Consider the following 51,365-nt stretch of genomic DNA (forward strand, 5'->3'; position numbering starts at 1 on the left):
CGCAGCGGTGGACGGCGTGCATCGTCACTTCGGCAGCCTGCACGAAGCGGTCCGCGACATCCTCGCCTTCGCCTCCGGGCCCCTCCCTCACAGGTTGGAGGGATCGGCCGCAGTGCAATGATCTTGCTGTGGCTGGTGTGATCACGGCGTCGGAGCAGTCCCGGATCGTCCCGTTCACCGGCTGAGCCCGCGCCGGTTCACGAAACTGGTCACGGCACTGCGTCGTACGGAAGTCGATGCCACCCGCCCGGGCCGGCCGTGAAGCCCGCCGCTCGCAGACAGAGCACTGCTGGTCACGGCTTACTGGCGCACGAACGTGGCAACGCGCCAACTCGCCCAGCTGTTCGGCATATCCGAACGCCGACCGCATCATCGATCACCTCGGTCCGGCTCCTGGCACCGCAGACGACGTTCGCCCTGTAGCGCCGCTGGAAGTTCTGTCGAAATGGCCTTCCGGCGCGGCCGAGGGTGGTCCTTTCCTGGCCTCAGAGGGGTGCTTGGGCGGACGCGGAGTCGGGGTCTGCAGTGGGTCCCTTCACTGCCCGCTCCGGAGGGCTGCAGGAGCCCGCTCCAGCCATCACGATATGCCGTCTGACCTGGCCTTTCATCCCCATCATTCTTATGATCGAGCTCGATCGAAGGAGGGTCGGATGGACCGGACCGTACGCACTGTCGAGGACGTTCTCGCGCTATTGGACGGGCTCTTCACATCTGAATCCGAGACCGGCCGCTTGGCGACGGGCGACGGAAAGGGCTTCTGGGACCGCTTCTATGCCGACCGGTCAAGGCCCGTCCCGTTCTTCGTGTCCAAGCCGGACGAGAACCTGGCCGCCTACCTCGACCGGGGCCTGATCGCTCCCGGTCGGGTCCTGGACCTGGGGTGCGGGCCGGGTCGCAATGCTCTGTACCTCGCATCGCGCGGTTTCGAGGTGGACGCCGTCGACCTCTCTCCGGTTGCCGTCGCCTGGGGCGAGGACCGGGCCCACGAGGCTGGAGTCGACATCCGATTCCTGTGCGGTGACGCTTTCGCCCTCCCCGTCACCGAGTTGAGCGGCCCGTACGACCTGGTCGTCGACTCAGGGTGCTTCCATCACCTGACGCCACACCGCCGCGTCAGCTACCTGGCCCTCCTCGACCGCGTCCTCGCACCTGGCGGCCATCTCGCACTCACCAGCTTCGCCGCCGGCGAGGCGGGAATGGGGTCGGAACTCACCGACGCGGACTTCTACCGTGAACGCGAGTTGCAGGGCGGTCTCGCCTACACACCCGAATCGCTGCGCCGGATCTTCTCCGACCTGGTAGAGGTCGAACTGCGCCGCATGCGTGAGGAACCACCTGAGTCAGCACTGTTCGGCGTGACGTTCCTGTGGACCGCGTTGTTCCGCCGGACGATGTAGCGGCGGATCAGGCCTCCCCTGGCCTCGGCCCGGTCCGCGACCCGGCGGCACGGGCTCGACGGCGTGGCCGTAGCTCCCGCCCAGGGCCGGCCGAGTGCGCAGGCCAGGAGCCCGAGGACGCCGGAGAGGGTGGGGAACGCGGCGGTGTCGCGCTCGTTGAAGTGACTGTGCGTGCCCCACGACTGGAGAGGTCCGGTCAGGCGCAGGAGCAGGCCCTCACCATGTGTGCACAGCGGTGGCGGGTCCTCGGGTGTGGTGGGTAGGACGTTCTCCGACAGGTGGAGGGAGACGCGCTCACCGATGCGGCGGGTACGCGGGGCGGCCTGGTCGATGTGGCGTTCGAAGTCGGTGCGTGCTGCCCGCTTCCAGGACTGGCTATTTCGGCCTTGGTGGATGCTGTGCGCGCAGGAACTCGCGGTCGGCGCCGAACAGACCGAAGGCGCTCACCAGCTCGTACCAGCCCTGGTCGGCGCGCTCGACGAGGCGCGGCGCGTCGTGGTCGAGGTAGGCGTCACGCCGGCCCGGCCCGGGGCCGCAGCTGACCGCCATGCCTATGGCGAACGCCGGCAACGCATGCTCCGGAACCCCGAACCGGGCCCGGAGCGGTCGTCCGTTAACCGGTGGCGTCGGCGGCCGTGCGCGGGGAGGGTGGGTGCATGGCTGCTTCCTCCTCCTCTTCCCCTTCTTCCTCCTCGCCTTCCTCCGACGCGGCGAACACCCGTGACCGGGCGGCCGTCGAGCAGTTGATGGGGCGGGCGTTGCCACAGGAGTGGCCGTCCGCCGCGCTGCCCGCGGGCAGTCGGGTCGTCGTGGTCCGTGATCCGGGCTGGGACGGGCCCTGGCGGAACGAGTTCCTGGGAACGATCGACGGCATGGGCGCGCCCGAGCCCGTCGAGCGCCCTCGTGCGCGGGCCGGCGAACTGGCCTACTGGGTCACCTTCGACGAGCCGCAGTACGACGGTGACGGGGACGGCCCGTACCGCAAGGCCTTCATCTGGGACCGGTACCTGCGGCCCGCCCCGTGAGGCGGGCTTCGTCCGTCCGGTGGGGCCCGGCGGCAGGAGCCTGCCCGCCGGGCCCGGCCCCGTCCCTCAGCCCGCCTGGGCGAGCGGCGGAGCCGCCGCGCCGGTCGACGCGAGGCGCTCGCGCAGGGCCGCGCGGTCCGGTTTGCCGGCCGCCGTCAGCGGCAGCTCGGCGATCAGGAGCAGCCGCTCGGGGTGCTTGTTCCGTTCCAGCCCGCGCCGGATGAGGTGTTCGCCGAGCGAGGCGAGGGTGAGGGGCTGCCCGCCGCGCGGCACCACGCAGGCCGCCAACCGCTCCCCCATCAACGGGTCCGGGACGCCGACGCAGGCCACGTCGCGGACCTGCGGGTGCGCGGTGAGTTCGCGTTCCACCTCCGCCGGGCTGATGTTGGCGCCGCCGCGGATGACGATGTCCTTGAGGCGGCCGACGATGTGCAGGACGCTGTCGGAGTCGAGGTACCCGAGGTCACCGGTGCGGACCCAGCCGTCGGGCGTACGGTAACGGGCGTCCAGGTCGGGCGCGCCCACGTAGCACAGCGGGGTCATCGGGCCGCGCGAGATGATCTCGCCGACGGCGCCGTCGGGCAGCGGTTCGTGCGTGTCCGGGTCGGCGATGCGGATCTCGGCGACGCGGGGGTCGGGATGGCCGGCGACGACCCCGGATCCGTCGGTGGGCGGCACCGTGTTGGCGAGCCCGGTGTGGCAGTTGACGCCGTCGGCGGAGCCGTACAGGTTCACCACGGGGCAGCCGAAGGCCTTGGCCGCGGCGGCCGCGGTGGTCTCGTCGAGCGGCGCGCCGCCGAGGACCAGTGCGGTGGGGGCGGGCAGCTCCTCGTCCGTCCCGTCGAGGCGTTCGAGCATCATGCGGACCATCGTGGGTACGCCGAGGATGTGCGTCGGCCGGTGTGCGCGCACCGCCTCGATCGCCGCTTGCGGGGTGAAGTGGTCCAGCAGGACGAGGGTGCCGCCGTGCCGGGCCAGGGTGACGGCGGTGCCGTTGGACCCGAAGGCGGAGGCCAGCGGTACGAGGAACAGGCAGCTCGGCGGGGTGCGGTCCGGGATGAGGGAGGCGAGGAAGTTCCCGCGTCCGCCGGCCAGCGCGTTGTGGGAGTACGCGATCATCTTCGGCTCGGCCTCGGAGCCCGAGGACACCAGGATGCGTGCGGCGCTGTCGGGGTCGGGCCGGGCGGGGACGAATCCGCTGGGGTCGGACCGCAGCAGCCCTGACAGGTGAATCGTTCCTTCGGGCGCGACCGGCCCCGCCGCGATGACGTGGCGCAGGTTCGGGAGCGACCCGGCGAGCGTGCTCAGGTCGGCCGCGTGCCGGAACTCCCGGTGCTCGGTGGCCGCGATGACGGCGACGGCCTCGGCGCGGCGCAGCAGGCACTCGGCTTCGAGGACGCCCCGGCCCACCGGGAACGGGAGCGCGATCGCGCCGAGCGCGGCGAGCGCCAGATCGGCGATGACGGCGAAGCGGTTGTTGGGGAGTTGCACTCCGACCACGTCGCCCGGGCCGATCCCGAGTTCCCGCAGGCCGGTGGCCAGACATCGGACCTTGCGGTCCAGCGCGGTGTAGCAGAGCTTGCCCTTGGCGTCGAGGACGGCCGTGCGGTGCAGGTCGGCGATCTGGCGGGCCCGGAAGAGGCTGTAGAGGTCGAGGTCGGGGCAGGTCCCGTCGACCACCCAGGACCGGCGGAGTTCGGCGGGCAGCAGGTCGTGCAGGACGAGCCTGTCGGCGGTCATACGAAGCTCCAGGGGTCGGGGACTGCGGGGGCGCCGTGCGCGTCGCGGCTGATCGAGCCGCTGAAGCGCGGATCGTGGTGCAGGTCGGACAGCTCGGTGGTGACCGCGGTCGCGCTCAACCCGTGCTCGTGCAGCCGGGCCAGGGCCTCGGTCGTGGACAGGCCGACCAGGTCGTGGAGGGCCGCGGGGTGGGCGTCGGCGTCGGCCGGCGCGAGCCAACCGTCCGCCGTCGGCAGCGGGAGTCGGAATCCGGCCGGCCGCCGGGGGTTCTCGCCGCGGGCCGCCCTGCGCAGGGCGGGGGCGGTCAGTGTGTCCGCCGCGCCGAGCAGGGAGGAGTCCACCCGCACGCCGTGGCCGGTGCGTTCGCGCAGCAGCAGCCCGGCAAGGACGGCCTCGGCGCCGAGCAGTCCGCCCAGTACGTCGAGCAGGGTCATCAGCGAGGGCGCCGGGGCCTCGCCCTCGGGGCGGACGGCCTCGCCGACGCCCGTACGGGCCTGGACCATGAAGTCGGTGCCCATGGGAGCGTCCTCGATCCGGTCGGCCCAGCCGCTGGTGTACGCGTAGACGAGCGCGGGATTGACCCGTGCGAGGTCCGCGCCGTCCAGGCCGAGCTCCGCTGCCTTGCCCGGCGCCCAGTTGTGCAGGAAGACGTCGGCCCCGGCGGCCAGCTCCCGCAGCCGCCGGCGGTCGGCCTCGCTCTTGATGTCGATCTCGACGGCCCGCTTGCCCCGGTTGAGGGCGAGCCAGCGCGCCGAGATCCCGGAGCAGGCCGGGGGCATGCCGCGCAGCGGGTCGCCGCCCGGCGGCTCGATCCGGATCACGTCGGCGCCGAGGAGCCCGAGCAGATGCGCGGCGAGCGGTGCCTGGATGCGGCGGCCCGCCTCCAGTACGGTCAGCCCGGCCAGCGGCCCGCCGGAGTGTGCCGCGCCGGGCAGCCGGTGCGACCGGGCGGTGAGACGTCCGGTGGCCGACGGGGCCAGGGACCAGGGGGCGGCGCCGTCGTGTTCCGCCGCCCGTTCGGCGAGCGGGCGCAGGGCGCACACCTCGGTGCCGTAGGCGGCCGCGGCCCGGCGGATCCGTTCCCAGGAGTGGGCCCGGGCCGTGAGGTGGAGGGCCACCGGGAAGGGGGCGCAGGCGGTGGCGTAGCGGAACTGGAAGGGCCGCCAGCCGGCCCGCAGGGCGTCCGCGGGCGCCTCGAGTGCCTTCCAGAAGGCCGCCCAGGCTCCCGGGTCGAGTGTCTCCAGTTCGAAGAGGACACCGTCGGCCGAGGTGAACGGAGGTCCTCCGGGCGCGAGTTCGGCGGCCTCGCCCTCGTCGGCCCCGGCGGCGGCGAGGTACTGGGAGACCGCGAGCAGGCCCGCCCGGTCCGCACCGGTGGTGACCGCGCGGGCGGCGCCGCCACGGGCCTGGCCCACGAGCGTCGCGAGCAGCCCTTGCACGGCCAGGACCCCGGTGGCGGTGGCCGCGTAGTCGACGCCGAGGCCGCGCGGGCCGCCGTCGCGCCGGCCGTGCACGGCCATGATGCCGGTGGCGGCCTGCACCGTGGCCTCGTCGGTGAGCCCGCTCGCGGGATCCGCCCAGGTGGCGGTCGCGTGCGCCGGGTCGAAACCGCCGCCCGTGAGCGTGGTGCCGCCGGTGGGCGAGCCATCGGTGCCGGCGGCGGTGCCGGTGGAGGCGCCCTCGTGTGCGGGGCGGTCCGTCCGTGCGCCGAGCAGCCTCAGGTGGTCGGCGATGACGCTCGTGATCTGCGGGGGCCCCGAGGTGTCGAAGCGCAGTGTGTCGAGCGGCCGGACCGTCTGCGTGGTTGCTGGTGACGCCATGCCTCTCCTCTCCTGGCGCGGCGGTGGCCTGCGCCCGGGTCTTGCCGAATGTGGGGAACCCGGGAGCGTCCGCACCCGACCAGTTCCACGGACAGGGAGTCGGTCGGCCGTTCCCTCGAGTTCCCGGGAATGAGGAGGAAAGAAGTGACGGATCCAGGCACGGACCACAACTCGGACGCACAACGGACCGCAGGAGCAGCTGAGATGAGGGGGCGCATCGACCGGTTCGTCCGATCCCGGGTGATCCCCCGGGAGGCGCTGCTGGACGGCGGTGGGCCCGCGGCGGCCGAGGCACTGGCCGAACTACGCGGCCAGGCACAGGAAGAGGGCCTGTGGGCGCTGCCGCTCCCCGAGGAACTGGGCGGCGGCGGGCTCGGGTTCCGCGCGTACGCCGAACTGGCCGAGGTGGAGGGGGCCAGTGACCACGGTCCGGCCGCGCTGGGATCCGCCCCGCTGCTCGACGTGACGATGCTGGCGCGACACGGGGGGACCGCGGTCCGCGAGGCGTACCTGAAGCGGCTGGTCGCCGGGGAGATACGGACCTGTTACGCCATGACCGAGCCGGACGTCCCCGGCACCGATCCCTTCCGGACCGGTACCCGGGCGGAGCGCGGGCCGGACGGCAGTTGGGTGGTCACCGGCCGCAAGTGGTTCACCTCGGGCGTCGCGGGCGCCGACCTGGTGACGGTCATGGCCCGCACCGGCGGGGCCCCCGGCGATCGCGAGGGGCTGTCGCTGCTGCTCGTGCCCACCGCGTCGGCCGGGTTCCGCGTCGTACGCGAACTGCCCGTCCTCGGTACGGGCGGCCAGTACGAGATCGAATTCGCCCGGGTACGGGTCCCGGCCGACCATCTCCTCGGCGAGCCCGGGGACGCGCTCACCATCGCCGGTGAGCGGCTGCGGCTCGGCCGTACGCTGCGCTGCCTGCGCTGGCTCGGCCAGGCCCAACGGGCCTTCGACCTCATGTGTGAGCGGGCCGCCACCCGCCACGGGTCCCGAGGGCCCCTCGCCGACCAGCAGCTGATCCAGAGTCACGTCTTCGACGCGCTGCTCGCCCTGCGCACCACCCGCCCCTTGGTGCACGAGGCGGTGGCGCTGATCGACGCCGGGCGGGACGCGCGGACGGAGGTGGGGCTCGCCAAGGTCGCCGCCGCGCGCATGCTCCAGCAGGTCGCGGACTCCGCCATCCAGGTCCACGGCGCCGCCGGTCTCGGCCCGGACACCCCGCTGCCCGGACTCTTCCGCACGGGCCGGGCCGCCCGCGTCCTCGACGGCCCGGACGAGCTGCACATCTCCTCGGTGGCCCGCCGGGTCCTGCGCGGGTACGGGCGGGACGGCAGCGGCAGCGGCCGAAGCAGCGGCAGCGGCAGCGGCAGCGGCCCGGAGTGAACCGCTACACGCGGGTGATGTCGACGACCCCGTGCACGGCGGCGAGGCCGAGCGCCAGGAAGAAGTCGCCCCAGACGAGCTCGTGCCGGACGGCCAGCCCCTTCCCCGCGTCGTAGCAGCCGTCCAGCAGCATCCCGGGCGGTCGCCCGGAGCCCGGTCCGGTGACGTGGCCCTCCGCGAGCCGGCGGAGGATCGCCTCGGCCCGGTACGCGTACCCGGCCGCCCGGGGGCCGGGCACCCGGGCGAGTTTCAGCAGGGCGACGGCCGTGATCGCGGCGGCCGAGGTGTCGAGCGGCCCGTCCGGGCGGCCGGCGTCGGCCGGCGGGACGAGTCCGGCGGCCGGGAACTCGCCGCCCGCCGGCAGGAGTTGACCCACCAGGAGGTCCGCCGCTCCGCCGAGCCGGGCGGCCGGGCCGGGTAGGGCCAGGTCCGGGCGCAGCAGGGCGTCGGCCACCGCCAGGAGCAACCAGGCGCGGCCCCGGCTCCAGCCCGGCGGCGGGTCCGGGCAGGGCTGCCAGCCCGCGACCGCGTCGAAGGTCAGGGCAGGAATCAGCGCTCCGGGGTTCGCGGCGAGGCAGAGTTCGAGGTGGCGGTGGAGGTGGGCCGCGGCCACGGCGGCGCCCTGCGGTCCGGCTCCGGCCAGCAGGGGTACGGTCCCCGGCACGCCGTCCACGCGGGCGAGCAGACGGGGCCCGCCGAGCGCGTCCCCCCAGGGTACGAGCCCGAGTTCGCGGTCGTAGGCCGACAGCACGGCCCGTGCGCCGAGGCCCTGGAGCTCGGTGGCCCCGGCCTCGTCCCCGGCCGGAGCGGTCCCGTACCAGAGGATCAGGCCGCGGGTGGCGGTGTCGGCGCGCACCCACGGTGCGAGCCGGGCCGTGCACGCGGCGGCTGCGCGCCGGTCGGCGGCGTCGCCGGTGTACCGGGCCCGCAGCCACAGCAGCCCGGCCCAGAACCCGCCGGTCCACGAACCGCGGCCGGTGGTCGTCCACCGGCCGTCGGCCGGCTCGGCGTACAGCGGGAAGCGCGGGCCGACCTCCTCGGCGGTCACCGCCACCCGTGCCATGACGGACTCGAGGGCCGGGCCGAGCCCGGCGCCGCCCGCGCTCATGCCACGCCCGCCCGCCGGTCCCGTACGGCCCACAGGACCGCGACGGCCGCCGCCGCCGCGAACTCCGCCGCGACCAGCAGCCAGCCCGGCCCGTACCGGCCGCTCTGCGCGAGCAGGCCGAAGAGGGGCGGGCCCACCGCGAATCCGCCGAAGAACCCGGCCGCGACCAGCGCCGAGTCCTGTCCGGCGCGGCCGGGGGCGGCCCGTTGCATGACCAGCACCATCGAGACGGCGTTGCCGGAGACGGCGAAGACGCCGACGGCGATCGCGCCGACCCACACCAGCGGGGCGGCCAGCAGGGCCGCCGCCAGCAGGACCGCCGCGCACAGCGCCCCGCAGGCCAGCCACCCCGGGAGCCACTCGGCCCGCCCGGGCCGGGCGGCCTTCGACCATCCGACCCGGCCCGCGATCCCCGCGACGCCGAGTACGGCGACCAGGGCGGCCGCCGCCGTCGGGCCCATACCCAGGCGCTGCGCGCCGAAGAGGGCGAGGTAGGTGTTGACCGAGGCGATGCCGGCGCCGAGGAACAGCGAGAACACCGCGAGCCAGGCCACCATCCCCCGCGGTACGAGCGCCGTACGGGGCCCCGCGGGCGGCGGGGCGGGGTCGGCGGGCAGGACGCGTAGCGCCCACAGCCCGGCGAGCAGGGCGGCGCCGGCGCCGGTCCAGACGGCGCCCCGCCAGCCGATGCCGCCCGCGAGCAGCGCGAGCGGCAGTCCGGCCGCGAAGGCGCCGAGCTGGACCCCGGACTGCTTGAGCCCGGTCACCGCACCCCGCCGGGCGGGCGGGACGGCGCGCAGCACGGCCTTGTTGGTGGCCGGGTTGGCCAGCGCCTGGGGTACGCCGCCCAGGGCGACGGCACCGAGCAGCAGACCGGCGCCGGGCGCGGCGCCGATCAGGGAGAGGGCCGCGGCGGAGAGGATCAGCAGGACCACCAGGGAGCGTCGCGGTCCGATCCGGTCGACGATCCGGCCGCCCGCCGGGGACAGGACGGCGGCGGTCCCGAAGCCGATCGTGGTCGTCAGCCCCAGTACGGCCGGGGACACGCCGAGTTCGGTGACCAGGCGCGGGCCCAGCGCCCCGAGGAGGAACAGCTGCAGCATCGAGAACGCCATGGCGCAGGTGAGCAACGCGGTCAACTGCCGCCCGGCGCCCGCGTCCTGCTGCGTCGGCGAGGCGGTCGCCGCGCTCGCCGCCGTCGCCCTCGCCGTCCCTCTCTCCGGCAGCCTCGCCGCCCCTTCCGCCGTCACGAAGTCTCCCTTCCCAGGACGTTGAACTCTTCGACCGAGCGGGTAGGCAGTCGGATGGAGCGGCGGGCAGGTTCCCTCCCTCCGTTGTGCCCTGCACCACACGAGGCGGGCGACCCGGCCCTGACAGGCCGGGACGCGGGAACTTGTCCGGAAGTGCGCACCCTGATGTGCGGCTCGGGAGGCCGGTGCAAGGATGAGCCCTCCATGAACCCGGTCCGCTGTTTGCGAGCGCTACGGGCTGCGATGTTCGCAGCCCTATGTGTGCTGCTCGCGGCGACCGGACACCTGCTCATGTCCGGTGCGCCGGTGCCCTGGTGGGCCTTGTCCGTCGCCTTCCCCGGCACTGCGGCGACGGCCTGGGCCCTGGCGGAACGTGAACGCGGGCTGCTCGCCGTGACGACGGCGGCCGTCGCCGTCCAGGCGGTGCTCCACGCCGGTTTCACTCTGTCCCAGTCACTCGTCGGGCCGGCAGCGCCGACCGGATCCGGGCAGATGTCCTCGATGGCGCCGATGGCGGGGATGGCGCGGCCGCCCGGCGTCGGGATGCCGGCGGCCACCGCCCACACGCACCACGCCATGCACGGGGCGACGGACACCGCGTCCGCCATGACCGGTGCGACCGGCGTGTCACTGTCGGCCGGTGTGCACGAGGCGGGCGCCATGTCTGCGGCCGGCATGCTGGCCGCGCACCTGCTGGCCGCCGTGCTGTGCGGGCTGTGGCTCGCCCACGGCGAGCGGGCCGTCTTCCGCGTGGTGCGCGCCGTCGCCGGGCGCCTGTGGACTCCGCTGCGGCTGCTGCTCCGTACGGCGGTGCCCGCGCACCGGCCGCCCGTCCGCATCCGCCGCCGGCGCCGAAGCCGCGCGCCGCGCCGGCTCTTCCTCGTCCACGCCATCACCTCGCGGGGTCCGCCGGCGGGAACCGCTGTCCTCTGACAGCTGGTTCCCCGAGCCGCGTCCGCGACCGCTTTCGCACCCGCACACCGCGCCTCGGGCCTCGGGCCTCGGCCATGCCTTCCGGCGTGCCGCACCCCTCACCGGCCCCGCCGCTCGTGGCGCCGGACTCCCTTTGCCCGTAAGGACCTTGTGGCGATGACTGCTGCCCTGACGACCCCCTCCATCACCTCTTCCTGTACCGCCGGCGACCGGCCGGCCCGGCGCACCCCCGACTCCGACGCGGCGGTGACCCGGCTGGCGCTGGACGCCCGCGACGGCGATCCCGTGAAGACCGACCGGTTCGTGCGCGCGCTCCACCGCGACGTCTGGCGCTACGTGGCCTACCTCAGCGCCGACACCCAGGCGGCCGACGACCTCACCCAGGACGTCTTCCTCCGTGCGCTGGCGAGCCTGCCCCGGTTCGAGGGCCGTTCCTCGGCGCGTACCTGGCTGCTGTCCATAGCCCGTCGCACGGTCGTGGACAGCCTGCGCCACGCGGCCGCCCGGCCCAGACTCTCGGACCGCTGCGACTGGCAGACGGCGGCCGAGCAGACCCAGCCGTACGACGTGCCGGGCTTCGAGGACGGCGTCGCCCTGGCGGAACTTCTCGCCGTGATCCCGTCCGAGCGTCGGGAGGCCCTGGTCCTGACCCAGTTGCTGGGCCTGTCGTACGCCGAGGCGGCCACGGCCGTCGGCTGCCCCATCGGAACGGTGCGCTCCCGGGTCGCCCGCGCCCGTACCTCGCTGATCGCGCTCCTGACGGACACCCGGACGACCGAGCCGGCGCCGGAGCCCCCGGCGCCGCGGCACGATCGGGCCGGAGAGCGGATGCTCACCGCGGCGGCGCTCGCCTGAGCCGGTAGGCGCGCGAGCGGACGTATTCATAGGAGAGGGAGGGCTGCGGGCGCCGTGTGCGCCCGCAGCCCTCCCACGTCACGCCTACGCGACGAACAGGCTTACCTGGTACGGAAGTTGTGGTGACGGTTCCACACGCCGACGGGTGAGCCGCTGAGGCCTTCGAGCGGTCCGTGCGAGGCATGGCGGGCACGCGGGAAGACCATGGCGGCATGCGGGCAGGGCCGGACGGCACGTGGGCATGACGGGGTAAGACGGCACCACGCGGCCGAACGTGCGGGCGCGCCGCAAGATATCAGCCTTCCGCGGAGTCGCCGGGATGTTTGTCCGATGGTGATGTCCTACGGCCTCGGCGCCGCGCCCGGCACTAGCGTCCCGTGACACCCCGGGAATGCGGGTGCGCACCGCACAGTTCGTGCGGACCCTCCTGCCCCGCCACCCCCTCCCGGCCCTTGGAGCGAGGAGGCACAGTGCCGTCATTGCGGCGGAGATCCATCAGCAGTTTGTCGGTGGCCACGCGATACACGATCGGAAGCGGCCTGGTCATCACCGCCCTTGCCCTCACCCTGATCGCGCTTCTGATACCCGTGGACAGCTTCGGCAGCCGACCCGCGGCCGCCGTTGCGGGTCCGGCGGGCGACGACGACGGCGGCGGAACGTTGAGCACGGCCTACGGACCGCTGACCGCCGCGGACCGGGACTTCATCCGTAAGGTCCGGCTCGCCGGGCTCTGGGAGCTGCCGGCAGGCCGCCAGGCCCAGCAGCGCGGTTCGAAACCCGCGATCAAGACGGCCGGTCAGCACCTCATCGACGGCCACACCGAGCTGGACCGACAGGTCATCCAGGTCGGCCAGGCCCTCGGTGTCGATCTGCCCAACCAGCCGTCCGCACAGCAGCAGGACTGGCTGGGCCAGATGAACCGTGCACGCGGAGAGGAGTACGAGCGACTGTTCGTGCAGCTGCTGCGTCGCGCCCACGGAAAGGTGTTCGCGCTGCTGGCCGGGATTCGGGCCCAGACCCGCAACTCCATGGTCCGAGCCCTCGCCACGTCCGCCAACGCCACGGTTCTGGACCACATCACGGTCCTCGAAGACACCGGACTCGTCGACTTCGACGCGCTCTCTGACAATGTCCAACCGACGAAGTGAAGTGATCGCATGAGTAAAAAGGGACACAAACGCCCAAGGCTGTCGAACAAGGTCCTGGGCGTGATCTCCGCGCTCGTCCTGGGCGGTGGCGGGGTCGCCGTCGTCGCCGGGAACGCGTCCGCCGGCCAGAACGATCGGGCGATACAGACGATCGACTGCCCCGACGTGGGAGAGAAACTCACCGCGGTCCCCGACCAGGCCAAACCCGAGGTCGACGCGAACCTCGCCAAACTGGACGACCAGGTGGCCGACGCGTACAAGAAGCTCGCGGCCGGCCAGGCGAAGGGCAACGCCCTCCTCGGCGACCTGAAGCAGAAGCGCGACCAGACCATCAAGGGCATGAGCGACGCGATGGGCCGGGCGGGCCAACCTCCCGCGGACATCAAGTCGTTGAGCGCGTGCACGATGAAGGACGCACCCGCCGCGGACGCGGCCGACGCCAAGGTGGACGCCGCGAGCAAGGGCGAGCAGGGCGCGGTCGCCCAGGCCGCCGCGCAGAAGGGTGGTCCGTCGAAGAACGACTTCGTCAACATCACCAAGATCAAGCCGAACGTCCGCAATCCCCAGCAGGCGGGGAACGCCTCGAAGGGCTCCTTCACCTCGCAGTGCGGCCGCAACGAGAACGCCCACTTCAACCCCGACAACGTGATCGTCGCCCCCGGCGTCTCCAACGGCGCCCACCACATGCACGACTACGTGGGCAACAAGACCACCGACGCGTTCTCCACGAACGACAGCCTCGCCGCGTCCGGCACCACCTGCGGCAACGGGGACCAGTCCGCCTACTACTGGCCCGTGCTGCGCTTGCGTGACGGCAAGGTGGAGAAGGACGCCAAGGCCCCCGGCGGTGGCCAGGACGCCAATGTCGGCACCATCCTCAAGCCGAAGCAGGTCTCGATCACCTTCAAGGGCAGCCCCGTCGGCAAGGTCACGGCGATGCCCCGCTTCATGCGCATCATCACCGGTGACGCCAAGGCCTTCACCAACGGCAACGCCAACGCCAACGCCTCGTGGAGCTGCACGGGATTCGAGAACCGTCAGCTGAAGGACAAGTACCCGGTCTGCCCGAAGGGCAGTGACGTGGTGCGCACCTTCAATTTCCAGAACTGCTGGGACGGCAAGAACGTCGACAGCGCCAACCACCGGACGCACGTGGCCTTCGCGGACAAGAACGGCCGCTGCCCGAACGGCTTCAAGGCCATTCCGCAGCTGGTGATGCGCCTCACCTACGGGGTGGCGCCCGGTGCCCGGATCGCGGTGGACAGCTTCCCCGAGCAGCTCCACAAGCCGGCGACCGACCACGACGACTTCATCAACGTGATGTCGAACGGCCTGATGAACAAGGCCGTGAACTGCATCAACAACGGGCAGAACTGCCGCTGACCCCCGCAGCGGGGGCTCCCCCTCCGCTCCCGGGCCGGACGCCCTCTCCCCCATCCCCCGCGTCCGGCCAGGGCCAGGTGTTGGCCCGAAGCCGACTTCGGGCGAACACCGCACGTATATGTACGCCGCCGCCGAGTCCCGGCGGCGTACGCATGACACGAGAGCGGCCGGACGGCGTGCCCCCCACGGGCACGGCGCCGGCCGCACGGCGTGGCGCACGACACGACGCCGGCCGCACCGCGGGCCGCGACCGACGGCTCACCGCACCACACGGTGCCCGACCCGACGGCGTACCGCACGACACGGTGCCCGTACCGACGGCGTACCGCCCGACACGGCGCCCGACCCGGCGGCGCAGACAGGACATGACGGTCCAGTGACAGACACACGAAACAGCCCGGCCCGGCCCCGTGACAGGGGGCCGGGCCGGGCTGTTCGTGACTCAGAGGCCGTTGACGCGAGCCATTCGTCCGACAACCACGGGGGTGAAGTCGGCTTGGATGACGCGGGCGGCCCTGCGGCCCACCCGGGAGTGCTGACGCCGGACCTGGGCCATCAGCCGGCGGCTGCGCAGCGCCATCTCCAGCTCGAACCGGGTACGGGGGTCACGCAGGCCGGTCCCGAAGAGCTTCTCCAGCTGACGCATGCGGTACCGCACGGTCTGCGGGTGCACACTCAGCGCCTTGGCGGCCTCGGGGGCTCCGCCGCCCTCCAACCAGGCGAGCAGTGTCACCTCCAGGCGCTCGCTCTGGCGGGGGGTCAGGTCGGCCAGCGGTCGCAGCCACCGGGCGGCCAGCGCGTGGGCCAGGGGCTCGTCCTGAAGGAGCAACAGGGTCGAGAGGTGGTCGTCCACGAAGACGGGCCTGGCCTCCACACCGGGACGGGCCGGTGTCAGCGCGGCCAGGCGCAGGGCCCAGCGCAGCGAGGAGGCCGTGTCGCGCAGCGGTACGGCGTGTCCCACGGCCGCGAACCGGCCGCGCAACAGGTGTTCCAGCGGGGCGCGGGTGTCCGGTTCGGGACTGGGGACGAGCAGGCACGGACGGCCCGCGAACATGCCGACGAGGCAGTGGTCCAGTGCGGCGGCGAGCTGCTGGGTCTCGCCGGGCGTGGCGGGCACGATGGCCCGGACGGCGAGCGGGAGAGGCCAGCCGGCCGCCTCCGCGAGCTCGCTGAGGGACATCTCGGATGCGTCCCTGTCATCGGTGAGGGTCTTGAAGAGGTCGTGCCGCGCCCGATCGATCTCGCGGACGCCTTCGTGCCGAGCCTCGTGCCGGCTCTCCTGCCGGGCTTCGCGCAGGCCTTCGTTGCGTACTTCGCGCAGACCCTGACGATGCCCTTCGCGGAGGCCCTCGTCGCGGGCCTCGGTACGGGCCTCGTTGCGGGCCTCACGAAGACCTTCGTGCCGGCCCTCGTGCGTGACCTCGCACTCGTGCCTGGCCGCGATCCCGACTTCGATCTCGTGCTCGACCTTGCTGTCGAACTGGCTCTCGATCTTGACCTGGTTCTCGATCTCGTCCTCGCTCTCGGCCTGTTCATCATGCGCGTCCGGTGCTTGTTCCCGGGGCTGTTCCTGGTAGCCGAGGACGGTGAGGAGAGCCTCTTCCACCCGCTGCCGGAACAACTCGTCATCAATGGCATCGTTGTCATCGATAAGTGCGGAAAATTCCGGAATTCCATGCAGAAGCTCCTCCACTATCTCGGCGGCCAGCGAGGGCAGTTCCCTACGCAGGACGCGCGTCCACTCGCCACGTGGGCGGGACCAGATGCGGTTCAGAAGTTCACACATCGTTTTCCTCGTTCGTGCCGGGGTGAGGCTTGTCCGGGGAAGAGGCGACAAGCCCGCCGAGGTTGCCTCCGACGTCAACATCCTTGTCTGACGTAGAAGTTGCGGCCCTCGTACTCCCTCCTTGAGAGGTCCGACCACTTACGGTCCCGCCGTTTTACCTTGTTTTTACCGTCAGGGACGCGTAAGTGACGGGCGGCGCGGTGGCCTGTCGCAACCTCCGCTGGAGGGGAATCTTCCGGTGTTGTTCGATGCGTCGGAGACGCGGTGCGAGAAATTATCACGTTTCGATAAAACCTGTGGAGCTGCTGTGCAGCTCCACGATGCTGCTGCACTCCGGCCCCAAGTTCCCTCGGCCGGCGCGGAGTTTCACAGCGCTGCCGGGCACGACGACAACGACCCCCGGGTACCGAGCGCCAGGTGGAGTGCTCGGAGCCCAGGCGCACAGGAGAACTGGATGCCCCTGCCCCAGCCTCATCTGCCCAGCTCACACAGGGCCCGCCGCAAGAGCCGCCACGCTGTGGCCGCGGCTTCCGCGGCCGGACGGAGGGCCGTCCGGCGGCCCTCCCTCCTCCCCAGGGACGGCAGGCTGAGCCCCGGCGTGCTCTGCGCCGTCGGCGCGGCCATCGTGGCCGTCACCGTGGCCGCCCGAGCGGGCGCCTTTACCCAACTATGGGCGTTCCTCGACTTCGGGGCGGGCGTGCTCTCGCTCGTCTCGCTCACGGCCACCGTCCTATGGGGACTGGCCGCGACCGACCGGGTCATCCTCGGTTCGGGCCACCGGCTGCTCGCCCAGGGCGCGCACCGCGGCCTCGCCGTGTCAGGGCTCGGTTTCCTCGCCCTGCACATCTGGGTCAAGGTCGCGGGACAGCGCACGACCGCGACTTCCGCGCTCGTGCCGTTCACGGACGTCACGCGGCCCGTCCTGGTCGGGCTCGGCAGCCTGGCCGGATACCTCTTCATCGCGGTGGCCATCTCCGGTGCGGTGCGCAGCGTGTTCAACACCCGGCGCGGCTCCGCGTGGTGGCGGGCTCTGCACTTCGGCGCGTATCCGGCCTGGGGTGCCTCACTGGTGCACGGCCTGAAGTCGGGTCGCGCCGCCGACACCTGGGTCACGGTGGCCTACGGGCTCTGCCTGCTCGGCATCGTGGGCGTGCTCGTGCTCCGGGTCAGGACCCGGGTCCTCGACGCGGCCTCCCTTCCGCCCGTCCCCCAGCCCGTGGCACAGACTCCGATCAAGGGCGGCGTGCCCCGGCAGCGGCGCTCCTCGCGTCCGGCGGCGGCCGCCGTGACCGCGAGTTCGCCCCAACCGCCCCGGCCCGACCAACCGCCCCGGTTCGACCGGCCGCCCCAGCTCGACCAACCGCCGCGCACCGCCGTCTACTCACCGAGCCGCGCCGGCAGGGCCGCCGACGACGAGACGCTCATCAGCCGGGATCAGTGGCTGTGAGCGGCCTCCCACGCCCCAGCCTCGGCTGTGTGGGCGCGCCCCGGCTGCTGGCCGGGCTCGACCAGGCCGCGCGGCTCGACCGCGTGGCCCATTTGACGACACACGGCCAGATGCCCCGCTACCGGCCGGAGGAGCTCGTCGACCTCGCCGACAACATCGACCTCCGCGGTCGCGGCGGCGCGGGGTTCCCCTTCGCCAAGAAGCTGCGCGCCGTCATGCGCTCGGCGCGCGCCGGGGACGGACAGACCGCCGTCGTCGTCAACGGCAGTGAGGGAGAGCCGAGTTGCCTCAAGGACACCGCACTCCTGCTGCACACCCCCCATCTGGTGCTCGACGGCGCCCTGCTGGCCGCGGCCGCGTTGAACTCCGAGGACGTCGTGGTGGGCGTCACCCGGGGGGACGTGGAACAGTCGCTGCGGGAGGCCGTCGCGGAACGCGGCCCGGCGGGCCGCCGGGTGCAGATCACCCGGCTCCCCGAACGATTCGTCACCGGCGAGAGCACGGCGCACGTGAACGGTCTGAACGGCGGCCCGACGCTGCCTTCCGGACAGAAGGTGCGCACCAGTGACCGAGGCCTGAACGGGGTACCCACCCTGTTCTCCAACACCGAGACCTTCGCCCAGCTGGCCGTCGCCGCCCGGCTCGGCGCACTCGACTTCCGCGCGACCGGCCTGCCCAGCGAGCCGGGCACCATCATGCTGACCATCGCGGGCACCACGGCCGTCGAGACACCGAGCGGGGCCGCGCTCTCCTACATCCTGGAACTGTGCGGAACCGATCCGGGCCAGGGCGTGCTGGTCGGCGGCTATCACGGCAAATGGCTCGATCCGGCGTCCGCGCGCGCCGCCGAGATCTCCCGCGAGTCCCTCGACCGGCTCGGCGCGCGACTGGGGGCGGGGGCCGTGCTGCCGCTACCCATGGACACCTGCCCGGCCGGCGAAGTGGCACGCGTGACCCGCTGGATGGCGAAGGAGTCGGCCGGCCAGTGCGGCCCCTGCGTACGCGGGCTGCCCGCCATGGCCGACGTACTGGACGATGCCATTCGGGGTGGGGGAAGACCCGCCCTGGAGATGCTGGAGCTCCGTATGAAGGCGGTGCTCAAACGCGGCGCGTGCAGCCATCCGGACGGCACCTCGGCCTTCGTCGCCTCCGCGCTGCGCACCTTCCCCGACGAGTTCCGGGACCACGCGCTCGGCAGCGGCTGCGGCCGGCGGGTGCTGGGCGCCCTTCCGCTGCCCGAGGACGAGGAGAGTCCGGAGCGACTGTTGGTCGACTGGACCCTGTGCAAGGGCCACGGGCTGTGCGTGGACGTCCTGCCCGATGTGGTCCGCCTCGACCTGGACGGCTTCCCCGCGGAGGCGTCCATGGCCGTACCCCGCCAGTTGCGGCAGAAGGCGCAGCGCGCCGTGCGCCGCTGCCCGGCCCTCGCGCTGCGCATCCAGGACTGAACCAATGCGCCGGGTTCAATGTTGGCGCGATCTGACAAATTCCCGGTGATATCTGCTTCCGCCGCTCCGGGCCCCGTATCAATTACCGGGGGCAAGAAACGCGGAACCGAACCTGAAGGAGAGATCGTGAAGATGCGTCGTGAGATATTCGCCGGGTCGGCGGTCGCGGTACTGATGTTGACAACAGCCGCATGCGGAAGCTCCGACAATTACGGGGGAAAGGCCCCTGCGGTACAGCCGGTGGGCGACAGCAAACAGGTCGGATCCGGTTACGGCGACCCGTACGGAAGCGGTTCGGGAGCCGCCCCGGCGGGCGCCGCCGACAAGAGCGGCCCGGCCGGCGAGCTGAAGGTGAGCGAGATCCAGGGCCTGGGATCCGGGGTCACCGACAGCGCGGGCATCACGCTCTACCGGTTCGACAAGGACACGCCGAAGCCGCCCAAGTCCAACTGCGAGGGTGACTGCGCGGCGGCCTGGCCGGCGGTCGCCGCGAACGACGCCTCGGTCAGCGCGGGCATCGACTCGGCGCTCCTCGGTTCCGTCGAACGGTCCGACGGCACCAAGCAACTCACGCTCGCCGGATGGCCCGTGTACCGCTACGCGAAGGACGTCAAGGCCGGCGACGCGCTCGGCGAAGGCGTCGGCGGAACCTGGCACGTCCTGGGCCCGGGCGGGAAGCCGGCCGGGGCGGGCAAGGGCGCGGGAGCCGGGGCCGAGAAGGAGGAGAAGGAGGAGAAGCCGGCCGCCGAGGCGAAGGGCGGCGAGCTCACCGCCGTACAGAACCCGGAGCTCGGAACCCTCGTCGAGGACGCGGAGGGCAAGACGCTCTACCGGTTCGACAAGGACAGCGCCTGGCCGATGAAGATCGGCTGTGTGGACGCCTGCACGGACACCTGGAAGCCGGCCAAGCCCGTCGACAAGAACAAGGTAAGCGGAATCGCGCCTGAATTGATCGGAAAGGTGAAGCGGCCCGACGGGACCGAGCAATTGACGATCGACTGCTGGCCCGTTTACTCCTTTACCGGTGACAAGGAACCCGGAGACACCACGGGGCACAACAACAAGGGTCTCTGGTTCGCCATCACCGACAAGGGCAAGAAAGCGAAGGTCGTCGGCTAACTCCTGTTCGCGGCCCGCCGATCCGCCCCCGAAACGCGTGGTGCCCGGGTACCTCCCCGCCCGGGCGCCACGATCCCTCCCCGATCAGCCAGAGAGGTCGCCATGCCGTCCACCGACCGCCGCACCCGGCGGATCCGCCCGTCGCTTCCGGCCCTCGCGGCGGTGTGCGTCGCAGCGCTGCTGTGCGGGGGCTGCTCCTCGAAGGCGGCGGCGCAGCACACCTCGGCCGAGGCCTCGCAGACCCCGGCGGCGGCGCCCGGGACCTCCCTCGAGCAGATCGCCACGGCTATCGGCTGCACCGCCGAAGTGAACGTGGAGGCCGAGGAGTTGCGCCAGGGCGGTTGCCAGGCCGGACAGGTCGTCTACCGTATGGTCACCTTCGCCGCGGAGAAGGGGCTGCACTCCTGGCTGACCGAGGCCCGGATGTACGGCGGCCTCTATCTGGTCGGCGACCGATGGGTCGTCACCGCACCGACGGAGGAGGCCCTGACGGCACTCCGCGGACGTCTCGGCGGCTCCCTGGAGACCGGCGACTCGCACGGTGGCGCGCACGGCGGTACGCCCGGCCAGACACCTGGCCAGACAGCTGGTCAGACGCCCGGCGGTACGCCCGGTGACACCCCCGGCGCGACCCATGGCGGCGAGCACGAGGGCGGGCACGACGGCGGCCAGGGTGGCGGCCACTGAGGCCGCTCCCGCACCGCGCACACGTCGGGCCCCGGCGCACGACCGGGGGCCGACTGCGGCGTGTCGGCCACCTGTCCGGTTGTCGGCTCGTTCGTGAGGCGCACAGGGCACGGACCTTCGGGATGATTCGGCCGGGCGCCGTGTGCAACAAGGTGGACGCGTAAGCGACTTCACCGAAAGGAACGGCTCAGTGCGCATGAAACGCTTCGCACCGCTGCTCGCCGCCGCCGGACTCATCGCGACCACCGTGCCCCTGCTGTCCGCGACCCAGGCCTCCGCCACCCCGGCCGCCGACCACCTTCGGCAGAAACCCGCCTGGCACCGCTGCAGCCCCGAGCAGCCGGCCTCGTACGAGTGCGCGACGCTCAAGGTCCCGCTCGACTACCGGCGTCCCGACGGGCGCACGATCGACCTCGCCATATCCCGGATCAAGAGCGAGAACCCGGCCAAGCGGCACGGCGCCATGCTGCTGAATCCAGGCGGTCCGGGCGGTTCCGGCCTCGATCTGCCGTTGCTGATGAGCGAGGCGATGCCGAAGGACGTACGGGAGAGCTACGACCTCATCGGCTTCGACCCGCGCGGGGTGGGCGCCAGCAGTCCGATCACCTGCGGACTGACCGACGCCGAGCAGAACTTCAACCGGGCCTACCGTCCGGAGAGCTTCGGCTCCGACGTGACCTGGGCGCGCACCGTCGCCGACAAGTGCCGGGAGAAGGCCGGTTCGGTCCTTCCGTACATCACCACCCGCAACACGGCCCGGGACATGGACACGATCCGTGCGGTCCTCGGCGAGCGCAAGCTCTCCTACCTGGGCTACTCGTACGGGACCTACCTCGGCGCGGTCTACTCGCAGATGTTCCCGGACCGCACGGACCGCTTCGTGCTCGACAGCGGCGTGGACCCGCAGCGGATCTGGCGCGGCATGATCCAGGTCTGGGCCACCGAGGCCGAGCCCGCCTTCGCGCGGTGGACGCAGTGGGCGGCGCAGCGGTCGGCGGAGTACGAGCTGGGCGACACCCCGAAGGCCGTGTCCGACACGTTCTGGGAACTGGTGGCGCGCGCCGACAAGGAGCCGTTCGAGTTCGAGGGCATGAAGGTCGACGGGGACATGATCCGCACCACGCGCGCGGTGTTCTTCTACCCGGCGCAGGCCACCCCGATGGTCGTGGCCCTGAAGGCCGCGTCCGAGGGCAAGCCGCTGCCCGAGGGGTCGACCGCGACGGAACTCAAGCGACTACTGACCGGCGGCGCGACGGCCGAGCCCGCCTCGGACAACGGCACCGCCGTGTTCTGGGCCGTGGCGTGCGGGGACACCGGCAGCTGGCCCCGCTACACCGAGCAGTACGAGCGGGACGCGGTGAAGGACAAGGCCAGGTACCCGCTGTACGGGGACTTCGCGTCCAACATCAAGCCGTGCGCCTTCTGGGACCGGCCGGTCGAGGCGGCCACGCCGATGCACAAGAAGGCGGACGTGCTGACGGTGCAGAACGAGTGGGACTCCCAGACCCCGCTGGTGAGCGGCCAGGGCCTGCACAAGGCCCTGAAGGGCTCGCGGATGGTGCTGGCGGCGGGCGGTGAGGGCCACGGCGTGTACCTCTTCGACCCCACGTCCTGCGCCAACGCCGCGGTGAACGCGTACCTGACCACGGGCAAGCTCCCCGCCCAGGACGTGACCTGCCAGAACCCGCCGGCCACCGCCGAGCGGCGCGACTCGGTGGCGCCCGCGAAGCCCCTGCCGTTCCCGTCCACGCCCGGACGGTTCTGACACCGGCCGGACGGCGGAACCTGCCCGAGGCCTCGCCCCGGGCAGGTTCCGCGGCCGGTTCCAGCGGCCGTGGCCGGTTCCAGTAGCCGGATTCGGTCGCCGATGGTGAAGCGGCGCCGGACGAAGCGGGGGAGTTCGGACTCGTCGAGCAGGCCACCGCCTCGGTTGGACTCACGTACGTCCACAGACGGCGGCAACGCGTGAGGGAGTTGGGCCTGAGCCGAACGCTTGACCTCAAGCATGGATGAGCTTCTAGCTTCGTGGTCATCGGCAACAGCCACCTGAGGAGGCAGTCCCCTTGACCACGACCGCGATTCCCGAGCACTACCGCGACGCCGTCGTCGCCCACATCATGGTCGACGGCGCCACGCACGCGATCGACTTCTACACCCGCGCGTTCGGTGCCGACGAGCTCTTCCGCCTGGACGGCCCGGACGGACGCATCGTGCACGCCGAGATCAGCATTCAGGGCTCCACCATCATGCTGGGCGACGCCGAGGGACCGCTCCTCGGCGCGCCGACGGCCGTCGGCGGCACCACCGTGGCCCTGCACGTCTTCGTGGACGACGTCGATGCGCTGACGCGGCGGGCCACCGCGGCCGGTGCGGAGCTTCTGCGGCCACCGGCCGACCAGTTCCACGGCGATCGCACGGCCATGGTGAAGGACCCCTACGGCCATGTCTGGGTCTTCCTCACGCACCTGGAGGACCTCACGCCGGACGAGGTGGCCCGCCGAGCCCGGGAAGTCTTGCGCTGAACGGTGATCCCTCCGGAGGCACGCCCATCCGGGGACGACGTGCTCGTCGGGGCTGTGGACGCGGACGGGGCTGTGCCTGCGCCGGCCACGGCGGCCGAGGACCGCGACGCCGCGGGTGACCCACGTGCCCGGCTCTCCCGGCCGGCGTCCGCGGGACAGCCCTCAGGCCTTGAGCGACGCCTCCGCGGCCGCCTTGATGCGCCGGCCGAAGTCGGGGGCGTCCTTGCGGGCCGCGCTGAGGGCCAGGCCGACGAGCAGCTTGCCGAGCCCGTGGCCTTCGAGCGTGTTGAAGATGCGGACGCGGGTGCGGCCGCCGGGGAGGGATTCGAGGTCGTAGCCGCCCTTCGCCGTGACGAGGTTGCGGCTCTGCTCCGTCCAGCGGATCAGGTGCGGCGCGTCCAGGCCGACGATGCGGAACTCACGGCCGGTCTTCATCCCGGCGTCCTTGACCGTGCTGCGGAAGACCGTGCCGACGGCCGTGGGGCCGTCCGGGGTCTTGGTGATCTCCTGGACACGGGGGCTGAACTCGGGGTCGTGCCGCCCGTCGGCCAGGTAGGCGAACACCGCCTCCACCGGTCGGTCGATCTCGACACTCGCCTCGAACTGTCCGGACATGTGGGCTCCTCGGTGCGGCTACCTGTGGACCACGATCGCAGAACGGCACCTCACGCGCGCGCCGACGGCCCCGCGGCCGGCTCCTGGTCCGGGGCGGCGGACCCGGCCGTGGCCGCGGCCGCGCCCGCGCGGCTGCCGCGCAGCGGGGTCAGCAACCCACCGCCCAGGATCAGCAGGCACAGCGCCCCGCCGGCCAGGCTGACCGCGGGGACCCCGTGGCGGGCGGCCAGCAGCGTGAGCACGGCCGCCCCCACCGGGCCCGAGGCGTTGTGCACCGTCCAGAAGGCGGACGTGACCCGGCCGAGCAGGTGGTCCGGGGTCACCTCCTGGCGCAGGGTCATGGTGCAGATCCCGCCCAGGGTGATCCCGAACATGAAGACGGCGGCCAGTACGGCGATCACCGGCACGCTGCGGCTGACGCCCGTCACCGTCACCCCGACGGCGATCATCGCGATCGAGGCGAGCCAGCACGTGCCGAAGCCGAGGAGCCGGCGCAGTCGGCCCGCGCACAGGGCCGCGGCGACGGACCCGGCTCCGCTGACGGCGATCACGTAGCCGAGGGTGGCCGCGTCCCGGCCGAGGTCGTGCTGGACCCGGTAGATCAGCAGGTCGGTGGCGCCCATGGTGACGAAGGTCAGCAGGGTGAGCTGGATGGTGAGCGGGCGCAGCAGCGGGTGACTCCACAGGAAGCGGAAGCCGACCACGAACATCTCCCGCAGCACCCCGGCCCCGGCCCCCGCCCCGGACCCGGCGCCGTCCACGGCCTTGTCCGCGCCTTCCCCGGCCGGGCGCGCGGTGAACCTCACCCAGCCCAGGCTCGCGGCGGAGACCAGGAACGTGGCCCCGTCCAGGGCGAGTGCCCAGTCGGCGCCCACTCCGGCGGTGAGGAAGCCGGCCACGACCGGGCCGAGCAGGCTCCCGAGGGCGAAGGTGCCCATCAGCCGCCCGTTGGCGGCTGTGAGGTCCTGCGTACGGACCAGATTGGGGATGGCCGTCACGTACGCGACATCGAACAGCGTCTTCAGTACGGCGGCCGACGCGGTCAGCACGTACAGCAGCCAGATCTGCGGCCCCGCGATCCACCAGACGAGCGGGACCGCGCCGAGCAGCACGGCCCGCGCCAGATCGCAGACGATCATGAGCCTGCGGCGGTCCACCCGGTCCACCACGTACCCGGCGAACACCCCCGTGCCGATGGCGGTGGCGCCGGAGACGACCGTGACCAGGCCCATCTGGACGATGGATCCGGTGGCGTGGAGGACGAGTAGGGGAAGCGCGAGCATCGAGACGGACCCGCCGAGCACGGACAGCGCCTGGCCGAGCCAGAAGACGGTGAAGTCCTTGTTCCGCCGCAGCGGCGGAACAAGACCGTATGGTGTGGATTCCGCCGAGATGGTGCCGCTCCCCCGTGCCCGCCGGCTGCCTTCGTGGTCGGCCGTCGTGCGAGCGTAGGCGAGCCGGCCCGCCGCCCGCCAACGCCTTTTCCCCGGCCGCAGCACTAGCCGAGCAGTGCGTACACCGTGGAGGCCGTGGCCGCCGGGTCCGTGGCGCCCTCGGGGGTCAGGGTGATGTCGGCGAAGGCCATCCGCTTGCCGAGCTTGGTGACCCGTACGTGGATCAGCACGTCGGCCCCGACCACCGGACGCTGGAAGCTGGTGGACTGCTGGACGGTGGTCATCGGCCCGTAGGCGCCGCGGGCGGCGGAGATCGCGATGACGGTGGCCGTGTCGGCGGCCGCCATCATGGCCTGGCCCGAGAGGCCGCCGCCGTCCCGGGCCAGCTCGTCGGACCAGGGCAGCCGCAGTACGGCGTGCCGCTCCCCGGTCTCCTCGACGGTCAGTCCGAGGGCGAGCACCCAGGGGGCGAAGTTGTTGATAAGGATCTTGTCTGCGTCTGCGGGTGAGATCGTCACCGGGCGATTGTGGCGGTCCCGGCGGACCGCCACAATCCCCTTTCGGTCAGAGGCCGGCGGCCAGTTCCGTGCCCTGCCGGATGGCCCGCTTGGCGTCGAGTTCGGCGGCCACGTCGGCGCCGCCGATCAGGTGGGCCTCGACGCCGGCCGCGCGCAGGGCCTCGTACAGGTCGCGGCGCGGCTCCTGGCCCGTGCACAGGACCACCGTGTCGGCGGGCACGAGGTGTTGTTCGCCACCGACGGTGATGTGCAGGCCCTGGTCGTCGATGCGGTCGTACGTGGCCCCCGCGACGGAGACGACGCCCCGGTGCTTGAGCTCCGCGCGGTGGATCCATCCGGTGGTGGTACCGAGGTCCTTGCCGACCTTGGTGGTCTTGCGCTGGAGGAGGTGGACCTGGCGGGGCGGCGCGGGGCGCTCGGGGGCGGTGAGCCCGCCGGGGCCGGCGTACGTGGTGTCCACGCCCCAGTGGCGGAAGTAGACATCGGGGTCCTGGGAGGCGCCCTCGCCGCTGTCGGTGAGGAACTCGGCGACGTCGAAGCCGATGCCGCCGGCGCCGACGACGGCGACGCGCTCGCCGACGGGTGCGCCGTCGCGCAGCACGTCGAGGTAATTGACGACGTTGGCGTGGTCGATGCCCTCGATGTCGGGGGTGCGGGGGGTGACGCCGGTGGCGACGACGACCTCGTCGTAGCCCTGGAGGGTCTCCACGTCGGCGCGGGTGTTCAGGCGGACCTCGACGCCGGACTCCACGAGCTGGGTGCCGAAGTAGCGGATGGTCTCCTCGAACTCCTCCTTGCCGGGGATGCGGCGGGCGACGTCGAGCTGGCCGCCGATGTGGCCGGAGGCCTCGAAGAGGGTGACGGCGTGGCCGCGGCCGGCGGCGGAGACGGAGCAGGCGAGACCGGCCGGACCGGCGCCGACGACGGCGACGCGCTTCTTGGTCCGGGTCGGGGACAGCACGAGCTCGGTCTCGTGGCAGGCGCGCGGGTTGACCAGGCAGCTGGTGATCTTGCCGCTGAAGGTGTGGTCGAGGCAGGCCTGGTTGCAGCCGATGCAGGTGTTGATGGTCTCGGAGCGGCCGGCGGCGGCCTTGGCGACGAAGTCGGCGTCGGCCAGGAAGGGGCGGGCCAGGGAGACCAGGTCGGCGCGACCGTCCGCGAGCAGTTCCTCGGCGATCTCCGGGGTGTTGATGCGGTTGCTGGTGACGAGGGGGACGCTCACCGCGCCCATCAGCCGCTTGGTGACCCAGGTGTACGCGCCGCGCGGGACGGAGGTGGCGATGGTGGGGATGCGGGCCTCGTGCCAGCCGATGCCGGTGTTGATGATGGTGGCGCCGGCCGCCTCGATCTCCTTGGCGAGGTGGACGACCTCGTCGAGGGTGGAGCCGCCGGGGATGAGGTCGAGCATGGAGAGGCGGTAGACGATGATGAAGTCCTCGCCGACGGCCGCGCGGGTGCGCCGGACGATCTCCAGGGGGAAGCGCACCCGGTTCTCGTAGGCGCCGCCCCAACGGTCGGTGCGCTTGTTCGTCGCGGCGGCGATGAACTCGTTGACCAGGTAGCCCTCGGAGCCCATGATCTCGACGCCGTCGTAGCCCGCGAGCTTGGCGAGGCGGGCGGCGCGGACGAAGTCCTCGACGGTGCGCTCGACCTCGGCGTCGGTGAGCTCGTTCGGGACGAAGGGGCTGATGGGGGCCTGGATGGCGCTGGGGGCCACCAGGTCCTTGTGGTAGGCGTAGCGGCCGAAGTGGAGGATCTGCATCGCGATCTTCCCGCCCTCGGCGTGCACGGCCTCGGTGATCACCCGGTGCTCGGCGGCCTCGTCCTCGGTGGTGAGGCGGGAGCCTCCCTCGAAGGGGCGGCCGGCGTCGTTCGGGGAGATGCCGCCGGTGACGATCAGGCCGGCGCCGCCGCGGGCGCGCTCGGCGTAGAAGGCGGCGAGCCGCTCGAAGCCGCCCTGGTGCTCTTCGAGGCCGGTGTGCATCGAGCCCATGATCACGCGGTTCGGCAGGGTGGTGAAGCCGAGGTCCAGGGGGCTCAGCAGGTGCGGGTACCGGCTCTGGGAACTCATGAGGGGCGCCTCCTCGCGCGGGGGTGATGAACCTGTTCTAGCGAGCGGAGGCGGGTTTTGCAACTAAGTGCATAACCTGATGCCCGCGTCGCGCCCCGCCATCCCAGGGCCCACAGGGCCGGTCCTCCCGTACCTGTGGCGCAGTTCACGCCGGCGGCGCGGCCCTGGCCTCGGCCGGCGGACGGCCGGGGCCGGTAGCGTCGGCCGGATGATCGAACACCGCTCCGTGACCGTGAACGGCCTCCCGTTCGAGTACCAGGTCGCAGGGCCCGCGGACGGCGATCCGCTGGTGCTGCTGCCCGCGCAGGGCGACTGGGCGCCACTGCGGGACGAACTCGCGCGCGAGCGCCGGGTGTACACCCCTGACGTGAGCAGCCGCGGCCCGGCGGCCCGCGAGTGGCCGACGGTGATGCGCGACGAGGTGCTCGGCCTCCTGGACGCCCTCGGCCTCGACCGGGTGGACCTCGCCGGGTACCGGATCGGCGGCGAAGTGGCCTACCTGGTCGCGCAGGCCCAGCCCTGGCGGGTGGCCCGGCTGGTCCTGGAGGGGGTGGAGCCCCCGGGCCCCCACGGGCTGGTACGCCCCGAGCATTCGGAAATGGACTGGTTCACGGTGGTGGAGGGCGAGCCCGCTCCCGACGAGCTGGACAGGTTCCGGCGCATCACCGCACAGACCCTGGTGCTGTCGGGCGGCCCCACGAGCCACATCTGGCAGGACCGCATCGCGGAGATGGCCCGCCGGATACCCGACGCACGGCTGACCCCGTTCCCCGTGGGACGTCCCGTCCACGCGGCCGAGCCGGAGGAGTTCGTGCGGGCGGTCGTCGACTTCCTCGACGAGCTGCCCGACAGCGAGTCTGCCCGGCTCTGGCTGGCCGGGCGGGGCGTGGTCCGGACCGGTGAGGACACCTGGACGGACGGGGAGTCCGAGGAGGGCCGGCTCACCTCGAACGAGGTCGCCCACCGGTGGGCCGCGGCGGCCCTCGGGGACGACTCCCTCGACATCGAGCACCGGCTGCGGCTCGGCTTCGGTCTGGTGGACCTCCTCGACGAGTACTGGGTGACCGTCGAGATCGCCTCCGCCGTCCAGGGCATCGCGGATCCGGACACGGCCCGCGTGCTCTGGAACGGCTACCGCAGCCGGCTGGATGCGCCGGCGCACTGCGAGGCGATCGTCTACTCCCTCTGGGTCGACTGGTTCGAGGACCGCGACACCGCGGAGAGGGTCTTCACCGAGGTCCTCGGCAAGGACCTCACGCAGCTGCGGCCGGACTCCCCGGAGCCCATGCTGCGCCGCGCCCGGCGCGTGCTGGAATCCTCCGGACCGGTGCCCTGGCAGGCCAAGGAGCTGGCATACCGGATCGCGGCCCGGGTCCCGGAGCTGTCCGAGGCGGTCTTCCGGGGCATCCTGCACAGCCACCACGACGTGTACGGCGACCTCGACCCCGCCGGGGCACTCGCCGTCCTCGACCAGATGAGTCTCCCCGAGGACACCGAGCACCTGGCCGAGCTGCGCAGTGCGCTGGGGAGCGGGCGCCGGCCCTGACGGTCGGGCCGGCGCCGGGGTCCGCCGCCGGGGCGGTCAGGCGCGGTGCAGGCGGACCGTGACGATCTGGAACGGGCGCAGCGTGAGCGGGACCCGGCCCTCCGGGGTGGGGACGCCCACCGCCGTTCCCGTCAGGGGCCGTTCGAGCAGGTCGCTCTCCACCGCCGCCGCCAGGGGGAAGTCCGCGGTGAGGGTGGCCCGGGCGCGGCCGCCGCGGGACTCGTAGAGGCGGACGATCACATCCCCGCTGCGGTCCTCGGCCAGCTTGACCGCCTCGACCACCACCGCGTCCTCGTCGACGTCGACCAGCGGGGCGACCGGGCCGGCGCCGGGGACCACCCGCTCGGGCAGGTTCAGCGCGTGGCCCTCACGGACCGCGTCCCCGATCCCGGCGCCGGGCGCGAGCGAGAAGCGCAGGGTGTGGGATCCCTGGTCGGTCTCCGGGTCGGGGTAGCGCGGGGCGCGCAGCAGGGAGAGCCGGATCGTGGTGGTCTGGCCGCCGTCGGCCCGTACGTCCCGGGTCACGTCGTGCCCGTACGTGGAGTCGTTGAGCAGCGCCACCCCCCAACCGGGCTCTTCCGCGTGGATCCAGCGGTGGGCGCAGATCTCGAACTTCGCGGCCTCCCAGGAGGTGTTGGTGTGGGTGGCCCGGTACACGTGGCCGAACTGGGTCTCGGATGCGGTCCGTTCGGCCTTCACGTCCAGGGGGAAGGCGGCCTTGAGGAACTTCTCCGTCTCGTGCCAGTCCACGTCCGTGACGATGTCGACCGTTTTGGCCCCCGCCCGCAGGGTGATCTGCTGGACCGCCGCCGACCGCCCGAAGGAGCGGGTCACGCGTACGGTCGCCGCGCGGGGGCCGCTCGCGGTGACCTCCAGCCGGTCCAGCTCCACGAGGTCGGTGACCCGGTTGCGGTAGAACGCGTCGATGTCCCAGGCGTCCCACATGTTCGGGAAGTCGGGGTGGATCTGCAGCAGGTTCGCCGCCGTGCCCGGGGCGACCGCCTCCCGGCGCGTCTCCAGGTCGTAGACGGAGACGATCAGGCCGCGGCCGTCGATCTCCACCAGCAGTCGGCCGTTGGCCAGGATGTGCCCGCCGCCGTGCCGCTCCTCCACCGTGACCGGCTCCCCCGCCGCGGCCGGGCGGCCCGCACCGCCGGCCGGGACGCCGCGGCGGGCGTGCGGGGCGCAGTTGAAGACGAGCTCCTCGGTGCCCTGCCCCGCGAGCACCTGCTGCGCGGCGAGGGTGATCCCCTGGAGCTCCTCTCGTACGGCCGCGTACGTCTCGCGCGCCTCGCGGTGCACCCAGGCGATGGACGAGCCCGGCAGGATGTCGTGGAACTGGTGGAGCAGCACCGTCTTCCAGATCCGCTCCAGGTCCTCGTACGGGTACGCGTACCCCACGACCCGCACCGCGGCGGTCGCCGCCCACAGCTCGGCCTCGCGCAGCAGCGACTCGCTGCGCCGGTTGCCCTGCTTGGTCTTGGCCTGGGAGGTGTAGGTGCCGCGGTGCAGCTCCAGGTAGAGCTCGCCGGCCCAGACGGGAGCGTCCTCGTACTCGGCGTGGGCCTTCTCGAAGAAGGCGTCCGGGCGCTCGATCCGGACCTTCGGGGAGCCCTCCAGGTCCCGCTGGCGGCGGGCGCGGGCGAGGTGTTCGCGGGTGGGGCCGCCGCCGCCGTCGCCCCAGCCGAAGGGGACGAGCGAGCGTGAACCGTGGCCCTTCTCGCGGTAGTTGCGGGCGGCGTGGGCGAGTTGGGCGCCGCCCAGGTCGCTGTTGTAGGTGTCGACGGGCGGGAAGTGGGTGAAGACGCGGGTGCCGTCGATGCCCTCCCACCAGAAGGTGTGGTGCGGGAACCTGTTCATCTGGGACCAGGAGATCTTCTGGGTCAGGAACCACTTGGAGCCGGTGAGCTTGACGATCTGCGGCATCGCGGCGGTGTAGCCGAAGGAGTCGGGGAGCCAGACGTTCTGCGTCTCGATGCCGAATTCGTCGAGGAAGAACTTCTTGCCGTGGAGGAACTGGCGGGCCATGGCCTCGCCGCCGACCATGTTGGTGTCGGACTCCACCCACATGCCGCCGACCGGCACGAACTGCCCGTCCGCGATCTTCTTCTTGATCCGCTCGAAGAGCTCGGGCCGGTAGGTCTTGATCCAGTCGAGTTGCTGCGCCTGGGACATCGCGAAGACGAACTCGGGGTGCTGGTCCATCAGGTTGACCATGTTGGAGGTGGTGCGCGCGACCTTGCGGACCGTCTCGCGCAGGGGCCACAGCCACGCGGAGTCGATGTGGGCGTGGCCGACCGCGCTGATCCGGTGCGCGGAGGCGTTGGCGGGGGCGGCGAGCACTCCGGTCAGGCATCCGCGGGCGGCGGCCGCACTGCCGGGCACGTCGTCGAGGTCGAGGGTGTCCAGGGCCGCGCCGAGGGCGCGCAGGATCTCGTGCCGCCGGGCGTCCGCGGTGTCGAGCTGGATCATCAGGTCGTAGAGCACCTCCAGGTCCTGGACCAGTTCCCAGACCTCCGTCTCGAAGACGGTGAGGTCCATCCGGGCGAGCCGGTACAGCGCCTGGTCGTCGCTGGTGGGCAGGTCCCCCTCGTACGTGAGCGCGTGGTCGACCAGGACCGGGTTGGAGGCGGCCTCGACGTACCACTCGACCTGTTCGCCCCCCTCGGCGCGATCGGCCACGCGTACCCAGTCGTTGTAGGGGTTGAGGGCCTTCACCTCGCCGCCGTCGGCCCGGTGGACCAGGCCCTCGCACTGGAATCCGGGCATCATCCGGTCGAAGCCGAGGTCGAGGACGGCTTCCACCGTGCGGCCTGCCCAGTCCGCGGGGACCGTACCGGTGACCTTGAACCAGGTGGTGCCCCAGGCCGGGCCCCACGGGGCGCCGATCGCGCAGGGCTCGTAGTCCGCCGCGAGCCCTTCGGCGACGGGGACGGGTTCGCCGGGGGCTTCCCAGCGCTCGACGGTCAGCGGGACCGCGCGGGAGCGGACGGCGGGCTTGACGCGCTGCTCGAGAACCCGGCGGAGGCGGTGTTCGGTGATGTTGCGGTCGTCATGCATGACGGCTGCTCCAGGGAGGGTGGTCGGCACGGAGGTGTCGGTACGGGGGTGTCGGTACGGGGGGATCGGTACGCAGAGGTGTCGATACGGATGGTGGGTGGGCCGGCTCAGATCTTGACGGCTCCCTCGCCCACGCCCTTGAAGAAGAAACGCTGGAGGGCGAAGAAGAGCAGCATCATCGGGACGAGCGCGGCCATCGCGCCGGCGGCGACGAGCCGCTGGTCGTTCACGGTGGTGGCGCCGGCCAGGGTCTTCAGGCCGAGCTGGAGGGTGTACCGGTCGCTGTCGGTGAGGACCAGCAGGGGCCACAGGAAGTCGTCCCAGGCGCCCATGAAGCTGGTGATGCAGACGACGGCCAGGGCGCCCTTGGCGGCGGGGAGGAAGACCCGGGTGAAGCGGGTCCATTCGCCCGCGCCGTCCAGCACGGCGGCTTCCTCGACCTCCCGGGGCACGGCCAGGAAGGCCGCCCGCATGATCATGATGTTGAGTACGGAGACCGCGCCGGGCAACCACACACCGATGAGGGTGTCGACGAGACCCATCTCGCGGACGGTGAGGAACATCGAGATCATCACGGACTCGAAGGGGAACATCAGGGTCGCCACCAGCACGGTGAAGACGATCCGACGGCCCTTCCAGGCGGCCCGGGAGAGGGCGTAGCCGCCCATCGCGGCGAAGAGCATGTTCGAGGTGATCGCGAGGACGGCGACGGTGAGGGTGTTGCCGACGTACTGCAGGAGCGGGAAGGACTCGGCGACCCGCACGTAGTTGTCGAGGGTGGGCCGCGCGGGCAGCACGCCGTCGTACACGTTCTCGGTGCGGCCGCGTATCGAGGTCAGGAACTGCCAGACGATCGGGCCCAGCATGACCACGAGCATCAGGACCAGCGTGGCGTACCGCCCGGCGAGGGCGATCCGGTGGCGCCTGCGGGCGGCGGCGGTGCGCCGGGCCGGCTGCCCGGTCCCGGCGGAGGACGGTGTGCTCGCCTCTCGTCTCACCTCTCCTCTCACTTCTCCTCTCACGGCTCGTCTCCCTTCGACAGGCGGCGGCCCAGCAGGCTGAAGACCAGGGTCAGGAGGAACAGCAGGATGGAGATGGCGGAGGCGTAGCCGGTCTCGCCGGAGAAGCCGAGGCCGACCTGCCGGATCAGGAAGGGCAGGGTGCGGGCACCGCCGCCGGGGCCGCCGCTCTCGCCGCCGAGGATGTAGATCTCGGTGAACACGCGCAGCGCCGAGATGGCGGAGAGGGTGCCGACCAGCAGCATCATGGGCTTCACCTGGGGCACCGTGATGCTGAAGAAGCGGCGGACGGGGCCGGCGCCGTCGATGGCGGCCGCCTCGTGGAGGGTGGCGGAGACGTTCCCGAGGGCGGCCAGGTAGAAGACCATGTAGTAGCCGAGGCCCTTCCACACGGTCACGATCATCGCGGAGACCAGCAGCATCGTGGAGTCCGTCAGGAACGGGATCGGCTCGGAGACGAGGTGCAGCCGCTGGAAGACGGTGTTGACGAGGCCGTCGCTGCGCAACACCCACTGCCAGATCAGCCCGACGACCACGGCGGAGGCGATCACCGGGGTGTAGAAGGCGGAGCGGAAGAAGCCGATGCCGGGAATCTTCGCCTGCACGAGGACCGCGAGGGCCAGCGGCAGGAGGACCAGGCAGGGGACGACGACCACGAGGTACAGCACGCTGTTGCCGGTCGCGACCCAGAAGTCGGGGTCGGCGAAGGCGCGTCGGTAGTTGTCGAGGCCGACGAAGCTGCCGCCGCGCAGGATCTGGGCGTCGGTGAGGGAGAGGACGACGGTGTTGACGAACGGCCAGAGGCTGAACAGCGTCACCATCAGGAGACCGGGCGCGAGGAACAGGTAGGGGGTCCACCACTTGCGGTGGGGCAGTCCGGTCTCGGTCTCCATGGCCCGCAGGGTGCGCCGCCTACGAGCGGCTCCGCGACGTCGCTCGTGTGCCGCGGCGCGGCTCCGCGGCCGGTCGGCGGCGAGGCCGGTCACTTGTCGGCCGCGGCAGCGAGGAGCTTGTTCGCCGCTTCCTGGGCCTTCCGCACGGCTGTCCGGGGGTCCTGCTCGCCCTTGATGGCCTTCTGCATCTCGCGTACGACGGCGTCGCCGACCTGGTTGGTCCACTGGACGGGGGTGTTTGCGTCGAGCGCGGCGGTCTTCAGCTGGTCGGCTCCGACGGCGCGGGCGAGGGTCTCCGCGTCCTTGCCGTCGCCCTTGTCGGAGAAGAACGGGTCGGCGAGTCCTTGGGCGTTGGAGGGGTAGATGGTGGCCTTCCTGGAGAACTCCACCTGGTTGGGGCCGTTGGTCACCCACTTGGCGAACTCGGCCGCCGCGTCCACGTGCTCGGTGTCCTTCTTGATGCCGAGCGACTGGGCGTAGATGCCGATGTGGCCGAGCTCGCCGGTGACGGCTCCGGCGACCTGGGTCTTGGCATAGATCTGCGGGGCGTTCTTCTTGATGTCCTTGACGAAGCCCGGGGAGCCCGGACCGAAGACGATCTTGCCGCTGCCGTAGAGCTGATTGATGTCGTCCGACTTGAGGAGGGACTCCTTGGGCATGGCGCCCTTGGCGTACAGGTCCTTCATCCGCTCCACCCACCGGACGGCCTGGTCCGTGTCGAAGGTGAAGCGCTCCCGCTTCTCGTCGAGGAGGGGGATGCCCATCTTCTGCCAGTCCCCGGGCAGTCGTCCCTTGGGGTCGGCCATGAAGGCGGAGTACTGGCCGCCGGACGAGGCGGCGATCCGCTCGGCGTAGTCGAAGAACTGCTCCACACCGGTCGGCGGCGCGGCCGGATCCAGACCGGCCTTCTCGAAGAGCTCTCTGTTGTAGGTGAGGATCTCCGGGGTCACGTACCAGGGGTAGGCGTACACGCTGTCGCCCTTGCCGGGAAGTTTGAACTGCTCCCAGGCGCCCGGCACGTACTCCTTGGCCGACGCGCCGTCGAGGGCGGCCACGTCGGCGAGCATGCCCCGGTCGCCGAGGAGCTGGAAGGAGTCGGTGGAGAGGTTGACCACGTCGGGGAGGGCTCCGGCCTGGGCGTCGGCGACGAGCTTCTCGTTGTAGCCGTCGCCGGGGACGTCCTCCCAGGTGATCTCGACCTCGGGGTACCGCTTCTCGAAGGCGTCGATGACCCCCTGCACGTAGGCCGTGAAGGTGGGCTTCAGCTGGAGCGTCCGGAAGGTGATCTCACCGGCTACCTTGCCCGTCCGCCGTGCCTCCTTCGCGTCGGCGTCGGCGCCGCTCAGGCCGCACGCGGTGGTCGAGAGGAGGGTTCCCGCGGCCAGCAGGACAACAGCGGTACGGGTCGGGTTCGAACGGGTCATCGTCGCCGCCTTTGCAGAAGTCCGGCCTCGTCGCCGGAGGCGGTGCCCACGGTCGTCGGAAAGCAAGACCTCGTCAATGAGGCAGGAAGACGGCCGGCCGGTGACGCATTGGTGCCGAATGGCCCGACCGTGCCGGGCAGGTCCCTCAGGCCTCGATCACCACCGCCGTGAACTGGACTGATGCGCTTTAGTACAAAGACAGTTGAGCATGTTGTCGATTCGATGGCGGAGTCGCTTGTGCGTCACAACTTGACTTCTTATCGACGGTTCACGGCAGGTCCGCACTAATGCGCTTTACCCGCACGCCCGCGAACCGCTTCGGCGGGTGCCCGCGGCGATACGCGGGGCCCTTGGTTGTGCGAGCGGCGGACGCACGTCTAGATTCGCCCCGAACGGCGTGTAGCTCAGTAGCCAGAGCACCGACCTGCAAAGTCGGAGGGCGCAGGGGCAGGACCTGCCACGCCGGCCATGGACAAGAACACCGGAAACCGACTCCCCGCCCCAGGACTCCCCACAGCGGGACTCTCCACGGCCGGGCTCTCCACCGCCGGGCTCTTCGACCACCACCTCACCGACGAGGGCCTCGCCCGGTTGTGGTCGATGCTCGACAGCGGGCGCTACGAGGTGCGCGCGCCGCAGGAGGCCGCGCTGCTCTGCGTCGCGTGGCTGGTGCGTGCCGGGGAGAGCGCCGCGGCGGCCGCGCTCGTCGAGGAGATACGGCCCTTCGCAGGCGAGGTCCGGTTCGCGCCGCACCCCGCGGACCGGCCCGTTCCGGGCGCGGACGCCGTGCACGTGCGTACCGTCGGCGAGGTCGCCGGAATGCTCGCGCGCCGCGCGCCGCGTCCCGGCATCGCGGCGCAGCACGAGGCCCTGACCGTCTGGCGGCCCTTCGAGGACGAGTTGCTCGACCACTGGCTGCGCGCCGGCGCGGACCCCGGGCAGGACGCAGGGCAGGACCCCGGACAGGACGCCGGGCAGCACACCGAGGAGGGCGCCGCGCTGCTCGCGCGGTACCGGCGGCTCGCCGCCACGCACACCCGCTGCGCCAAGCACCTCGACCCCAAATCCAATCCGGCCGTCCTGCGCCGCGCGCTGGAGGAGCAGGTCGCCGGGCGGGCGCTGTCGCCCCGCCTCGCCGGACTCCTGCGCCATGCCGTCGCCTCGATGGTCGCCAAACGCGGCCGGCCCGGCTCCGCCGAACACACCCGGCTGCGCGGGGCCCAGGCCGCCCAGGCGGACCGGGCCGCGCACCAGGACCTGGCCGCCCTCGTCCTGCGCCGGCTCGCCCCGCTCGACGTGAGCCGGGGGGTGGAGGACATCGGGCCGCTGATCGCCCCGGTGACCGCCGAGGAGGCCGCGAGGTACGGGCTGCCCGCCGGGGCCGTCGTCCCGGCCCCGGTACGGGCCGCGGTCGCCACGGCGCGCAGCGCGCCCCTGGACACGTTGCTGGAGCACGGGCTGATCCCCTCCGCGGAGGTGCTGGGCGAGGTGGCGGAACAGCTGATCTGCACGCACACCGCGCGGGGATACGCCGACCCGGCGCTGCGCACGCTGATGGCGGCGACCTACCGGGCCGGGCGCGATCGCCGGTATCCGTCGTGGTGGACCCCGGAACACCACGCGCGGATCACCGAGCTGCCCTGGGTCCGCGCGGTCGCTCCCTGGGTCGCCGACCCGGTGGAACAGGCCCGTTCGACGCTGCGGACGCTCGGCGAGGGCTGGGTACGGGCCTTCCCGGGCGCCGGGCTGCCCAACTCGACGGTACGGATGCTGTCCGGGCTCGCGCGGCTCGCCGAGCTGCCCGTGCCGTTCGCCGCGGAGCCACTGGCCGACTCGTACAGCGGGATGGCCGGCCCCGAGGTCCTGGCGGCGGCGCGGACCGCCGCCGGGCTGCTGCGCGGCACCGTGTACGAGCGCTACCACGGCATCGACTACGCGGCGGTACGGGACCTGGCGGACGCCCGGGACCGGCACGGCTTCGCCCTGCTGTGCGCCGAGCGTGCCGGGCGCCCCGAACAGCCGCTGGTGAGCGATCCGGCGGTCGTCGCACAGGCCCACATCCTGACCACCTCCAACCTCGCCACCCTGGTCGTGCACGCGGGCCTCGCCCCGCGGGGCGGCTGGGGCGGCCCGGCCCGGGGCGCGTTCGCCGCCGCGACCGGTCCGGCGGCCACGGTGAAGAGCACCGCGTGCGCCTGGCGGCAGCTGCTGTTCCACCTCGCGCTGTGCGACGCGGACGAGCAGGCCTCCGTACTCACCTGGATCGACGCGCGGGCCGCCCGGCTCCCGGCACGCGCCGCCGCGCGGATCGCTCGGCCCCTGGCCGATCTCCGCCAGGCCGCCGCCGTCCGATAGTCACTTGGGCTTGTTGCGGTAGATGCGACGGCCGGCCAGGTGCGTGGTGATCGTCTCGCCCCGCCACAGTTTCCGGTCGCCGTCCATCTCGTCCGGCGCGGGCCATCGGCCGCGGCTGATGTCCGACCGGATGCTGTCGGGCTGCAGGCCGGACGCCTCGGCGATCTCGACGACCGTGTAGCGGCGGGACGGTTCGAGCGCGGTGGCCTCCCGGGTGTGGTGCTCGCCGAAGAACCGGGCGATGGCCTCCGGGTCGAACTCGATGGTCCTGCCGCGCTTGCCGGTGGCGGCCGGCCACCCGGGGTGCCGTCCCCATCGGGGGTTCTCCGACAGGTAGCGGGCGCTCATGCCGTAGTGCTCGGCTATCTCGGCGTAGGTGACGCCCGTGCGGCCCTCGAGAGGTACGGGCCCGCCGTTCGACGCGCGGGGGCCGGCGTTCGACCGGGGGTGCCCGCCGGCGCGTGGCTGCGGCGGGACCGGGCCCGGGCGGGCCTCGGCGACGGTGAGGACGACCGTACGGCCGTCCGGGTCGGTCAGTGTGTGCCGGCCCGGCGGCAGGAAGCCGGCGCCGCTCGGCGGGGCGGTGAGGCCGAGGCGCAGGTACCCGGTCTCCGGGCGGCTCGTGGCCGGGTAGAGCTCCAGGACACCGCCGTCGGCGAGCGTCGCCGCGTAGTGCTCCGGCCCGTTGCCGTGCCGCTCGCGCACGAGGGCGAGGCCGATGCCCCGGTAGAAGTCGCGGCAGGCGTCGAGCCGGGTCGTGTAGATCACGGCGAGTTCGAGGATCATGCTGGCGCTCCTGGTGTGTGATGACTGCGAGCGAACGGTGGGCCCCGGCTCGCTCCTCGCAACAGCGGTCCTTTCCAGGGCACTTGTCTGCGGCGTCGCTGCGCCGCCTCCCGAACCCCCGATCAAGGCAGCCCACTTGGCACGTCTCCGACCCGGCGCGACACGCGCTGATCGGGAAGGTCATCTTAAATTCCTACCACGTCTGCGTACGCTGTCCCCATGACCGACAGCACCCTTTCCGATCAGCAGGTACCCGATGACCTGCGCGTCTTGACCGTCGAGTACCTGAGCGCGGTCCGGGCGTGCCTCGCCGGCATCGAGGCCCCCGTGGTGCGGGAACGAGCCGCGCGGCTGTTCACCGATCAGCTGCTGCCCGATGTGGCGAAGGCGGTCAAGGACATACGCACCGCCGCTGTGGGCGAGCTGCGTCAGGGGCGCACCCTGCGGGAAGTGTCGGTGCTGATAGGGCTGTCCGTGCCCCGGGTCGACCAACTGCTCAAGGGCAAATGAGCAGTCGCCGCACCTGACGGCCGCGTGTTCAGCCGACGTCCACCTTGGGCGCGCAGCGCATGCCGATGTAGCAGCAGGGGGTGCCGTCCACGAGGGTGGCGAAGACGACGGGCATCCAGCCGCCGCTGAAGGAGGGACCGGCGCCGGAGGCGGCGAAGACCGTGGAGCTGAGCGGCGTGAGGTCCATCTCCAGCGGCGGCGAGAAGTCCCGCATCCCGTCGACGAACTCGTACAGCAGGCGGGTGGCGCCGTCCGGCCGCACACCGACGGTGATGACCACTCCTTCCCGGCGGTAGGTGCCGACCAGCGGGGCCATGTCGACGACCGGGGGCCGCGCGGGCGGCGCGAAGGCGGGCGGCATGTGGACCCCGCCGAGGTCGCGCAGGAGCTCGCGCATCAGGTCGGCGTAGAGGAAGCGGGCGGCGCCGCCGTTGGTGAGCAGGACGACGACGAGGTCGGCGCCGGGAACGACGCGCACGTAGCCGTACTGGCCGATCGAGGCGCCGTCGTGGCCGTACCCCGGAACCCCGTGCCAGTCGTAGAGCGACCAGCCCAGCCCCCAGCCGTCCGCGCTCACCGTCCACTTGTCGGGTACGTCGACCGCCCACCGCTGCATCTCCGCGACGGCCCGGGCGCCGAGGATCTGCGTACCGTCCGGGGCGGAGCCGCCGTCGAGGTGCAGCTTGGCCAGCCGGAGCACGTCCGCGGCGGTGGCCAGGACACGTCCGTAAGGCCCCGCCGAACGGGGCATCATGTCCCAGGCCGGCGCCGGCTCCGGATCCGGCCCCTCACCCGGAAGATGCCCCATCGCGGTCCGGAAGGCCAGCGCCTCCTCGGGCAGGGTCATGGTGTGGGTCAGGTTCAGGGGGGCGACGAGCCGCTCCTTGAGGGCCTGGTCCCAGGTGCGTCCGGTGAGGACCTCGACGACGCGGCCGAGGACGTTGTAGCCGACGCTGCTGTAGGAGACCGCGGTGCCGGGCGGACAGTCCAGCGCCACGTTCCCGGCGGCCGCCACGTACTTGGCCAGACAGTCGTCCCCGCGGCCACTGTCGTAGGTGAAGTCGCAGGTCAGGCCGCTGGTGTGGCTGAGGAGTTGGCGGGTGGTGATCGTCTTGGTGGCCTCGGGGTCGGCCACGCGGAACTCCGGGAGCACCTCGATCACGGGCGCGTCGAGGTCGAGTTCGCCCGCGGCGGCGAGCTGCATGACCAGGGTCGCCGTGTAGAGCTTGGCTATCGATCCGAGCTGGAACACCGAGTCGGTGGTCGCCTCCACCCCGGTGCCTCGGTGCAGGATGCCGCTCGCCAGCTCGTGGATCCTTCCCTCGGCGAACACCGCGAGGGTGGCGCCGGGAACGTGGTGGGCGGCGCGTAGTGCGTCGAGGCGGTTCTGCCAGTGGGCCAGGGAGAACGTCACGTCGGTTCCTTCGGCTCGGGGGTCTCGTACGGATCGCCGCACGCTTCTTGATCCACAAACCGGGATCCACGCCACCGTAGGTCGGTCCCCCAGGCAGCGGTAAGGACCCGCACGCGTCAACGAGGGGACCCCCGGCGCCACCGGGCAGGACCGCGCACCAGGAGGGGCATTCGCGCCACACCGGGGGGTCGACCCCGCCAAGGAGGCGGGCGCACAGGTCGGTTCAGGTGATCGGCTGGTAGCGTCGACCGTCCTATGCGCTCTCCTGGCACCGACGGCACCGTCTCCGCCCACCTCGCGCGGTTCGTCGTCGATTCCCTGCACCGGTCGGGTGTGGCCCTGGGCAGGGTCTCCCGATTACCCGACCTGGGACCCGATGTGCTGGGCAACGATCTGGCCCGGGTCTCGACCGCGTCGGCGCTGGCCGTGTGGGAGCAGTTGACGCTCGCGGAGCCGGGGACGGCCATCGGCGCGCTGATCACCGCCGAGGCGCCCATCGGTACGTTCGGTCTGTGGGACTACCTGGTGACCACCGGGCCCAACCTTCGGGAAACCCTGAAGCAGGCGGTGAAGTACAACGCCGTCATCGGTGACGCGACCCAGGAGAAGCTCCTCGTCGAGGAGGACGGGCGCTCCTTCACCATCCGTCACGCGACGGGCAGTTGGGGTCCCGATGTGGTGGAGGCGATCGACTTCTTCGCCCTGGGCATGCTCCTGACCCGATCCCGGGCCGCCACCGGACGGCCCGTCGTCCCGCTGCGCGTCTCGGTGACGCACGCCGCGTCCGGCCGCTTCCGGCGACTGGCCGAGTTCTTCGGGACCACCCGCATCGACTTCGGCGCCGCGTACAACTCGATCACCTTCCACGACAACGACGTACGCGCCCCGCTGCCCAAGGCGCAGCCGGGGCTGGACCGCCTCCTCGCGCAGCAGGCGGCGCTGACGATCGCGTCGGCGCAGCCGGCCCTGCTCTGGCAGGACCGCTTCCGGATGGTCCTCGAGTCCGCCTTCCGGGAGGACACGGTGAGCCTGGAACACGTGGCGCAGCGACTGGCGATGAGCCCGCGCACCCTGCAGCGGCGCCTGGGCGAGCACGGGACGACCTGGCGCGAGGAGGTCGAGGCCGTACGCCAGGCGCACACCATGGAACTCCTGCGCGCCACCGACCTGCCGCTGCGTTCGGTCGCGGCCCGGGTCGGTTACAGCGACATGCGCGCGCTGCGCCGGGCGGTGCGCCGCTGGGAGGGCCGGGCTCCCCGCGACATCCGCAACGAGGCGGGCCCGGCGGCCATGCCGTTGGGCGCCGACGCGGTCAACTGACCCGCCCCGGTCGCCCGACATCGGCGGTCGATCCGGTCACTTCATCGGGTACTGGGTCTTCTCCGCGAGCTTGCCGTCCTTGAAGCAGAAGCGGAGCACGGTCTCTTGGCCGTTCTTGGTCTCGCCGCTGGATATGTACCAGGAACAGGTGCTGCCCTCGGGCTCGACCGGTCCGCCGTCCTTGAGGGCGCTCTTGACGAAGCTGTCCCCGGACGGGAGCTTGCCGCGGACCTCGCTCTCCGCGTCCCCGGTCTTCACGGCCTCGTAGACCGCGGGATCGACGAGGGTCTTGTCGGCCATGTCGAGGACCTTCCCCATGCCGAAGACCACTGCCATGAGGAGGCCCGTACCGAGCACCAGCGCCACCGCACACCCGATCAGACAACCCTTGCGCTGAGCCACGCCCGTTCCTCCGTGTCGTTCGTGTCCGGCGGCGGTCGCCTGGACACTCACACCCTCGCAAAGGGCCGGGGCCGCGGGCTGTCCTCGAAAGTCGTCGGCCGTCACAACGATCGTCGTTCGAGGTCGGACCCACTGCGCCGTGTATACAGGGAGGAGATCGACTATTCGGGCGAAGCGAGAGGATCCCACCGTGAGTGAGCAGACCATCGAGCCGCTGATCGTCGTCGGCGTGGACGGGTCGAACCATTCGAAGGAGGCGGTGCGCTGGGCGGTCGCGCAGGCCGCGATGACGGGCGGCCGGGTGCACGCCGTCATGGCCTGGGAGTGGAACCGCAATCCGTTCGCCATCGGCCCGACGGCCGCCGAGACCGCCGACGCGGAGGTGGTGACGGCCGAGGAGGCCGCCCGCCGGAAGCTGGCGGACACGGTCGCCGCCGCCGTCGGCACCTCGCCCGGGGTGCCGGTGTTCCGGCGCGTCGAGCAGGGGTCCCCGGCGCAGGTCCTGGTCGACGCGTCGAAGGAGGCGGACCTGATGGTGGTGGGGACCCGCGGGTACGGGGGCTTCAAGGGCGCGCTGCTCGGCTCGGTGAGCCAGCAGGTCGTGCAGTACTCCGCCGGCACGGTCGTCCTCGTCCGCGAGGGCGAGGACCGGAACGACTGACGCGTCGTGTCCGGGCGTGGCCCCGCCGACCTGACGGCAGCACGCTCAGCGAAGCAGGCGGTCCAGCATCACCTTCAACGCGTCAGCGCCATGAGTGCTGCCGCTCGGCCGGGTCGTGGAACCCCGGTCAGCCACGGGTCCTCCGGATCGTGGGCGTCCCGTCCGAGGCCGGCCCGGCCGGACGAGGATTCTCGTAGCAATTCGAACCCCTGCTCCGCTCCCAGAGGTCGGCCAGGTGTGCGTGGAGGACGTCGTACGCCTCCCGCGGGGTGAGGTGGCCGATGAGGACGTGCGTGGTGAGACCGTCCGCGAGGGCGAGGAGGGTGCGGGCCTCGCGCCGCGCGTCGAGGCGCCCGGCGCCGTCGGCGTCCTCGCCGGCTTCCGCGATGAGGCGGGTGAACACCTCCTGCAGGGTCGCGTAGTTCGCCTTGAGCGTCCTGGCGAGCACCTCGCTGACGGCGGCCTGCGCGACGAAGGCGAGCCAGACCCGGGCCTCGGCGCGGTGCTCCTCCCGGAGCAGCGAGATCTCGGTGACCGCGTGCCCCAGGGCGGTGCCGGCCGACTGGGCCGGGCTCCGGACGAGCCGGGCCTGTACGCGCTCCATGATCCGCTCACCGATGTGCCCGAGCGCGAACACGAGCATCTCCTCCTTGGTGCGGAAGCACCGCTGAACGGCGCCCATCGACACCTGCGCGCGGGCCGCGACGTCGCGCAGGGTCACCCCCTCCAGCCCGCGCTCGTCGGCGAGGTGGCAGACGGCCTCCGCGATGAGGCGGCGTCGGCCCACGTGATCCACCTGCCTGGGCATGTCCGGCCCCTCCCTGTTCCACAGCACTCCGCCTGTGCAGCACTTTATGCGATGCGCACGTATCGGTTCCAGGGGTACGCTTCGGTTCCGATGCAAGCGCATCGGAACATGGATGGGGAGGGAAGCGACATGCGGGACGCCCTGTGGAGGATGTCGGCCGCCGCGCAGGCGGAGGCGGTACGCGGCGGAGAGGTCTCGGCCGTCGACCTGGTCGACAGCCACCTGGATCGGATCGCCGCGGTCAACCCGCGGGTGAACGCGGTCACGCAACTCCTGGCGGAGCGCGCGCGTGCGGCCGCGGCACAGCTGGACCGGCGGCGGGCGGCCGGTGACCTGCTGGGACCACTCGCGGGCGTGCCCTTCACGGTGAAGGAGAGCACCGCGATCGAAGGCGCGGCGACCACCTTCGGCACGGCGCGCTTCCGCGACCTGGTGGCGCCCGCCGACGCACCCCCGGTGGCCCGGCTGCGCGCGGCGGGGGCCATCCCCATCGGGCACAGCAACATCCCCACGCTGATCCTGGCGGGGATGCACACGCGCAGTGAGCTGTACGGCGACACGGTCAACCCGTGGGACAGCGGCCGGACCCCGGGCGGATCCAGCGGTGGCGACGCGGTGGCCGTGGCCACCGGTATGGCGGCGCTCGGGCTCGGCAACGACTCCGGCGGGTCGGTGCGCATCCCGGCCCAGTTCTGCGGTGTGGCCGGACTGAAGCCGACCACGGGCCGGTTCCCCGCCGACCACCGGATCCTCGGCCCGGACGACCCCGGGCCGGCGTCCCAGATGCTCGTCACCGACGGCCCGTTGGCCCGGAGCGTGGCCGATCTCGCCCTCGCCTACGAAGTGCTAGCCGGGACCGATCCGCGCGACCCGCGCGCCGTGCCGGTGCCCGCGTACGGCGAACCGCTCCCCGGGCGCGTGAAGGTCGCGGTCGTGGCGGACCCCGGCGGGCACGGTGTCCACCCCGCGGTCCACGGGGCCGTCACGGCCGCGGCGGACGCGCTCCGCGACGCCGGCTACGACGTGCGCGAGGTGCCGGACGTGCCGCGGCTGGACGAGGCGCTCGACGCGTACGGCCGGATCACCGTGACCGAGTTCGCCCCGAACTGGCCGGTGGTGCGCACGCTGCTCGGCAGGGGCGGGGACCGCTACATCGAGATGATGATGGAGCGGACCCCGCCCGCGAGCGCGGACGAGTTGATGAAGCTGATGGGCACCTGGATGAACATCCGTCGCTCGTGGGCCGAATTCCTCGACGAGTACCCGCTGCTGCTCGGCCCGGTCTTCACCGAGCCGCCGGTCGAACCGGGGCTGGAGTCGCGTGACAGGGCGGGCCGGGACCGGGTCGGGTCCGGAATGCGGCTGTGCACCGTGACCAGCTTCGTGGGCGTGCCCGGTGTGGCCGTACCGACGGGGATCGTCGACGGTCTCCCCTGCGGGGTGCAGATCGTCGGGCGCGCGTTCCGGGAGGACCTGTGCCTGGCAGCGGCCCGGGCGGTCGAGGACCGGCTCGGAGTGCTCACACCGGTCGACCCGCGTACAGGAGGGGAAGGCCGGGGCCACTGAGCCCTTGGCCTTACGCGGCTCAGGTACCGGGGGCCACCAGGTCCCGGGGGTCCGTGTTGGCCCCGCAGAGGATGACGGCGACCCGGTCGCCCAGCGGCTGCGGCGCCGCGCGCAGCGCCGCAGCCGCGGTGGCCGCGCCCGCCTCGACCACGATCCGGTGCTCCTCCCAGAGCGCGCGCCGGGCGGCCGTGATCTCCGTGTCGGGGACGAGGACCGAGGTCACGTTCTTCTGCTGCGCGGCGGCCAGCGCGTCCGCCGAGACCCGGGTGGCCCCCAGGGAGTCGGCGGCGACCGATTCCACGGCCACGTCCACGACCCGGCCCGCCGCCAGGGCCGCGTTCAGGGCCCGGCAGTTCTCCGGCTCGACCGCGACCACACGTACGCCGTGTTCGCGTGCGGCCGTGGCGACCCCGGCGAACAGTCCGCCGCCGCCGACCGCGACGACGACCGTGTCCAGCCCGGGCAGGGCGGTCCGGATCTCCTCCAGCAGGGTTCCGGCGCCCGCCGCGATGAGCGGGTGGTCGTAGGCGTGGCTGCTCAGCGCCCCGCTCTCGGCGGCGAACTCCTCGCAGGCGGCCAGCGCCTGGGCGTACCGGTCGCCGACGAGTCGCACCTCGGCCCCGTACCCGCGCAGCCGTTCCACCTTCACCCGCGGGGCGTTGGCGGGCAGGAACACGGTCGCGGGCACGGACAGCGCGCGGGCCGCCCAGGCGCAGGCCAGCCCGGCGTTGCCGCCGGAGGCGATGGTGACCCCGGCGGCCGGGAGGGCGCCGGCCTCGTGGTGGGCGGCGAGGAAGTTGCGGGCGCCGCGCGCCTTGAAGGAACCGGTGTGCTGGAGGTACTCCAGCGCGTACCAGACCCCCGCTTCGGCCGCGGGCGCCACCGTGACGGGGCGGATCCCGCCCGCGATCCGGTCGGCGGCGGCGCGGACGGCGGCGTGGTCGAGCTGCTGGGCCGGTGTTGCGGGCATGGGCTGTCTCCCCATCAGGTGCGGGTGGTGGACCGGGTGGGCCGGGCGGGTGCGGTGGCGGCGTGGCCGGGTGCGGTGGCGGCGTGGCCGGGTGCGGTGGGCCGGGCGGCCTCGATCAGCTGGCGCAGGGCCCCGTAGTAGACCTCGTGGTCCGTCAGGGGAGGCAGTACGTCGGGCAGTCCGCCGGAGAGCACGGGGAACTCCTCGGGATCCAACGCGGCCAGGGCCGCCCGCGAGGCGGCGGTCACCGCGGCCGGATCCCGGTGGTCGACGAAGGCCGCGCTGCCCAGGGTGAGCAGGTACATGCGGCGGTAGGTGGTCATCGCCTCGGCGGGGGTCATCCCGGCGGCCACGCTGTCGGCGAGCGAGGGCTCCACGAGCCGGGCCAGCAGCTGACGACCGAGCCAGGGCCGGCCGCCGCGCAGCACCAGCAGTCCGGGGTGGGCGGTCAGCAGCAGGTACAGGGCGCGGAACCGCTCTTCGGCGGCCTGCGCCCAGTCCGTGCCGGCCGGGATCTCGGGGAGCTGCCCGGCGAGGTGCTCGGTGCACAGGTCGAGCAGGCCCGCGAGGTCGACGCAGCGGCGCTGGACGGTGGCGTGCGAGACCTCCAGCCGGTCGGCGAGGGCGCGGAAGCTCAGGTGGCCGGGCCCTTGCTCGTCGAGGATCCGCAGGGCGGCGACGGCGACGGCCTCCGGGGTCGCACGGTCCAGGGCGGCTGATCTTCGCGGCATGAGATACACCGTAACATACGATGTATCTGCACTTTCGTGTGACATCGATTGCAGCCATATTGCTGGTCATCGGCCGACAATCAGCGACTTGTGTTGACAGTGGGTAATCGCCTCGCTGCACTGGGCGCACGACTGCCCCCACGTCAAGGAGACTCCGTGCCGCCTCGCCTGCGTGCAACGCTCCCCTGCCTGACCGCGGCCGCCCTGTTCGCCGTCGCGCTCTCCCCCGCCCCGGTGGCGGCCGAGCCCCGGGCGACCTCGGACACCCCGCTCGCGCTCACCCCGCCCATGGGGTGGAACAACTGGGCGCACTACATGTGCGACATCGACGAGGCCAAGGTGGTGGCCAACGCCGACGCGCTCGTGTCCACCGGGCTCGCCGCCAAGGGCTACGACACGGTGACCGTCGACGACTGTTGGATGACCAAGAGCCGCGACGCGCAGGGCAGTCTGGTCGTCGACACGGCGAAGTTCCCGCACGGCATGGCCTGGCTCGGCGAGTATCTGCACGCCAAGGGCCTGAAGTTCGGCATCTACCAGGACGCGGGCTCCCTCACCTGCGAGAAGTACCCCGGCAGTGGCGCCCCTCAGGGCGGCGGCGCGGACCACTACGCGCAGGACGCCCGGCAGTTCGCCTCCTGGAAGGTGGACTACGTCAAGATGGACGGTTGCAACCTCTGGGTCCCGGAGGGCGCGACCAAGGAGGAGGCCTACCGCGACGCCTACAACGCCGTCGCGAAGGCCCTGCGGGACAGCGGCCGGGACATGGTCCTGTCGGCCTCCGCGCCCGCCTACTTCCAGCAGGGCGAATGGGGCGGCTCCGACTGGCACAAGGTCCTCGACTGGGTCGGCGAGACCGGCCAGCTGTGGCGCGAGGGCAAGGACATCAAGGTCTACAACCCGGCCGCACCGGCCACCTCACGGTGGAGCGCGGTCATGGGCAACTACGGCTACAACCGCTGGCTCGGCCGGTACGCGGGTCCCGGCAACTGGAACGACCCCGACTTCCTGATCGCGGGCGCCCCCGGCCTCACGGCCGCCGAGAGCCGCAGCCAGGTCGCCCTGTGGGCCATGATGGCGTCCCCCTTCATCCTCTCGTCCGACGTCTCGAAGCTGACCCCGGCGGGCCTCTCGGCCCTCGGCAACACCCGGATGATCGACCTGGACCAGGATCCGATGGGCCGTCAGGGCTCCGTGGTCTCCTCCAACGCCACCTTCGAGATCCTGGTGCGGCCGCTCGCGAACGGCGACCGCGCGGTCGCCGTGCTCAACCGCTCCGCCAGCACCCGGGACATCAACGTGCCGCTCGACGAGATCGGCCTGCCCGACTGCACCGCCGGCGCCCAGGACCTCTGGAGCGGTACGAGCCGCGAGATCTCCGAGACGCTGACCGGGAAGGTCGCCGGGCACGACACCGGGGTCTGGCGGCTCAGCCCGCGCGGCTGCGCCGAGGCCGTACCGACCGGGCAGATCGTCGGTGACGGAGCCCGGTGTGCCGACGGCGCCAACACCACCGGCGTCGGCGCCGTGGTGATGGCCGCCTGCACCGGAGCCCCCGACCAGCGTTGGACCGTGGGCAAGGACGCGCGCCTGCGGCTGGCCGGCGAGTGCCTGTCGGCGGGCGTGGACCGCCTCGTGGAACTGGCCGACTGCTCGGCCCGCCCGGAGGAGCAGCCCGGCCAGAACTGGTCGCAGCGCCGTGACGGAGCCCTGGTGGAGGAGGTCAGCGGGCTGTGTCTGACGGCTCCGGCGGCCGCCACCCCCGCCGAACGGCTGCGGCTGACCGACTGCGGCGACCACCGGGTCGACCAGGCCTGGGCCCTGCCGGTCTGACGGCCCGGGCGAACGGATGAGGAACCCGACGCATCGCAGCAGGCGCAGGCCGAGGACCCGGCGCCCGCTCACCCTCGCCGCTCTTCCGGCGGCGCTGCTGGCGCTGATCTGCGCGGGGCCCGCGCCCGGGGCCACCGCCCCGGGTGCGGGATCGCCCGCACGTGCCGACGTACGGACCGACGTACGGACCGACGCGCACCCGGACGCGCACCCGGACGGGCACCCGGGTGCCGTCCGGAGTCCGGGCCGCGCCCGCACCTTCGACGTCGCGCCCGCGCGGGCCGCCCTGCGACGGCTGCTTCCGCGCCACTGGGGGCAGTTCACCCTGGTGCCCGACACGACCGCCGACGCCGACACCTTCACCGTGTACGGCACCGCCGGCGCGATCACCGTCCGCGGCAGCACCGGAGCCACCCTGCTCACCGGGGTCGGCTGGTACCTCCAGCACGTCGCCGGGGTCGACATCGGCTGGCCCGGCAACAGCATCGGCATGCTGCCCGCCCGGCTCCCGGCGGTGCCTTCCCCGGTCACCCGCGGCGCGCAGGTGCCCCACCGGTACGCCCTGAACGACACCGACGACGGGTACTCCGGCCCGTACCGCTCCTTCGAGGAGCACCAGCGGCAGATCGACCTGATGGCCCTGCACGGCATCAACGAGGTGTTCGTGCAGGTCGGCGCCGAGTACCCGTACCACCGGGCGCTCCAGGGGTTCGGCTACTCCGCCGCGGAACTGCGGCAGTGGATCCCCGGCCCCGGCCACCAGAGCTGGTGGCTGCTGCAGAACCTGAGCGATTTCGGCGGGCCGGTCACCGAGCGGCTCATGCGCGAGCGCGCCGAGCTGGGCGGGCGGATCGCCGAACAGCTCCGCGGACTCGGCATGACCCCTGTGCTGCCGGGCTACTTCGGCACCGTGCCGCCCGGGTTCGCCGCGCGGAACCCGGGTGCGGCCACGGTGGCACAGGGCGACTGGGCGGGCTTCGACCGCCCGGACTGGCTGGACCCCGCCTCGCCCGTGTTCGCGAAGCTGGCCGCCACGTACTACGCCGAGCAGCGCGAGGTGTTCGGGGACAGCGCGATGTACCGGATGAGCCCACTGCACGAGGGCGGCCGGACCGGCTCCGTCGACGTCGGGGCCGCCGCGCGCGCCATCCAGGGCGCGCTGCACGCAGCCCACCCCGGGGCGCTGTGGGCGGTGCTGGGCTGGCAGGACGACCCGACGGCCGAGCTGCTGGCCGGGGTGGACACCTCGAAGCTACTGATCCTGGACGGGCTCTCCGACCGGTACAACCGGCTCGACCGGGAGGCCCGTTGGGGCGGGGTCCCGTACGCGATGGGCACCATCTACAACTTCGGCGGGCACACCACGGTCGGTGCGAACAGCTCTGTCTGGATCGAACGGTTCGGGCCCTGGCGGGACAAGCCGAACAGCGCCCTCGCCGGGATCGCCTACCTGCCGGAGGCCACCGGGACCAACCCGGCCGCCTTCGACCTCTTCACCGATCTGGCCTGGGAACGCGGGCCGATCGACCAGCGCGCGTGGTTCGCGGACTTCGCGGCCCGCCGCTACGGCCGCCCGGACGCCGCGGCCGCCGCGGCCTGGGAGGAGCTCCGCAAGGGGCCGTACAGCACCTCCTCCGGCCTGTGGTCGGAGTCGCAGGACAGCCTGTTCACCGCCCGGCCGAGCCTGACCGCGGCGGGGGCGGCGTACTGGAGCCCCAGGTCCATGCGCTACCCGGCGGGTTCGGTGCGCAAGGCCCTGGACCACCTGCTGAAGGTGGATCCGGCCCTGCGCGGCTCCAGCGCCTACCGCTTCGACCTGGTGGACACCGCCCGGCAGGCCCTCGCCAACCACTCGCGGGTGCTGCTGCCGAAGATCAAGGCGGCCTACGAGGCCAAGGACCTGACCCGCTTCCGCGCCCTGACGGCCGAGTGGCAGGACGGGATGCGGTTGTTGGACGCGGTCACCGGCTCCGACCCGGCCTTCCTCCTCGGCACCTGGCTCTCCGGGGCCCGCTCCTGGGGCGCGGACCAGGCCGAGCAGGACCGGTACGAGTACGACGCGCGCTCGCTGCTGAGCGTGTGGGGGCGCCGCAGCACCAGCGAGGGCGGTTTCCTGCACGATTACGCGAACCGCGAATGGAGCGGCCTGATCTCGGAGTTGTACGCACCCCGGTGGGCGCACTACTTCGCGTCGTTGGACGAGGCACTGGTGCGGAAGGCCGCGCCGCGGGAGATCGACTGGCACGCCTTCGAGGCGGAGTGGGCCGGACGCACCACCCGGCACCCGAACCGCCCGAACGGTGACCCGTACCGGGCGGCCGCACAGATCGCCGCGGCCCTGCCGACGGCCGCCGCCACCCGCTGACCCACCCGCTGTCCCACCCCGTACGGGCCGGCCCGGCATCCGGGCCG

41 protein-coding genes, 1 tRNA gene and 2 pseudogenes are annotated in these 51,365 nt (G+C 72.4%); 23 read left to right on the forward strand and 21 right to left on the reverse strand.

The features are described 5' to 3' along the window. Positions 1-128: 128 nt before the first annotated feature. Positions 129-386: pseudogene (locus AB8A24_RS23985) on the forward strand (transposase family protein); the annotation flags it as partial. A 264-nt stretch (positions 387-650) separates the two neighbouring features. Next, a pseudogene (locus AB8A24_RS23990) lies at positions 651-1,280 on the forward strand (class I SAM-dependent methyltransferase); the annotation flags it as partial. Here AB8A24_RS23990 and cas5 read toward each other — a convergent pair. Together cas5 and AB8A24_RS24000 are read right to left on the reverse strand one after the other, a co-directional pair. Beyond that, complete coding sequence (gene cas5 / locus AB8A24_RS23995; RefSeq protein ID WP_369477654.1) at positions 1,259-1,630, reverse strand: CRISPR-associated protein Cas5; 372 nt, start codon at positions 1,628-1,630, stop codon at positions 1,259-1,261. The pseudogene AB8A24_RS23990 and the gene cas5 overlap by 22 nt on opposite strands. Before the next feature lie 142 nt (positions 1,631-1,772). Then, positions 1,773-1,967: a hypothetical protein gene (locus AB8A24_RS24000; protein WP_369477627.1), complete on the reverse strand. Its 195-nt coding sequence runs from the start codon at positions 1,965-1,967 to the stop codon at positions 1,773-1,775. 86 nt (positions 1,968-2,053) lie between these two features. On the opposite strand from AB8A24_RS24000, the gene AB8A24_RS24005 reads away from it, so the two are divergent. Next, a complete protein-coding gene (locus AB8A24_RS24005) occupies positions 2,054-2,422 on the forward strand; it encodes a ferrous iron transport protein A (protein ID WP_369477628.1) in 369 nt (122 codons plus the stop codon). 66 nt (positions 2,423-2,488) lie between these two features. Here AB8A24_RS24005 and AB8A24_RS24010 read toward each other — a convergent pair whose 3' ends face one another. Beyond that, a complete protein-coding gene (locus AB8A24_RS24010; RefSeq protein ID WP_328960695.1) occupies positions 2,489-4,162 on the reverse strand; it encodes a class I adenylate-forming enzyme family protein in 1,674 nt (557 codons plus the stop codon). Then, a complete protein-coding gene (locus AB8A24_RS24015) occupies positions 4,159-5,982 on the reverse strand; it encodes a CoA transferase (RefSeq protein ID WP_369477629.1) in 1,824 nt (607 codons plus the stop codon). Before AB8A24_RS24015 ends, AB8A24_RS24010 begins: the two co-directional genes overlap by 4 nt. A 204-nt stretch (positions 5,983-6,186) precedes the next feature. Here AB8A24_RS24015 and AB8A24_RS24020 point away from each other — a divergent pair, with 204 nt between their 5' ends. Next, on the forward strand, positions 6,187-7,371 hold the full coding sequence (locus tag AB8A24_RS24020) for an acyl-CoA dehydrogenase family protein (protein ID WP_369477630.1): 1,185 nt from the start codon (positions 6,187-6,189) through the stop codon (positions 7,369-7,371). A 4-nt stretch (positions 7,372-7,375) separates the two neighbouring features. Here the strand turns inward: AB8A24_RS24020 and AB8A24_RS24025 are convergent, their stop codons facing one another. Next, positions 7,376-8,479, reverse strand: a complete 1,104-nt coding sequence (locus AB8A24_RS24025) for a sugar ABC transporter permease (RefSeq protein ID WP_369477631.1) — start codon at positions 8,477-8,479, stop codon at positions 7,376-7,378. Further along, positions 8,476-9,594, reverse strand: a complete 1,119-nt coding sequence (locus AB8A24_RS24030) for an MFS transporter (RefSeq protein ID WP_328965795.1) — start codon at positions 9,592-9,594, stop codon at positions 8,476-8,478. The genes AB8A24_RS24025 and AB8A24_RS24030 overlap by 4 nt, the downstream gene beginning before the upstream one ends. Positions 9,595-9,933: 339 nt before the next feature. On the opposite strand from AB8A24_RS24030, the gene AB8A24_RS24035 reads away from it, so the two are divergent. From AB8A24_RS24035 to AB8A24_RS24050, 4 genes are all read left to right on the forward strand, one after another. Then, entirely contained in the window at positions 9,934-10,662 is a 729-nt protein-coding gene (locus AB8A24_RS24035; protein WP_369477632.1) for a hypothetical protein, read from the forward strand. Positions 10,663-10,818: 156 nt separating this feature from the next. Continuing rightward, complete coding sequence (locus AB8A24_RS24040; protein WP_328960700.1) at positions 10,819-11,517, forward strand: sigma-70 family RNA polymerase sigma factor; 699 nt, start codon at positions 10,819-10,821, stop codon at positions 11,515-11,517. A gap of 509 nt (positions 11,518-12,026) precedes the next feature. Continuing rightward, on the forward strand, positions 12,027-12,665 hold the full coding sequence (locus AB8A24_RS24045; protein WP_266376739.1) for a DUF4142 domain-containing protein: 639 nt from the start codon (positions 12,027-12,029) through the stop codon (positions 12,663-12,665). Between the two features lie 9 nt (positions 12,666-12,674). Then, entirely contained in the window at positions 12,675-14,048 is a 1,374-nt protein-coding gene (locus AB8A24_RS24050; protein WP_328960701.1) for a DUF1996 domain-containing protein, read from the forward strand. A 442-nt stretch (positions 14,049-14,490) separates the two neighbouring features. On the opposite strand, the gene AB8A24_RS24055 is transcribed toward AB8A24_RS24050, so the two are convergent. Further along, positions 14,491-15,654, reverse strand: a complete 1,164-nt coding sequence (locus AB8A24_RS24055; RefSeq protein ID WP_369477633.1) for a helix-turn-helix domain-containing protein — start codon at positions 15,652-15,654, stop codon at positions 14,491-14,493. A gap of 634 nt (positions 15,655-16,288) precedes the next feature. Between AB8A24_RS24055 and AB8A24_RS24060 the strand changes: the two genes are divergently transcribed. The 6 genes from AB8A24_RS24060 to AB8A24_RS24085 all read left to right on the forward strand — a co-directional run bounded on the left by AB8A24_RS24060 (position 16,289) and on the right by AB8A24_RS24085 (position 23,057). Next, positions 16,289-17,281, forward strand: a complete 993-nt coding sequence (locus AB8A24_RS24060; RefSeq protein WP_328960703.1) for a hypothetical protein — start codon at positions 16,289-16,291, stop codon at positions 17,279-17,281. Further along, positions 17,278-18,729 (forward strand): NADH-ubiquinone oxidoreductase-F iron-sulfur binding region domain-containing protein, encoded by a 1,452-nt coding sequence (locus AB8A24_RS24065; RefSeq protein ID WP_328960704.1) that lies wholly within the window; start codon positions 17,278-17,280, stop codon positions 18,727-18,729. Before AB8A24_RS24060 ends, AB8A24_RS24065 begins: the two co-directional genes overlap by 4 nt. A 132-nt stretch (positions 18,730-18,861) precedes the next feature. Continuing rightward, the gene (locus AB8A24_RS24070) at positions 18,862-19,848 is read left to right on the forward strand and encodes an SCO0930 family lipoprotein (RefSeq protein ID WP_369477655.1); all 987 of its coding nucleotides are present in this window, start codon (positions 18,862-18,864) and stop codon (positions 19,846-19,848) included. A 102-nt stretch (positions 19,849-19,950) separates the two neighbouring features. Continuing rightward, a complete protein-coding gene (locus AB8A24_RS24075) occupies positions 19,951-20,535 on the forward strand; it encodes a hypothetical protein (protein WP_328960705.1) in 585 nt (194 codons plus the stop codon). Positions 20,536-20,731: 196 nt separating this feature from the next. Continuing rightward, complete coding sequence (locus AB8A24_RS24080; protein ID WP_369477634.1) at positions 20,732-22,300, forward strand: alpha/beta hydrolase; 1,569 nt, start codon at positions 20,732-20,734, stop codon at positions 22,298-22,300. Between the two features lie 352 nt (positions 22,301-22,652). Continuing rightward, the gene (locus tag AB8A24_RS24085; protein WP_328965797.1) at positions 22,653-23,057 is read left to right on the forward strand and encodes a VOC family protein; all 405 of its coding nucleotides are present in this window, start codon (positions 22,653-22,655) and stop codon (positions 23,055-23,057) included. A 162-nt stretch (positions 23,058-23,219) separates the two neighbouring features. Here the strand turns inward: AB8A24_RS24085 and AB8A24_RS24090 are convergent, their stop codons facing one another. From AB8A24_RS24090 to AB8A24_RS24105, 4 genes are read right to left on the reverse strand one after another with little or no spacing between them, the layout of a single operon-like run. Beyond that, a complete protein-coding gene (locus AB8A24_RS24090; protein WP_369477635.1) occupies positions 23,220-23,672 on the reverse strand; it encodes an SRPBCC family protein in 453 nt (150 codons plus the stop codon). 50 nt (positions 23,673-23,722) lie between these two features. Then, positions 23,723-25,171, reverse strand: a complete 1,449-nt coding sequence (locus AB8A24_RS24095) for an MFS transporter (protein ID WP_369477636.1) — start codon at positions 25,169-25,171, stop codon at positions 23,723-23,725. Then, entirely contained in the window at positions 25,171-25,584 is a 414-nt protein-coding gene (locus AB8A24_RS24100; protein ID WP_266376770.1) for a PaaI family thioesterase, read from the reverse strand. Before AB8A24_RS24100 ends, AB8A24_RS24095 begins: the two co-directional genes overlap by 1 nt. Positions 25,585-25,630: 46 nt before the next feature. Continuing rightward, positions 25,631-27,655 carry an FAD-dependent oxidoreductase gene (locus tag AB8A24_RS24105; RefSeq protein WP_369477637.1) on the reverse strand — a complete coding sequence of 675 codons (2,025 nt, stop codon included), beginning with the start codon at positions 27,653-27,655 and terminating at the stop codon, positions 25,631-25,633. Positions 27,656-27,863: 208 nt separating this feature from the next. Between AB8A24_RS24105 and AB8A24_RS24110 the strand changes: the two genes are divergently transcribed. Further along, positions 27,864-29,201 carry an alpha/beta fold hydrolase gene (locus tag AB8A24_RS24110; RefSeq protein ID WP_369477638.1) on the forward strand — a complete coding sequence of 446 codons (1,338 nt, stop codon included), beginning with the start codon at positions 27,864-27,866 and terminating at the stop codon, positions 29,199-29,201. A 36-nt stretch (positions 29,202-29,237) separates the two neighbouring features. On the opposite strand, the gene AB8A24_RS24115 is transcribed toward AB8A24_RS24110, so the two are convergent. The 4 genes from AB8A24_RS24115 to AB8A24_RS24130 all read right to left on the reverse strand — a co-directional run bounded on the left by AB8A24_RS24115 (position 29,238) and on the right by AB8A24_RS24130 (position 35,597). Further along, complete coding sequence (locus tag AB8A24_RS24115) at positions 29,238-32,261, reverse strand: glycoside hydrolase family 38 C-terminal domain-containing protein (protein ID WP_328960710.1); 3,024 nt, start codon at positions 32,259-32,261, stop codon at positions 29,238-29,240. A 107-nt stretch (positions 32,262-32,368) separates the two neighbouring features. Continuing rightward, positions 32,369-33,259 (reverse strand): carbohydrate ABC transporter permease, encoded by an 891-nt coding sequence (locus AB8A24_RS24120; RefSeq protein ID WP_369477639.1) that lies wholly within the window; start codon positions 33,257-33,259, stop codon positions 32,369-32,371. 20 nt (positions 33,260-33,279) lie between these two features. Next, positions 33,280-34,173, reverse strand: a complete 894-nt coding sequence (locus tag AB8A24_RS24125; RefSeq protein ID WP_328960712.1) for a sugar ABC transporter permease — start codon at positions 34,171-34,173, stop codon at positions 33,280-33,282. An 89-nt stretch (positions 34,174-34,262) separates the two neighbouring features. Then, positions 34,263-35,597, reverse strand: a complete 1,335-nt coding sequence (locus AB8A24_RS24130) for a sugar ABC transporter substrate-binding protein (protein WP_328960713.1) — start codon at positions 35,595-35,597, stop codon at positions 34,263-34,265. A 393-nt stretch (positions 35,598-35,990) separates the two neighbouring features. On the opposite strand from AB8A24_RS24130, the gene AB8A24_RS24135 reads away from it, so the two are divergent. Both AB8A24_RS24135 and AB8A24_RS24140 read left to right on the forward strand, forming a co-directional pair. Further along, positions 35,991-36,066 (forward strand) — tRNA-Cys (locus tag AB8A24_RS24135). Then, the gene (locus AB8A24_RS24140; RefSeq protein ID WP_328960714.1) at positions 36,066-37,952 is read left to right on the forward strand and encodes a hypothetical protein; all 1,887 of its coding nucleotides are present in this window, start codon (positions 36,066-36,068) and stop codon (positions 37,950-37,952) included. The genes AB8A24_RS24135 and AB8A24_RS24140 overlap by 1 nt, the downstream gene beginning before the upstream one ends. Here the strand turns inward: AB8A24_RS24140 and AB8A24_RS24145 are convergent, their stop codons facing one another. Beyond that, positions 37,953-38,738 carry a hypothetical protein gene (locus AB8A24_RS24145; protein WP_328960715.1) on the reverse strand — a complete coding sequence of 262 codons (786 nt, stop codon included), beginning with the start codon at positions 38,736-38,738 and terminating at the stop codon, positions 37,953-37,955. 219 nt (positions 38,739-38,957) lie between these two features. On the opposite strand from AB8A24_RS24145, the gene AB8A24_RS24150 reads away from it, so the two are divergent. Further along, positions 38,958-39,248: a hypothetical protein gene (locus AB8A24_RS24150; RefSeq protein WP_030716816.1), complete on the forward strand. Its 291-nt coding sequence runs from the start codon at positions 38,958-38,960 to the stop codon at positions 39,246-39,248. A gap of 28 nt (positions 39,249-39,276) precedes the next feature. Here AB8A24_RS24150 and AB8A24_RS24155 read toward each other — a convergent pair whose 3' ends face one another. Then, positions 39,277-40,662 carry a serine hydrolase domain-containing protein gene (locus AB8A24_RS24155; RefSeq protein WP_328960716.1) on the reverse strand — a complete coding sequence of 462 codons (1,386 nt, stop codon included), beginning with the start codon at positions 40,660-40,662 and terminating at the stop codon, positions 39,277-39,279. A gap of 255 nt (positions 40,663-40,917) precedes the next feature. Here AB8A24_RS24155 and AB8A24_RS24160 point away from each other — a divergent pair, with 255 nt between their 5' ends. Further along, positions 40,918-41,982, forward strand: a complete 1,065-nt coding sequence (locus AB8A24_RS24160) for an AraC family transcriptional regulator ligand-binding domain-containing protein (RefSeq protein WP_369477640.1) — start codon at positions 40,918-40,920, stop codon at positions 41,980-41,982. Positions 41,983-42,018: 36 nt separating this feature from the next. Here the strand turns inward: AB8A24_RS24160 and AB8A24_RS24165 are convergent, their stop codons facing one another. Next, a complete protein-coding gene (locus tag AB8A24_RS24165; RefSeq protein WP_328960718.1) occupies positions 42,019-42,384 on the reverse strand; it encodes a hypothetical protein in 366 nt (121 codons plus the stop codon). A 190-nt stretch (positions 42,385-42,574) separates the two neighbouring features. On the opposite strand from AB8A24_RS24165, the gene AB8A24_RS24170 reads away from it, so the two are divergent. Further along, complete coding sequence (locus AB8A24_RS24170) at positions 42,575-43,045, forward strand: universal stress protein (RefSeq protein WP_328960719.1); 471 nt, start codon at positions 42,575-42,577, stop codon at positions 43,043-43,045. 127 nt (positions 43,046-43,172) lie between these two features. Here the strand turns inward: AB8A24_RS24170 and AB8A24_RS24175 are convergent, their stop codons facing one another. After that, positions 43,173-43,853 carry a TetR/AcrR family transcriptional regulator gene (locus AB8A24_RS24175; protein ID WP_369477641.1) on the reverse strand — a complete coding sequence of 227 codons (681 nt, stop codon included), beginning with the start codon at positions 43,851-43,853 and terminating at the stop codon, positions 43,173-43,175. Positions 43,854-43,982: 129 nt separating this feature from the next. Between AB8A24_RS24175 and AB8A24_RS24180 the strand changes: the two genes are divergently transcribed. Then, positions 43,983-45,419: an amidase gene (locus tag AB8A24_RS24180; RefSeq protein ID WP_369477642.1), complete on the forward strand. Its 1,437-nt coding sequence runs from the start codon at positions 43,983-43,985 to the stop codon at positions 45,417-45,419. A 19-nt stretch (positions 45,420-45,438) separates the two neighbouring features. Here the strand turns inward: AB8A24_RS24180 and AB8A24_RS24185 are convergent, their stop codons facing one another. Then, on the reverse strand, positions 45,439-46,389 hold the full coding sequence (locus AB8A24_RS24185) for a serine/threonine dehydratase (protein ID WP_369477643.1): 951 nt from the start codon (positions 46,387-46,389) through the stop codon (positions 45,439-45,441). A gap of 14 nt (positions 46,390-46,403) precedes the next feature. Continuing rightward, a complete protein-coding gene (locus tag AB8A24_RS24190; RefSeq protein ID WP_369477644.1) occupies positions 46,404-47,120 on the reverse strand; it encodes a TetR/AcrR family transcriptional regulator in 717 nt (238 codons plus the stop codon). A 156-nt stretch (positions 47,121-47,276) separates the two neighbouring features. Between AB8A24_RS24190 and AB8A24_RS24195 the strand changes: the two genes are divergently transcribed. Both AB8A24_RS24195 and AB8A24_RS24200 read left to right on the forward strand, forming a co-directional pair. After that, positions 47,277-48,953, forward strand: coding sequence for a ricin-type beta-trefoil lectin domain protein (locus AB8A24_RS24195; RefSeq protein WP_369477645.1), 1,677 nt, complete (start codon positions 47,277-47,279; stop codon positions 48,951-48,953). A 16-nt stretch (positions 48,954-48,969) separates the two neighbouring features. Continuing rightward, positions 48,970-51,318: an alpha-N-acetylglucosaminidase gene (locus tag AB8A24_RS24200; protein ID WP_369477646.1), complete on the forward strand. Its 2,349-nt coding sequence runs from the start codon at positions 48,970-48,972 to the stop codon at positions 51,316-51,318. Positions 51,319-51,365: the final 47 nt, after the last annotated feature.

Origin of the sequence: Streptomyces sp. BF23-19, from assembly GCF_041106355.1 — a bacterium.
GTDB classification, from domain to species: domain Bacteria; phylum Actinomycetota; class Actinomycetes; order Streptomycetales; family Streptomycetaceae; genus Streptomyces; species Streptomyces virginiae_A.

Coding starts and splice junctions, on each gene's coding strand:
- AB8A24_RS24005 (WP_369477628.1), top strand. CDS start 2,054: ATGGCTGCTTCCTCCTCCTCTTCCCCTTCTTCCTCCTCGCCTTCCTCC.
- AB8A24_RS24010 (WP_328960695.1), bottom strand. CDS start 4,162: ATGACCGCCGACAGGCTCGTCCTGCACGACCTGCTGCCCGCCGAACTC.
- AB8A24_RS24015 (WP_369477629.1), bottom strand. CDS start 5,982: ATGGCGTCACCAGCAACCACGCAGACGGTCCGGCCGCTCGACACACTG.
- AB8A24_RS24020 (WP_369477630.1), top strand. CDS start 6,187: ATGAGGGGGCGCATCGACCGGTTCGTCCGATCCCGGGTGATCCCCCGG.
- AB8A24_RS24025 (WP_369477631.1), bottom strand. CDS start 8,479: ATGAGCGCGGGCGGCGCCGGGCTCGGCCCGGCCCTCGAGTCCGTCATG.
- AB8A24_RS24030 (WP_328965795.1), bottom strand. CDS start 9,594: ATGGCGTTCTCGATGCTGCAGCTGTTCCTCCTCGGGGCGCTGGGCCCG.
- AB8A24_RS24035 (WP_369477632.1), top strand. CDS start 9,934: ATGAACCCGGTCCGCTGTTTGCGAGCGCTACGGGCTGCGATGTTCGCA.
- AB8A24_RS24040 (WP_328960700.1), top strand. CDS start 10,819: ATGACTGCTGCCCTGACGACCCCCTCCATCACCTCTTCCTGTACCGCC.
- AB8A24_RS24050 (WP_328960701.1), top strand. CDS start 12,675: ATGAGTAAAAAGGGACACAAACGCCCAAGGCTGTCGAACAAGGTCCTG.
- AB8A24_RS24060 (WP_328960703.1), top strand. CDS start 16,289: ATGCCCCTGCCCCAGCCTCATCTGCCCAGCTCACACAGGGCCCGCCGC.
- AB8A24_RS24070 (WP_369477655.1), top strand. CDS start 18,862: ATGCGTCGTGAGATATTCGCCGGGTCGGCGGTCGCGGTACTGATGTTG.
- AB8A24_RS24075 (WP_328960705.1), top strand. CDS start 19,951: ATGCCGTCCACCGACCGCCGCACCCGGCGGATCCGCCCGTCGCTTCCG.
- AB8A24_RS24080 (WP_369477634.1), top strand. CDS start 20,732: ATGAAACGCTTCGCACCGCTGCTCGCCGCCGCCGGACTCATCGCGACC.
- AB8A24_RS24085 (WP_328965797.1), top strand. CDS start 22,653: ATGGTCGACGGCGCCACGCACGCGATCGACTTCTACACCCGCGCGTTC.
- AB8A24_RS24090 (WP_369477635.1), bottom strand. CDS start 23,672: ATGTCCGGACAGTTCGAGGCGAGTGTCGAGATCGACCGACCGGTGGAG.
- AB8A24_RS24105 (WP_369477637.1), bottom strand. CDS start 27,655: ATGAGTTCCCAGAGCCGGTACCCGCACCTGCTGAGCCCCCTGGACCTC.
- AB8A24_RS24110 (WP_369477638.1), top strand. CDS start 27,864: ATGATCGAACACCGCTCCGTGACCGTGAACGGCCTCCCGTTCGAGTAC.
- AB8A24_RS24115 (WP_328960710.1), bottom strand. CDS start 32,261: ATGCATGACGACCGCAACATCACCGAACACCGCCTCCGCCGGGTTCTC.
- AB8A24_RS24125 (WP_328960712.1), bottom strand. CDS start 34,173: ATGGAGACCGAGACCGGACTGCCCCACCGCAAGTGGTGGACCCCCTAC.
- AB8A24_RS24130 (WP_328960713.1), bottom strand. CDS start 35,597: ATGACCCGTTCGAACCCGACCCGTACCGCTGTTGTCCTGCTGGCCGCG.
- AB8A24_RS24140 (WP_328960714.1), top strand. CDS start 36,066: ATGGACAAGAACACCGGAAACCGACTCCCCGCCCCAGGACTCCCCACA.
- AB8A24_RS24145 (WP_328960715.1), bottom strand. CDS start 38,738: ATGATCCTCGAACTCGCCGTGATCTACACGACCCGGCTCGACGCCTGC.
- AB8A24_RS24150 (WP_030716816.1), top strand. CDS start 38,958: ATGACCGACAGCACCCTTTCCGATCAGCAGGTACCCGATGACCTGCGC.
- AB8A24_RS24160 (WP_369477640.1), top strand. CDS start 40,918: ATGCGCTCTCCTGGCACCGACGGCACCGTCTCCGCCCACCTCGCGCGG.
- AB8A24_RS24175 (WP_369477641.1), bottom strand. CDS start 43,853: ATGCCCAGGCAGGTGGATCACGTGGGCCGACGCCGCCTCATCGCGGAG.
- AB8A24_RS24180 (WP_369477642.1), top strand. CDS start 43,983: ATGCGGGACGCCCTGTGGAGGATGTCGGCCGCCGCGCAGGCGGAGGCG.
- AB8A24_RS24185 (WP_369477643.1), bottom strand. CDS start 46,389: ATGCCCGCAACACCGGCCCAGCAGCTCGACCACGCCGCCGTCCGCGCC.
- AB8A24_RS24190 (WP_369477644.1), bottom strand. CDS start 47,120: ATGCCGCGAAGATCAGCCGCCCTGGACCGTGCGACCCCGGAGGCCGTC.
- AB8A24_RS24200 (WP_369477646.1), top strand. CDS start 48,970: ATGAGGAACCCGACGCATCGCAGCAGGCGCAGGCCGAGGACCCGGCGC.